General features: G+C 48.0%; 34 protein-coding genes. 26 read left to right on the plus strand and 8 right to left on the minus strand.

All coding sequences use genetic code 11. From position 1 onward, the window contains the following. Nucleotides 1-95: 95 nt before the first annotated feature. The 3 genes from arcB to ACED36_RS20300 all read right to left on the minus strand — a co-directional run bounded on the left by arcB (nucleotide 96) and on the right by ACED36_RS20300 (nucleotide 5,377). Nucleotides 96-2,444 carry an aerobic respiration two-component sensor histidine kinase ArcB gene (gene arcB, locus ACED36_RS20290; protein WP_016961730.1) on the minus strand — a complete coding sequence of 783 codons (2,349 nt, stop codon included), beginning with the start codon at nucleotides 2,442-2,444 and terminating at the stop codon, nucleotides 96-98. Between the two features lie 122 nt (nucleotides 2,445-2,566). Further along, on the minus strand, nucleotides 2,567-4,315 hold the full coding sequence (locus ACED36_RS20295; RefSeq protein ID WP_016961732.1) for a diguanylate cyclase domain-containing protein: 1,749 nt from the start codon (nucleotides 4,313-4,315) through the stop codon (nucleotides 2,567-2,569). A gap of 135 nt (nucleotides 4,316-4,450) precedes the next feature. Further along, entirely contained in the window at nucleotides 4,451-5,377 is a 927-nt protein-coding gene (locus ACED36_RS20300; protein WP_371733770.1) for a TIGR01212 family radical SAM protein, read from the minus strand. Between the two features lie 587 nt (nucleotides 5,378-5,964). Here ACED36_RS20300 and gltB (ACED36_RS20305) point away from each other — a divergent pair. The 11 genes from gltB (ACED36_RS20305) (at nucleotide 5,965) to ACED36_RS20355 (ending at nucleotide 23,746) form a co-directional block, all read left to right on the plus strand. Then, nucleotides 5,965-10,512: a glutamate synthase large subunit gene (gene gltB, locus ACED36_RS20305; protein WP_016961734.1), complete on the plus strand. Its 4,548-nt coding sequence runs from the start codon at nucleotides 5,965-5,967 to the stop codon at nucleotides 10,510-10,512. Then, nucleotides 10,505-11,974: a glutamate synthase subunit beta gene (locus tag ACED36_RS20310; protein ID WP_016961735.1), complete on the plus strand. Its 1,470-nt coding sequence runs from the start codon at nucleotides 10,505-10,507 to the stop codon at nucleotides 11,972-11,974. Before gltB (ACED36_RS20305) ends, ACED36_RS20310 begins: the two co-directional genes overlap by 8 nt. 396 nt (nucleotides 11,975-12,370) lie before the next feature. Continuing rightward, the gene (gene gltB / locus ACED36_RS20315) at nucleotides 12,371-16,837 is read left to right on the plus strand and encodes a glutamate synthase large subunit (RefSeq protein ID WP_016961737.1); all 4,467 of its coding nucleotides are present in this window, start codon (nucleotides 12,371-12,373) and stop codon (nucleotides 16,835-16,837) included. Nucleotides 16,838-16,848: 11 nt separating this feature from the next. Beyond that, complete coding sequence (locus ACED36_RS20320; RefSeq protein ID WP_016961738.1) at nucleotides 16,849-18,264, plus strand: FAD-dependent oxidoreductase; 1,416 nt, start codon at nucleotides 16,849-16,851, stop codon at nucleotides 18,262-18,264. Between the two features lie 114 nt (nucleotides 18,265-18,378). Then, the gene (gene mtnN, locus ACED36_RS20325) at nucleotides 18,379-19,080 is read left to right on the plus strand and encodes a 5'-methylthioadenosine/S-adenosylhomocysteine nucleosidase (protein ID WP_016961739.1); all 702 of its coding nucleotides are present in this window, start codon (nucleotides 18,379-18,381) and stop codon (nucleotides 19,078-19,080) included. Then, a complete protein-coding gene (locus ACED36_RS20330; protein ID WP_016961740.1) occupies nucleotides 19,080-20,045 on the plus strand; it encodes a cobalamin biosynthesis family protein in 966 nt (321 codons plus the stop codon). The genes mtnN and ACED36_RS20330 overlap by 1 nt, the downstream gene beginning before the upstream one ends. Then, entirely contained in the window at nucleotides 20,045-20,866 is an 822-nt protein-coding gene (btuF, locus tag ACED36_RS20335; RefSeq protein WP_016961742.1) for a vitamin B12 ABC transporter substrate-binding protein BtuF, read from the plus strand. Before ACED36_RS20330 ends, btuF begins: the two co-directional genes overlap by 1 nt. A gap of 151 nt (nucleotides 20,867-21,017) precedes the next feature. Beyond that, nucleotides 21,018-21,629, plus strand: a complete 612-nt coding sequence (locus tag ACED36_RS20340) for a TRIC cation channel family protein (RefSeq protein WP_016961744.1) — start codon at nucleotides 21,018-21,020, stop codon at nucleotides 21,627-21,629. Nucleotides 21,630-21,783: 154 nt separating this feature from the next. Further along, nucleotides 21,784-22,200 carry a VOC family protein gene (locus tag ACED36_RS20345; RefSeq protein ID WP_016961746.1) on the plus strand — a complete coding sequence of 139 codons (417 nt, stop codon included), beginning with the start codon at nucleotides 21,784-21,786 and terminating at the stop codon, nucleotides 22,198-22,200. 23 nt (nucleotides 22,201-22,223) lie between these two features. Then, nucleotides 22,224-23,195, plus strand: coding sequence for a questin oxidase family protein (locus tag ACED36_RS20350; protein WP_017004560.1), 972 nt, complete (start codon nucleotides 22,224-22,226; stop codon nucleotides 23,193-23,195). Then, nucleotides 23,195-23,746, plus strand: a complete 552-nt coding sequence (locus ACED36_RS20355) for a flavodoxin family protein (protein WP_017004559.1) — start codon at nucleotides 23,195-23,197, stop codon at nucleotides 23,744-23,746. The genes ACED36_RS20350 and ACED36_RS20355 overlap by 1 nt, the downstream gene beginning before the upstream one ends. A gap of 79 nt (nucleotides 23,747-23,825) precedes the next feature. Here the strand turns inward: ACED36_RS20355 and tyrS are convergent, their stop codons facing one another. Further along, nucleotides 23,826-25,013 (minus strand): tyrosine--tRNA ligase, encoded by a 1,188-nt coding sequence (gene tyrS, locus ACED36_RS20360; protein WP_017004558.1) that lies wholly within the window; start codon nucleotides 25,011-25,013, stop codon nucleotides 23,826-23,828. Between the two features lie 189 nt (nucleotides 25,014-25,202). Here tyrS and ACED36_RS20365 point away from each other — a divergent pair, with 189 nt between their 5' ends. Continuing rightward, nucleotides 25,203-26,522 (plus strand): peptidoglycan DD-metalloendopeptidase family protein, encoded by a 1,320-nt coding sequence (locus ACED36_RS20365; RefSeq protein ID WP_016961751.1) that lies wholly within the window; start codon nucleotides 25,203-25,205, stop codon nucleotides 26,520-26,522. A 75-nt stretch (nucleotides 26,523-26,597) separates the two neighbouring features. On the opposite strand, the gene ACED36_RS20370 is transcribed toward ACED36_RS20365, so the two are convergent. From ACED36_RS20370 to erpA, 3 genes are all read right to left on the minus strand, one after another. Further along, the gene (locus ACED36_RS20370) at nucleotides 26,598-29,783 is read right to left on the minus strand and encodes an efflux RND transporter permease subunit (protein ID WP_016961752.1); all 3,186 of its coding nucleotides are present in this window, start codon (nucleotides 29,781-29,783) and stop codon (nucleotides 26,598-26,600) included. Nucleotides 29,784-29,795: 12 nt separating this feature from the next. Beyond that, the gene (locus ACED36_RS20375; protein ID WP_016961753.1) at nucleotides 29,796-30,890 is read right to left on the minus strand and encodes an efflux RND transporter periplasmic adaptor subunit; all 1,095 of its coding nucleotides are present in this window, start codon (nucleotides 30,888-30,890) and stop codon (nucleotides 29,796-29,798) included. A gap of 124 nt (nucleotides 30,891-31,014) precedes the next feature. Next, complete coding sequence (gene erpA / locus ACED36_RS20380; protein WP_016961754.1) at nucleotides 31,015-31,356, minus strand: iron-sulfur cluster insertion protein ErpA; 342 nt, start codon at nucleotides 31,354-31,356, stop codon at nucleotides 31,015-31,017. Between the two features lie 207 nt (nucleotides 31,357-31,563). Here erpA and hemL point away from each other — a divergent pair, with 207 nt between their 5' ends. The 14 genes from hemL to ACED36_RS20450 all read left to right on the plus strand — a co-directional run bounded on the left by hemL (nucleotide 31,564) and on the right by ACED36_RS20450 (nucleotide 54,091). After that, nucleotides 31,564-32,853 carry a glutamate-1-semialdehyde 2,1-aminomutase gene (gene hemL / locus ACED36_RS20385; protein ID WP_016961755.1) on the plus strand — a complete coding sequence of 430 codons (1,290 nt, stop codon included), beginning with the start codon at nucleotides 31,564-31,566 and terminating at the stop codon, nucleotides 32,851-32,853. Nucleotides 32,854-33,191: 338 nt separating this feature from the next. Beyond that, a complete protein-coding gene (locus tag ACED36_RS20390) occupies nucleotides 33,192-34,277 on the plus strand; it encodes an AI-2E family transporter (RefSeq protein ID WP_016961757.1) in 1,086 nt (361 codons plus the stop codon). Between the two features lie 85 nt (nucleotides 34,278-34,362). Then, nucleotides 34,363-35,388, plus strand: coding sequence for a 16S rRNA (guanine(1207)-N(2))-methyltransferase RsmC (gene rsmC, locus ACED36_RS20395; RefSeq protein ID WP_016961758.1), 1,026 nt, complete (start codon nucleotides 34,363-34,365; stop codon nucleotides 35,386-35,388). A gap of 213 nt (nucleotides 35,389-35,601) precedes the next feature. Continuing rightward, nucleotides 35,602-38,979, plus strand: a complete 3,378-nt coding sequence (locus ACED36_RS20400) for a response regulator (RefSeq protein WP_016961759.1) — start codon at nucleotides 35,602-35,604, stop codon at nucleotides 38,977-38,979. An 867-nt stretch (nucleotides 38,980-39,846) separates the two neighbouring features. Then, nucleotides 39,847-41,529: an ABC transporter substrate-binding protein gene (locus tag ACED36_RS20405; RefSeq protein WP_016961760.1), complete on the plus strand. Its 1,683-nt coding sequence runs from the start codon at nucleotides 39,847-39,849 to the stop codon at nucleotides 41,527-41,529. A 121-nt stretch (nucleotides 41,530-41,650) separates the two neighbouring features. Beyond that, entirely contained in the window at nucleotides 41,651-42,637 is a 987-nt protein-coding gene (locus tag ACED36_RS20410; RefSeq protein WP_016961761.1) for an ABC transporter permease, read from the plus strand. 2 nt (nucleotides 42,638-42,639) lie between these two features. Further along, nucleotides 42,640-43,668 (plus strand): ABC transporter permease, encoded by a 1,029-nt coding sequence (locus ACED36_RS20415; protein WP_016961762.1) that lies wholly within the window; start codon nucleotides 42,640-42,642, stop codon nucleotides 43,666-43,668. Then, complete coding sequence (locus tag ACED36_RS20420) at nucleotides 43,668-44,633, plus strand: ABC transporter ATP-binding protein (RefSeq protein ID WP_016961763.1); 966 nt, start codon at nucleotides 43,668-43,670, stop codon at nucleotides 44,631-44,633. Before ACED36_RS20415 ends, ACED36_RS20420 begins: the two co-directional genes overlap by 1 nt. Before the next feature lie 30 nt (nucleotides 44,634-44,663). Then, nucleotides 44,664-45,653: an ABC transporter ATP-binding protein gene (locus tag ACED36_RS20425; protein WP_016961764.1), complete on the plus strand. Its 990-nt coding sequence runs from the start codon at nucleotides 44,664-44,666 to the stop codon at nucleotides 45,651-45,653. A gap of 28 nt (nucleotides 45,654-45,681) precedes the next feature. Then, nucleotides 45,682-47,385, plus strand: a complete 1,704-nt coding sequence (locus ACED36_RS20430) for a glycoside hydrolase family 9 protein (RefSeq protein ID WP_016961765.1) — start codon at nucleotides 45,682-45,684, stop codon at nucleotides 47,383-47,385. Next, the gene (locus tag ACED36_RS20435; RefSeq protein ID WP_016961766.1) at nucleotides 47,378-48,256 is read left to right on the plus strand and encodes a BadF/BadG/BcrA/BcrD ATPase family protein; all 879 of its coding nucleotides are present in this window, start codon (nucleotides 47,378-47,380) and stop codon (nucleotides 48,254-48,256) included. The genes ACED36_RS20430 and ACED36_RS20435 overlap by 8 nt, the downstream gene beginning before the upstream one ends. 3 nt (nucleotides 48,257-48,259) lie before the next feature. Then, complete coding sequence (locus ACED36_RS20440; RefSeq protein ID WP_016961767.1) at nucleotides 48,260-50,176, plus strand: beta-N-acetylhexosaminidase; 1,917 nt, start codon at nucleotides 48,260-48,262, stop codon at nucleotides 50,174-50,176. A 39-nt stretch (nucleotides 50,177-50,215) separates the two neighbouring features. Beyond that, nucleotides 50,216-52,621: a GH36-type glycosyl hydrolase domain-containing protein gene (locus ACED36_RS20445; RefSeq protein ID WP_017004552.1), complete on the plus strand. Its 2,406-nt coding sequence runs from the start codon at nucleotides 50,216-50,218 to the stop codon at nucleotides 52,619-52,621. A gap of 57 nt (nucleotides 52,622-52,678) precedes the next feature. Beyond that, on the plus strand, nucleotides 52,679-54,091 hold the full coding sequence (locus ACED36_RS20450) for a phosphoglucomutase/phosphomannomutase family protein (protein WP_016961769.1): 1,413 nt from the start codon (nucleotides 52,679-52,681) through the stop codon (nucleotides 54,089-54,091). Between the two features lie 86 nt (nucleotides 54,092-54,177). Here ACED36_RS20450 and ACED36_RS20455 read toward each other — a convergent pair whose 3' ends face one another. Next, nucleotides 54,178-54,468, minus strand: coding sequence for an MliC family protein (locus ACED36_RS20455; protein WP_016961770.1), 291 nt, complete (start codon nucleotides 54,466-54,468; stop codon nucleotides 54,178-54,180). Nucleotides 54,469-54,767 lie beyond the last annotated feature (299 nt).

Below are 54,767 nucleotides of genomic sequence, written 5' to 3' on the forward strand. Positions count from 1 at the left end.
TTGGACATAAAAAGACCCCCAATAATTGGTCGTCCAACTATTGGGGGTCAGTTCAATTGCAGGCCTTTTTATTTTATTTCAGTCCCTTGCCTTAATTATTTGGCTTGGTAATTATCCAACCATTGCCTGAGCACGTTGAGATCATGACTGTAGCCTTCTTTGATTTCATCAACCCAATCAGTGATATTCTCCCACCATGCAGGCAGTTCAGGCGATTGCGCTTTCTGTGCCACTTTCTGAATGTGCTTCAACCCAATGGAACCAGCAGCCCCCTTGATTTTATGCGCTTCACTGGCGATACCGTCCTGATCTTTCGCCATCATGTTGCTATCAAGGATCTTAAGGTAGTCCGGCATAACCTGCTCAAACATCTCAATGCTTTGGTAAACAGGCGCGGCGCCAACTATGTCAACGTAGGAAGTCAACATGTCGATATCCAACAAGGTATCAAACAGATCGTTTCCTGACACTGTCTGACGTGTCTCAATCATCACTTCTTGATCGACTGAGCATTGCAACGCCAAGCGTTCAATAACACCCGTTACCGCAGCAACACTGATCGGTTTACTGATCGCGTCGTCCATGCCTTTACGGATGTATTCCGTTTTGTCTTTGATCACATTGGCCGTTAGGGCAACCAGTGGCGGAAGCACTGCATCACTGTCTCTGAGCTGTCTGGCAATATCAAAGCCCGTCATGTCAGGCAATTGAATATCCAATAGCAAAAGATCAAAGTGGGCGGTTGGGAAGGCGGTTAATGCCTCGTGACCAGTGCGAGCAACCGTCACCGTATGACCCAAGCTTTCCAGCAGGTTCACTGCCACGGTGATATTAAGTTCAATGTCTTCGACCAAAAGAATATGTAGCGGACTTTGCTCAGCGATCACCACTTCCGTGTTCACTGCAGCTTCGCAAATGGGCACAGCCAAAGAAACAGTAAATGTACTGCCCTCGCCTACTTCAGTATCTACCGTGATATCCCCGCCCATCAAACGTGCCAGCTTGCGTGATACGGCTAATCCGATGCCAGTACCCACGGCATGCAAATTGTCTTCGCCTTGCTGAACTTGGTAGTACATGGCAAAAATCTTCGACACTTCATCTTCAGGGATCCCTATCCCGCTATCTTCAATATCAAATTGCAAATAGGCCGTGTCATCTTCCACATCGCAGCTAACGGTGACATTCACCGCCCCTTGCTTAGTAAACTTCACCGCGTTACCGACTAAATTCCATAAGATTTGGCGTAATCGCGTAGCATCCACTTTTACTGATGCAGGTAACGAGGTGAGCCTATCAAGACTGAATCTCAGCCCTTTTTGCTCAGCCATCAAGGCGCTGATGTTATCAATTTCCGAGACAAAATCAGGCAGGTCGACAGGCTCTGGCATCAGAGAGAGTCGGCTACGATCTGATTTATCCAAATCAATAATGTCGTTAAAGATATTGCCCAGAGTGATCGCGCTGACATGAATGGTACGCAAGTAGCCGAGTTGCTCTTCAGAGAGCTTAGTATCAAGCAGCATACGGCTTAGGCCAACGATGCCATTTAATGGCGTACGCAGTTCATGGCTAATGGTAGAAATAAACGCGGTTTTGTCCTGACTCGCTTTCTCAAGCGCGTCTTGGTAGCGCTTGCGTTCCGTGATCTCTCGACCAAAGCCAACCAATCCCAAGCGACGCCCATCACGTGCATAAAACGGCAGTTTACGCAGCTCAAAATAGGCTTTGCGCCCATCTTTGTATTCCAGCCACTGTTCATAAGTGAGTGATACGCTGTTATCGAACACTTGCTGATCGGTTTCGACGACCTTGCTCGCCACATCTTCGCTATAGACGTCCCAAGGTGTTAGCCCGACCAAATCGCTTTCTGTCTTGCCTGTTAATTCTTCCATGGCTTTATTACAGCCAGAGAATTTCCCTTTTTCGTTACGGTAGTAAATCAAGTCAGGGGAGGCATCGATGAAAGAGCGCAAGAGTGCCGTCTGCTCGGCAAGCTCCACCTGTGCTTTCTCACGTTGATAAACCTCATTCTCCAAATCTACCATCGCCTCTTCGCGTGCTTCTTCTGCACGCTTTCGCTCTTCAATTTCAAGATTGAGCTGAGTAATGTTGTCAGTGAGTTGTCGGTTAAGCTCCATATCACGCGAGCGCATTTCTTCAAGTTTGGATACTAGCTTGGTCAATCGCTGACGCGACTCCTCCAACTGATCCACCACGACAGAAAGAAAATAAACCGCCCAAGGTGTAATAAGGAGACCAAAAAAGACCGAGCGGACGATATCGCTATCATGCACCGTCCCATTGAGGAAAAGAGTGATCCCAACTTGAACAATAACGGCAAGCGCCACCAGCGCGAGTGCCAGCAACATGCTGAAGCGAACAATGCCGAGCTTTACCAGCAAATCGACATAATATTGCGCCAAGAGTTTTATTTGCTTCATTGAACTTCCTGATCAACGTGAGTTGCAGCCATGATAGCCTTGAGTGTCAGGAAGAAAAAGGAAAAGGCGCGAGGTATTTTGTTACGCGCATAACAACGATGCACCGAGCTATGCGGGAAGATTTAAACGGTTTCTTTCACCGTCTGAGACGCTGAAGCGATTTGGTCACGTCCTGCGTTTTTAGCGCGATACAGAGCTCTATCAGCCATGGAAACCAAATCACCATAGTCTTGCCCCGCCTGAGGTCGTAATGTCGCCACGCCTTGGCTCAAGGTCAGCGCTTCTGACACTGCAGAAAATGCATGAGGCATACCCGCCAGTGTTAGCTCATGTGAGATATTTTCCGCTACCACAAGCGCTCCTTGCTCGGTGGTACTAGGAAGCAAAATCGCAAACTCTTCACCACCATAGCGAGCCACGGCATCAAGAGGGCGACGGATAACGTTCTGGAAGACTTGAGCGACGCGCCTCAATGCCTCGTCACCTTGTTGGTGACCATAGTTATCATTATAGGGTTTGAAATAATCGATATCACACAGGATCAGAGACAACGGCTCCTGCTCACGAATATGTGATTGCCACATCTTCACTAGCTGCTCATCAAAGCTGCGTCGGTTAGCCACTTTGGTTAATCCATCTACAAAGCTAAGCTCTTCGAGCTCCATGATGGCGTCAGCCAATTCCTGCTGCGTGGCTTTGCGTGCGGTGACATCACGAGCAATGACCAATACGCCAATCGTCTCGTCCGTTGGGTCACTGAACTGCGTTTTCGTCAGCTCATACCAAACCTGAGAGCCATCACGCTTCATGACCAAGTCTTCGTATTTAATGGTTTCGCCGTTGTCCAATACCGGGTGATCAATTTTTTGGTGTTGAGCCAAAATCTCCGGATCCATCAAATCAGCAGCATGTTCGCCTTCAAGATCGTCATGCATGGCCCCCATGGCCTCAGCAAATGCGGCATTGCCCCCGAGAAATTCATAGTCTTTGTTATATATGCCAATCGGGTCGACACTGGCTTTGAAGATAGATGTCAGCACATTGCTGTGCTTTTTCAGTTGCTGCTCAACTTCCTGGCGGGCTTCTATCTCCTGCTCCATCACCTGACGCATCATGTGCCAGTTGGTAACATCATGACTGATACTCAAGGTGCCATAGATAACATGGTTGTCGTCGCGTAACACGGTTTGACTGGTTTCAAGTAAACAGCTATCCCCATTCGGATTAGTGGTCCAGCTTTGTTGGGTACGACGACCTTCAATTTCTTCTTGTGCGCTAAAGAACACACCTTCTTCTTCGCGACCTTTCCAAAAGCGATCGAACGCCACATTGGAACCGACAATACGGCCTTGGCGGTCTTGAAAACACACCAGTTCAGCCAGTGAATTAATCACGCTGCGAAAAATTTGGCTATCATTTTCAACAAACGGTTCGCTGTAAACCGAGTCAGATTCAGGCTCCAACGAAACAATCCAAGCGCGCTGACCATTGCACCATACTGGCAGGCCAGAAAAACGCGCATTGCGTCGTGCATGCTTGTCGAACCCAGAACGAAAATCAGGCGTCACTTCGATAAAAGGTAGGGGCCAGCGCCGATTGGCCAGCAAGGTGTCGATAGTCTTTCGTTCGCGATCGCCGTCAATATGAAACGAATTATTGTGCTGAGAGATATTGAACAGGCGCACAAAACTGCGGTTAGCATAGAGAATGCTGCCGTCACTCTCGCTCACCATCGCTTTAGGAGAGTGAAGGTTGGCCAGATAGGCTTGCCACGTTTTTGCCGACACCACACGCCGACGGGAAACCCAGAACGATCCCAGGAAAAAAATCACCGATAGCATTAATACCGCTATGGGCATCCACTCACTCATTCATCCATCCTTCGGCCATCATCCTTGAAGCAGCATCATTTTTTTGAATTAACATCACGCTTCATCTTGCCACATGGATATGAAAGAACACGAACAAGGCTTATCTATTTTGCGAACAATTAAGCATTAGTCGCATTAACGCACAAAGTGAAAAGCATCTCCAACCAGACTGCCTTGCGCACCTTTTACTGTCAATGCACGCGCAATATCTGTCATTGCCAGCCAGCGATTTTCACACCACGCCGGCGCCAACAAGGTCGGCTTTCTCGCACTTGCAGATACACGGTGATAGACCACGTTAGAGGGCGTACGTAAGATCATCTCGGACGCACTCTCTGCATAATCGTCCAAAGATATCGCCTGCAAGCGACCAGCACGCCACGCCTTCGCCATGATGCTACCTTCAACAATGTGCAAAGGATGAAGCTTTATCCCGTCAGTCCCCGTTTCAATGACGCGGTCCATGGTGCGAATGTGATCGCTTGCCGTGTCGCCCGGCAGGCCAACAATCAGATGCGTACACACATTCAAGCCCAATGCTCGAGCGCGACGAGTGATCTTGTCATAACACGCAAAATCATGACCACGATTGATACGCTGGAGTGTTTTATCATTCGCCGTTTGCAAACCCAGTTCCAGCCAGATTTCATACCCTTGATCTTTGTAGCTAGCGAGAAGATCCAATACTGCATCCGGCACACAATCTGGTCGCGTTCCTACACAGAGGCCAACAATGTCAGCATATTTCAATACTTCTTCATACATGGCTTTTAGTTTTTCGACTTCTGCGTAAGTGCTGGTATAGGCCTGAAAGTACGCGAGGTAACGTTTCGCACGATCAACGCCAAGAGCGCGCTGAGAAAGCTGCGCTGACACTGAAAGTTGCTGGGCGGTTTCGTCTGCAAATGACGCGACATGACAGAAAGTACAGCCTCCACGACCGATCGTACCATCACGATTAGGACAGCTAAATCCACCATGAAGCGAGAGCTTATGAACTTTTTCGCCATACCTGCGTTGTAAATCCTGACCAAAGGTATTCACCAAATGATGAAGTTCCATCGTCGACCGCCTGTGTTATTGGGTTAAATGAGGAGGGAGGAAAAAAGCGCGCGATGTTATCACCAATGGTTCCGACAAAACCTCGATCAAATCAATATTGGCTCAAACTTTCATCACTCTAATGAAAGTTAATTACATTTCATTTACACATCAAACTTGCCAAATTCTCAGTAAAAATATCGATATTCACTCCTGGTGCCCTATAGTGGTTTTCTATTCACTATTTTCGAAAATCTACTCTTGTGGTGACGATTGCAGAGCAATTGATTGGCAACTTTTTATGGTAATTAAATTTCGACATATGTAGGATAGCTACAGCTGCGTCTAAATTGTGAGCAATATAATTCGCGAAATATGGCACTAATCCAGTGGCTTATTTGGCAATTCAAATGAAACGCAGCATAACTGCATAGGATTGCAGAACGGAGAAGGTTACTACTATTGAGTCAGTGACCGGGTTTGGGTACCGCGAATAGACACATTTTGTCTGTTCAAACTTGGCACCCGCTCAGTCTGTGCCCGCAACAGGTACGGCAAGGGAAGACAAATGCTCCCGCTGCATTTGTGTCAACTGGAAGGACGTAAAAATGACAGATTCAGTGCTACGCACAGAGGGGCTCTATGTGCCCGAAATGGAACACGATGCCTGTGGTATTGGCTTCGTAGCCCACTTGAAAAACAGAAAATCCCACGGGATTGTCACTCAAGCACTTGATATGCTCGCCCGCATGGAACACCGTGGCGGTCAAGGCTGTGACCCATGTAGTGGTGATGGTGCAGGTATTCTTTTACAAAAACCTCACGAATTCTTACTCGAAGAAAGCCGTAAGCTTGGCGTTCAATTGCCATCTGCTGACAAATACGGTGTTGGTGTTATGTTGTTCCCAAGGGATGAAAACAAACGTCAACAATGCCGTGAAATCTTCGAGCGCAACGCAGCACGCCTTGATCTAGAAGTTATCGGTTACCGCGAACTGCCAACCGATAATTCAATGATCGGTGCAGACCCGCTCAGCACAGAGCCTCATTTCGAGCATGCATTTGTTACTGGTGGTGATCACCTTTCTCTCGACGCACTCGAACGCAAGCTATTTGTACTGCGTAACTATACTGTCCGCGTTTGCTTGGAAAGCGTCTCTAACATTGGCGACGATTTCTACATTAACTCTTTTTCTGCCAAGACACTGGTTTACAAAGGCCAGTTGACCACAGAGCAAGTGCCACAGTACTTCTTAGACTTACAAAACCCGTCTATGGTCACGGCGCTGGCATTGGTTCACTCTCGCTTTTCAACCAACACCTTCCCAAGATGGCGACTGGCACAGCCTTTCCGTAACATCGCTCACAATGGTGAAATCAACACCGTTCGCGGTAACTTGAACTGGATGAAAGCACGTGAAGCACTGCTGGAATCAAAACTGTTCAGTGACCAAGAGCTCAAAATGTTGCTGCCTATCTGTCAAGAAGGCGCATCAGACTCAGCTAACTTCGACATGGCACTAGAACTGTTAACACTTTCTGGCCGCAGCATGCCGCACGTACTGATGATGATGGTGCCGGAAGCATGGCAAGAGAAGAAAGACATGGACCCGAAACTCCGTGCTTTCTATCAATTCCACGCCAACATCATGGAACCTTGGGATGGCCCAGCCTCACTATGTTTCACTGATGGCGTTAAAGTTGGTGCAACGCTTGACCGTAATGGCCTGCGTCCTAGCCGCTATACCGTGACAAAAGATGATTACCTCATCATGGCCTCTGAATCAGGTGTGGTAGACATCGAACCAGAAAACATTCACTTCCGTGGCCGTCTGCAACCAGGTCGCATCTTCGTTGCTGATTTGGAACAAGGTCGCATCATCTCTGATGAAGAAGTGAAAAATGAAATTGCTTCTGCTCAACCATACCAAGAGTGGGTTGAGAAGAACTTGCTTCATCTGGACAAGCTTCCAGAAGCAGGCACCAAGAACCACCAGCCATCCCCTGAACGCTTGCTACATCATCAACAAGCTTTCGGCGTGACATCAGAAGAAGTAAATGAAATTCTGCTGCCTATGGCCAAAGACGGGAAAGAGCCGTTAGGTGCAATGGGCGCTGACTGGCCGCTAGCGGTTCTGTCGCACCAATCTCAGCATCTGTCTAACTACTTCAAGCAGCTATTTGCGCAGGTGACCAACCCGCCGATCGACCCGATCCGCGAACGTATGGTGATGTCGCTTAAAACCTACTTGGGTCAAGATCAGAACCTGCTGATTGAAACACCAGAACACTGCCGTAAAGTTGAACTGGAAACCCCAGTACTCAGCAATGCAGAACTAGAAAAACTGCGCGCCATTGATAACGATCACCTCCAAGCAAAAACGTTGGATATCGTTTTCCGTGCAAGCGGCGAAACAGGCAAACTTGAGCGCGCGCTGAAGCGTATTTGCCAATACGCTGAAGATGCCGTTAACGACGGTTACTCAATCATTTTGCTGACTGACCGTGCCGTGAACTCAAACCACGCCGCCATCCCAGCGATGCTGGCTGTTGGTGCTGTTCACCACCATCTGATCCGCAAAGGCTTGCGTGCAAAAGCCGACATCGTTATTGAAACCGGTGACGCGCGTGAAACCCATCACTTCGCCACACTTGTTGGCTACGGTGCAAATGCTGTTAACCCGTACCTGGTCTACGAAACTTTGGTCGATTTGCAGCGTACCAAGAAGCTCGATCCTCAAGCTGATGTAGATGTGCTGTTCGAGAACTACCGCAAATCTATCAATGCTGGCCTGCTGAAAATCTTCTCGAAGATGGGTATTTCTACCCTGCAGTCCTACCATGGCGCTCAGATTTTTGAAGCACTAGGCATCAGCAAAGCCGTGGTTGATAAGTACTTCACCGGTACCGTTTCACGCATCCAAGGCTTGAGCATTGACGACATTGCCAAAGAAGTGTTGGTTCGTCACCGTGTCGGTTACCCAACACGTGAAATTCCAGTTCAAATGCTAGATGTAGGTGGTGTTTACCAGTGGAAACAGCGTGGTGAAAAACACCTGTTTAACCCTGAAACGATCCACTTACTTCAAAATTCAACACGCAACAAAGACCTCAAGCAATTTAAAGAGTATTGCCACGCAGTTGATAGCCAAGGTGATGATGCAGCGACACTGCGCAGCCAGTTCGACTTTGTGAAAAACCCTGCAGGAAGCATTCCTCTGGAAGAAGTCGAGTCGATTGAAACCATCTTGAAGCGCTTTGCAACAGGTGCTATGAGCTTTGGTTCTATCTCTCACGAAGCGCACTCAACCCTTGCTGTCGCTATGAACCGCATCGGTGCGAAATCGAACTCCGGTGAAGGTGGTGAAGACCCAATCCGTTTCGATAAGAAAGAAAACGGCGATTGGGAGCGCTCGGCAATCAAACAGGTTGCTTCTGGCCGCTTCGGTGTGACCTCTTACTATCTGACCAACGCCGCTGAAATCCAAATCAAAATGGCACAAGGCGCGAAGCCTGGCGAAGGTGGTCAGCTACCAGGTCATAAAGTTGATGATTGGATTGGTCGTACGCGTCACTCAACCCCAGGGGTTGGTCTGATTTCGCCACCACCACACCATGATATTTACTCCATCGAAGATTTGGCGCAGCTGATCTACGACCTGAAAAATGCCAACCGCGAAGCACGTATTAACGTCAAGTTAGTATCAGAAGCCGGTGTCGGTACGATTGCATCAGGCGTTGCGAAAGCAAAAGCCGATGTCGTGCTGATTGCAGGTTTTGATGGCGGTACAGGTGCATCGCCACTGTCGTCGATCAAACACGCAGGTCTGCCTTGGGAGCTGGGTCTAGCGGAAACGCACCAAACGCTGCTCAAGAATGGTCTTCGTAACCGTATCGTCGTGCAATCAGATGGCCAGATGAAAACACCTCGTGACCTTGCCGTCGCAACCTTGCTGGGTGCTGAAGAATGGGGCGTCGCGACAGCAGCGCTGGTTGTTGAAGGTTGTATCATGATGCGTAAGTGTCACCTCAACACCTGTCCTGTTGGTATCGCAACCCAAGACAAAACCCTGCGTGAGCGCTTTGACGGCCGCGTAGAAGATATCGTTACCTTCTTCACTTACATGGCCGAAGGCTTGCGTGAAGTGATGGCAGAGCTTGGCTACCGCACTATCAACGAAATGGTCGGCCAATCTCAGCACCTGAAAGTGCGCAGCGATGTGGGCCACTGGAAATACAAAAACCTCGACCTCAATGTTGTTCTTCACAAAGAAGAGCCACGTGAAGGCGACGGCATGTATTGCCAACGCGAACAAAACCACAGCTTGGAAGCCGTTCTAGACCGCCGTCTGATTGAAGCCGCATCTAGCGCGCTTTATGAAGGCCGTAAGGTTGATACAGAATTTGCTATCGTCAACACAGACCGTAGTGCCGGCACCATGCTGTCGAACGAAATTTCGAAGATCTACAAAGACCAAGGCTTGCCACAACAAATGAACGTGAAGTTCAAAGGTTCGGCGGGTCAAAGCTTCGGTGCATTCCTTGCTAAAGGTGTGGCGTTCGAAGTGGAAGGTGATGCGAACGACTACTGGGGTAAAGGCTTATCTGGCGGCACCTTGGTGCTGTACCCAGACGCGAAAAGTGACATCATCGCAGAAGACAACATCATCGTGGGTAACGTCTGTTTCTACGGTGCAACCTCTGGTGAGTCATTCATTCGCGGTGTAGCGGGCGAACGTTTCTGCGTACGTAACTCCGGTGCAAAAGTCGTTGTCGAAGGTATCGGTGACCATGGTTGTGAATACATGACAGGTGGTGTGGCTGTCGTTCTAGGCCAAACGGGTCGTAACTTCGCCGCAGGCATGAGTGGCGGTGTTGCTTATATCTGGGATCAGTTTGAGAACTTTGAGTCCAAACTCAATCCTGAGCTGGTTGATTTGGATCCGCTTGACGCTGAAGACATTGAGTTGCTGAAAGAACTGATTGGTAAACACCAAGCATTCACAGGCAGTTCAGTCGCAGAGACCTTCATGTCTAACGTTGAAGAGAACCTCAAGCGCGTTGTTAAAGTCATGCCGCGTGATTACAAAGCGGTACTGGAACAACGTAAAGCGGAAGCCGAAAACAAGGAAGAAGTGGAGGCTGTAAATGGGTAAGCCAACAGGTTTTATGGAATTTGGCCGTGAATTACCGGCCAAGAAAGATCCGGCTGTTCGTATTCAAGACAACAAGGAATTTGTCCTGAACGAAGAGTTTGGCAAAAAAATTAACGAGCAATCGTCACGCTGTATGGATTGTGGTGTCCCGTTTTGTCATAACGGCTGCCCAATCGGTAACATCATTCCAGAGTTTAATGACGCGGTATATCGTGACAGCTGGGAAGAAGCGTGGAACATCTTGAGTTCAACCAATAACTTCCCAGAGTTCACTGGTCGAGTATGTCCCGCGCCTTGTGAAACATCGTGTGTGTTGGGCATTAACCAAGATCCGATTACTATCTGTAACATTGAAAAGACCATTGTTGAAACGGCCTACCGTGACGGCTATGCCAAGCCGAAGATCCCAACATCTCGCACAGGCAAGAAAGTCGCCATCATCGGTTCAGGCCCTGCCGGTCTGTCTGCTGCAGAACAGCTAAACAGTGCAGGTCACAACGTGACTGTGTTTGAGCGCGATGAAAAAGTCGGTGGCCTACTTCGTTTCGGTATCCCTGATTTCAAACTGGGCATGGATATTATTGATCGCAAGATCAATCTAATGGCCGAAGCGGGTGTTGAATTTGTGGTTAACGCGCACGTGGGTGTCACTGTTAACGCACAGCAAATTCGTCAAGATTTCGATGTTGTACTGCTAACGGGTGGCTCAACCGTGCCACGCGATTTACCTATTCCAGGTCGCGATTTGAAAGGTGTTCACTTCGCGATGGAATTTCTCGGTCAAAACAATCGCCGTGCAAACGGCATGGATTTGAAAACCGAAGAAATTCACGCCAAAGACAAGCACATTGTCGTCATTGGCGGTGGTGATACCGGTTCTGACTGTGTGGGGACATCAAATCGCCACGGTGCAAAAAGCATTACACAGGTTGAGATCATGCCGATCCCGCCTGAAAAACGCCCGGCGAATATGCCTTGGCCGCAATATCCAATGATCATGCGCACATCGACTTCTCATGAAGAAGGTTGTGACCGTCATTGGAACATCTTGACCAAAGAGTTTATCGGTGATGATGCGGGCAATGTAAAAGCCCTGCGCATCTCTGACATTGTTTGGAAAGATGCAGCGCCAGGTGAACGCCCAGGCTTTGAAGAAATAGCAGGGTCAGAGCGCGTCATCCCTTGCGACCACGCATTCCTTGCTATGGGTTTCTTGCACCCAGAGCCACAAGGTGTGCTGGCGCAGCTTGATGTTGCTATCGATGATCGTGGCAATGTCGCGACAACCAGCTACCAGACTAGCCAAAAAGGTGTCTTTGCTGCAGGCGATATGCGTACCGGTCAGTCACTAGTCGTACGTTGTATCAACGAAGGCCGAGAGTGCGCCCGTGCTGTCGATACTTATCTGATGGGAGACACGCATCTTGAAGCCAAAGCGGACTCCTTGATGCTCTCTGCATAATTATAAGTAAGTGTTATCTTCCAGTTTTGCCAGCCCCTGCGGCTGGCTTTTTTCTTTCCGATATTTTTTAGTGATAGTAGCCTCAGACTAATCCAGCCTTTCAGCAAATAAAACTCACTGCTAATACACCAAAAACCATTGACTTTCTTCCTAGCAATCTCTGCGACTTACTTAAAAAAACCGCGATAAAACACTGACTTCAAATGCCATTTTCGATATATATCCCTGTTAATAGGTGAAGTTAATGTCATGTGACGAAATTTGACCTGATCATCAATAATCGATAACGTGCAGGGTTGGAACAACTACTATCCATCTCAGTTATTCGATAAACAATGTCAGGAAGACATAAAGAACTGCAGTCACTGCTTGGAGCAGTCGCAAGGGAGAATTGCAATGTCGCTGTATGATCCGATGCTGGAAAAAGACAACTGTGGCTTTGGTTTGATCGCCCATACCGAGGGCGAAGCTAGCCACAAACTTGTCCGCACAGCCATATCCGCACTAGACCGAATGACCCACCGAGGTGCCATCAATGCAGATGGTAAAACCGGTGATGGTTGTGGATTATTGCTTCAAAAACCCGATGCTTTTTTCCGCATCATTGCCGAAGAGAACGACTGGACGCTCAGTAAGCTCTATGGCGTGGGGATGATATTTCTAAGTAAAGACCCGGAAAAAGCCCAACGAGCAAAAGCGATTTTCGCCCGCGAAATTGAAGCAGAAACCCTGTCCATTGTGGGTTGGCGTGAAGTACCGACCAATCATGATGTGCTGGGCGAAATTGCCCTCACCTCAGTGCCGACCATAGAACAAGTCTTTATTAATGGTCCTGCAGGCTGGCGCGCACGCGATTTAGAACGTCGCTTGTATATTGCCCGCCGCCGCGCTGAAAAAGCGATACAAGACGACAATGATTTTTATATCACAAGCCTTTCGACCCGTACGATCGTCTACAAAGGCCTGTGCATGCCAGCCGATCTACCAAGGTTCTACCTTGATCTTGCGGATCTCCGTTTAGAGTCTTCTATCTGCTTGTTCCACCAGCGTTTCTCAACAAACACGACGCCTCGATGGCCATTGGCTCAACCCTTTCGCTATTTGGCGCACAATGGTGAGATCAACACCATTGAAGGCAACAGACAGTGGGCTCGAGCACGTGCCTACAAATTTAAGTCGCCACTTTTACCCGACCTTTCTGAAGCGGCACCCTTTGTAAACGAAACAGGGTCTGACAGCTCAAGCCTCGATAACATGCTTGAAGTCTTCCTTGCTGGCGGCATGGATCTGTTCCGAGCGATGCGCATGCTCGTGCCGCCTGCTTGGCAAAACCACCCCGACATGCCAGAAGATCTGCGTGCCTTTTATGATTTCAACTCCATGCACATGGAGCCGTGGGATGGCCCAGCGGGTATCGTGATGTCAGATGGGCGCTATGCCGCCTGTAACCTTGATAGAAATGGCCTTCGACCGGCACGCTATGTGGTGACCAAAGATAAATTGATCACCCTGGCATCAGAAGTCGGCATTTGGGATTATGCGCCTGATGAAGTGGCCGAAAAAGGCCGTGTTGGCCCTGGAGAGCTGCTTGTTATCGACACTTTTGAAGGTGAAGTTTGGCACTCCGCTGACATCGATAACGATCTCAAAAGTCGCCATCCTTACAAGGCTTGGCTAGATAAAAACGTTCGCCGTTTAACCCCATTTGAAGACATGGATCCCGCTGACCGAGCAGGTCAACGCGCCATGGAAGACGACGAGTTACATATCTACCAAAAACTCTTTGGCGTTTCAGGCGAGGAACTCGATCAAGTATTGCGCGTTTTAGGTGACATAGGCCAAGAAGCCACAGGATCAATGGGCGATGACACACCAATGGCTGTGTTGTCTTCAAAATCGCGAAATGTGGCAGACTACTTCCGTCAAAAATTCGCCCAAGTAACCAACCCGCCAATCGACCCACTGCGTGAAAATCATGTTATGTCACTCGCGACCTCAATTGGCCGTGAGAAGAATGTGTTCTCAGAGACAGATGGCCACGCACATCGCGTTGCGTTTAAGAGCCCTGTTCTGCTCTATTCTGACATGGTGCAGCTACTTGAATTGGACGATGAATACTACCGCAACAGCATCATCGACATTAACTTCAATCCTGAAGAAAAAGACCTCCAACAAGCGATTGTAGCGATGTGCGATCAGGTTGAACGTGTCGTACAAGACGGTACTGTATTAGTCGTGCTCTCTGACCGTGGCATCGCAAAAAACAAACTGCCTATTCCAGCCGCAATGGCGGTCGGCGCGGCGCAACAACGTTTGGTCAATGCAAACCTGCGTTGCGATGCCAACATCGTGATAGAAACGGCATCGGCGCGTGACCCTCACCAATTCGCGGTACTGCTCGGATTTGGCGCAACGGCGGTTTATCCGTACTTGGCTTACGAATCGATTGGTAAAATGATCGAGAATAAGATCATCGACAAAACCATGGCAGATGCCCTGTTGAATTTCAGAAATGGTATTCAAAAAGGCCTGTTCAAAATCATGTCGAAGATGGGCATTTCCACCATCGCCTCCTACCGTTGCTCGCAGCTTTTCGAAGCCGTTGGTCTAAATGACAACATCGTTAATCTGTGTTTCAAAGGTGTTGCGAGCCGAATTCAGGGCGCTGACTTTGATGATTTCCAGCAAGACTTAGTCAATTTATCGCGCCAAGCATGGTTAAAGCGCAAGCCCATTGATAATGGTGGATTGCTGAAATACATGCATGGCGGCGAATACCATGCTTACAACCCAGACGTGGTCAATAACCTGCAAGCTGCGGTTAAATCTGGCGACAGCATCGATTACAAAACGTATGCCGATACCGTCAATAATCGCCCAGTGTCATCACTGCGCGATCTCATGCGTATCAAACCAGCTGACACGCCGACAGCACTTGACGACGTAGAGCCAGCGAGCGAACTGTTTAAACGCTTTGACTCAGCAGCCATGTCTATTGGCGCACTAAGCCCTGAAGCACACGAAGCGCTTGCCATTGCCATGAACCGCCTTGGCGGCAATTCAAACTCTGGCGAAGGTGGCGAAGATCCTCGACGCTTTAACACGGAGCGTAACTCGCGGATCAAGCAAATTGCATCCGGCCGTTTTGGCGTCACACCGCATTACCTAACAAATGCCGATGTGCTTCAAATCAAAGTAGCGCAAGGCGCAAAGCCAGGTGAAGGAGGACAACTCCCCGGACACAAAGTCACCGCAGAAATTGCGCAATTGCGCCACTCAGTGCAAGGCGTGACGCTGATTTCTCCACCGCCACACCATGACATTTACTCAATCGAAGATTTGGCTCAGCTCATCTTCGATCTAAAACAAGTCAACCCGAGTGCATTGGTTTCGGTGAAACTGGTTTCCGAACCCGGCGTCGGCACGATAGCAGTGGGTGTCGCCAAAGCTTACGCTGATTTGATCACCATCTCCGGCTATGACGGTGGCACAGGGGCAAGCCCACTGACATCGGTAAAATACGCGGGTAGTCCTTGGGAACTCGGCCTTGCTGAAACGCAACAAGCCTTGGTGGCGAATGGCCTTCGCCATAAAATACGCTTGCAAGTGGATGGCGGTTTAAAAACGGGATTAGACATTATCAAGGGTACCATTTTGGGTGCAGAAAGCTTTGGTTTTGGTACTGCGCCTATGGTCGCCTTAGGGTGTAAATACCTTCGTATTTGTCACCTTAATAACTGCGCGACAGGGGTTGCGACGCAAGATGACACTCTGCGCCGCGAATACTTCAAAGGGCTGCCAGAACAAGTCATGAACTTCTTCAAAGGTCTTGGCGAAGAAGTCCGTGAATTGATGGCGCTACTTGGGGTTGAAAAACTCACTGACCTTATCGGTCGCACCGATCTTCTTGAGGTGGTCGAAGGCTTTACAGCCAAGCAGCTCAAGCTTGATTTGAGCCATATTTTGGAAAGCCCAACGCCAGTAAAAGGCAAAACGGTGTACTGGAGCGAACCAAACCCACCGTTTGATAAAGCCATCCTCAACAAAACATTGGTTGAAACCTTTGCGGATTCAATCGAACGACGCCGACCTGCTAGCGCGTACCTGAACGTCAAAAACACGGACCGTTCAGTGGGTGCCACTTTGTCAGGAGCCATCGCCAAACGCTATGGCAACCAAGGCATGGCAGCAACACCACTGAACATTCAACTGCAAGGTACCGCAGGACAATCACTTGGCGTATGGAACGCTGGCGGTGTGAACATCACACTCACCGGGGATGCGAACGATTACGTGGGTAAAGGCATGGCTGGCGGCAAGATCGTCATTAAGCCGCCGATTGGATCCGCGTTTAAATCGCATCTATCCACCATCATTGGTAACACCTGTTTGTACGGTGCCACTGGCGGAAAATTGTTTGCCGCGGGAACCGCAGGTGAACGTTTTGCGGTGCGTAATTCTGGGGCGCTCGCCGTCGTGGAAGGTGCTGGCGACAATGCGTGTGAATACATGACCGGCGGTATCGTCGCGATTCTCGGCCACACTGGCGTGAACTTCGGTGCAGGCATGACGGGCGGCTTTGCGTATGTGTTAGATGAAACTGGCGATTTCGCAGGTCGCGTTAACCCTGAATTGGTTGAGGCCTTGTCTCTCGATAAATTAACCATTCATCAAGAACACCTCCGTGGTCTGATTGATCAACATCTGGAACTCACTGGCTCACCTCGTGCTCAGGAAATTCTTGCGGATTTTGAACAATGGATCAGTAAATTTTATCTGGTGAAATCTAAAGCGGCAGACGTTCGTTCTCTGCTCGGTCACCAAAGCCGAAGTGCAGCTGAGCTGCGCGTTCAGGCCCAATAACGGAGGATCTTATGAGCCAGAACGTATACCAATTTATTGATGTTCAGCGTATGGACCCGCGCAAAAAACCAATCAAAGCGCGTAAAACACAGTTTGTCGAAATTTATGAGCCCTTTACAGGCAAGCAAGCATCCGCGCAATCTGACCGCTGCTTAGATTGTGGTAACCCGTATTGCGAATGGAAATGTCCTGTTCACAACTACATTCCTCAATGGCTAAAACTGGCGAATGAAGGCCGTATCATTGAAGCGGTTGAACTGTCGCACCAAACCAACAGTTTGCCTGAGGTGTGTGGGCGAGTTTGCCCACAAGATCGCTTGTGTGAAGGATCTTGTACCCTGAATAATGACTTTGGTGCCGTCACCATCGGAAACGTCGAAAAATACATTACGGATAAAGCCTTCGAAATGGGCTGGAAACCGGACATGTCTGGCGTGGAATGGACAGACAAGAAAGTCGCCATCATTGGTGCCGGCCCTGCAGGTCTTGCCTGCGCAGATGTGCTGGTAAGAAATGGCGTGAAGCCTGTTGTGTTTGATCGCTACCCAGAAATCGGGGGCTTGCTGACGTTCGGTATTCCGTCATTCAAACTAGAAAAAGACATCATGCGAAATCGTCAGCGCATCTTCTCCGACATGGGCGTCGAATTTCAGCTCAATACCGAAGTGGGTTCAGACGTGAGCATGGACACACTGCTGAAAGATTACGATGCCGTCTTCCTTGGCGTCGGCACGTACAAATCTATGCGTGCAGGCCTTGCTAATGAAGATGCGCCAGGTGTCTACGACGCACTGCCGTTTCTGATTGCCAATACCTACCGAGTGATGGAACTTGAAGGCGATGCGCCTGAGTTTATTGACATGGCAGGGAAACAAGTTGTCGTACTGGGTGGCGGTGATACTGCCATGGACTGTGTGCGCACGTCTGTTCGACACGGAGCTAAAAGCGTGGTGTGTGCTTATCGCCGCGATGAGGAAAACATGCCAGGCTCACGTCGAGAAGTGAAGAATGCCAAAGAAGAAGGCGTAAACTTCATGTTCAACCTACAACCTCTGGGCCTTGAGTTGGACAGCAACGGTAAGGTTAACGGCGTCAACGTGGTGAAAACTCAACTCGGCGAACCTGATGCTGCGGGTCGCCGTCGTCCTGAACCGGTTGAAGGTAGCGAACACGTGCTGCCTGCCGATGCCGTCATCATGGCATTTGGCTTCCAGCCTCACCAAATGGCGTGGCTTGAACCGTTCAACGTCGACCTTGACCCATGGGGGCGCATCCAAGCGCCATCACAAAGCGCATTCCCTTACCAAACCACCAACAGCAAGATTTTTGCCGGTGGTGATGCAGTAAGAGGCTCAGATCTTGTCGTGACCGCCATCGATGAAGGACGAAAAGCTGCAGACGGGATTATGGACTTCCTCGAAGTCTAACTTTCAGTGAGTTTGAATCATCACTAAAAAGTGCTCGTAAGAGCACTTTTTTTTCGTCCGAATTTACCGCCATGTTACACTCAGGTCATTCCCAAAAACCGAACGAGAATGAACATGAAAGTTGGTATTATCGGTGCCATGGAGCAGGAAGTGACCCTGCTTAAAAACCAAATCAACAACGGCCAACTACAAGAAATTGCGGGCTGCAAATTTTACACGGGTGACATGAACGGTGTTGATGTCGTGCTATTGCAATCAGGTATCGGCAAAGTCGCCGCCGCCGTTGGTACCTCTGTGCTGCTTGATCATTTCAAAGCGACGCTGGTTATCAATACGGGTTCAGCGGGCGGTTTTGATCCGTCGTTGAATTTGGGCGATGTTGTGATTTCTACCGACGTGGCTTACCACGATGCTGACGTGACTGCGTTTGGTTACACCATGGGTCAAATGGCTGGCCAGCCTGCCACGTTTACCTCTGATGCAGCATTGATGGATATAGCAGAACAAGCACTGGCAGCAATGGAGCCAGCGCCCCATGCGGTTCGTGGCCTGATCTGTACTGGTGATGCCTTTGTTTGCACCGCAGAGCGCCAAAACTACATCCGTGAACATTTCCCGAATGTCATTGCGGTAGAAATGGAAGCAGCCGCCATCGCGCAAGCTTGCCACCAGTTCAACGTCCCGTTTGTCGTGGTTCGCGCCATCTCTGATGTCGCAGACAAAGAATCACCAATGACGTTTGACGAATTCCTGCCACTGGCAGCGAAAAGCTCAAGCGCCATGGTTGAAAAAATGGTCGACTTGCTGAAAGCATAATGACCGAGCTCCCTACCCCGCTTGAGGCACTACTGGGATATTCCACGTTGCTTGCGATGTGGGGAGCATTGCTATTGCATTGGTTTTTCCCCATCCCAAGGGAGTTTAATCCCCTTTCTTTGTGGCGACAGGTAGCAACAGCCATTGCCGAAAAGGTAAACCACGCCGACGATCCCCCTTCTCAGCAACGTTTAGCCGGTGGCCTATCGCTTGCCATCATGTGGCTAACACTCGCCACACTGCTTATTGCCTTACAACAAATCGTCTGGGTACCTTGGCTGTTTGATTTGCTTTTGCTGTGGCTCTCTCTCAGTTGGAAACCCCTGACAGATACCGTGCTTGAACTTGAGGCGACCTTACTTCGCCAAGATAAACCCGGCGCGCGAACCTTGCTGGCAAAATCAATCAATCGTGACACGCAATCCCTGTCTCCTGTCGGCATTGCCAAAGCTGGATGTGAGACTTTGCTGATGGGTTATTCTCGCGGTTTGATTGGCATCCTCTTTTGGTACGCCATCGGTGGGGGTATTGCTGCGTTTCTATATACCTTAATTGTTCAACTTGCCCGCTGCTGGCCAACACGGCGTGGCGACTATGCGCAATTTGGTCTCGCAACGTCCGTCTTTCTCAGTGTTGTCGATGCTGTACCAGCAAGGCTATTTGCCCTGCTCATCGCAATGGGTCATCGCTTTGAGCCTTCAGTTACCGCCATTAGGGAGCAAGGAAGAAGTTGGTCCGCAAATGGCGCAGGCTGGATACTGGCCGCATCAGGTGCCAAGTTTCAACTCGCACTCGGTGGCCCTGCCATATACGATGATGAAAAAATCTCGCGCCCGCGTATTGGCGGCGAAATCGCGCCTTCACCTTTGCATTTGGCCCTACTCAATCAACAGTTACGGCAAAAAGCCCTGCTGTGGATCCTGACTCAAAGCTTCCTTATGTGGTTCGCACACGGATTATTATGATGTTTCGCTATTTCGTCTTTTTGTTGTGCTTGCCCACCATAGTGCTAGCAGCTCCCCTTCGCGTTATTAGTTTGTCACCGCACACGACAGAGTTAGCCTTTGAAGCTGGCCTAGGAAAAAATCTTATTGCGGTCAGTGCACACAGCGACTACCCGCCACAAGCGCTAGCGTTGGAACAAGTCGCCAACTTTCGAGGTATTAACATAGAACGTGTGGTCACGCTAAAACCTGATTTAGTATTGGCATGGAAAGGCGGCAATCCAGATCGTGAATTGGCAAAGCTTGAGCGCTTAGGCATCGAGGTGTTCTATTCCAACCCACACTCACTTTATGATGCAGCAGATAACATCGAAAAACTCGGTGAGTGGTCAACCAACCCAAGCCACGCAAAGGCTCGCGCTGACGAGGTTCGCAATGAATTAGTCGCCATAGAAGCCGCGCAAAAAGGTAAACCTCGCATCCCGTACTTTTATCAGCTGAGTGACTCCCCATTGATGACAAACAACGGTGATCATTGGCCTCAACCACTGTTTTCATTGTGTGGCGGCGAAAATATTTTCACCAACAGCGCTGCGCCCTATCCACAAGTGAGCATGGAACAGGTGATTGTCAGAAAGCCTAAAGCCATTTTTTACCCCTCAGCCAAGGCAATGCCATTGGGGGGCTGGGACAAGTGGGCTGATTTCATTCCCGCGGTCAAAAATAACAACATCTTTGCGATAAGTGGTGATTGGTTGAATCGCCCAACCCCACGCGCACTCAAGGCCGTAAAACAAATCTGTACCGCCTTTGATCAGGTAAGAAGCGATCTTGATCACTAATTCAAATTCTGGTTCACGAGCCGCGTAAACATCGGATTGCTCGATAAGGGTTTTCACGTACAATCGCGCGCGATTTACTGGCCTATGGCGATGAATATAAGGCCCTTCGTTTGATGCGATGTGCCTCACTTTGGGAATGGAACTGCGTACCATGCTTTTATATATCTTGGACATATTTGGAACCGCGATATTTGCGATTTCAGGCGTTTTGCTGGCTGGCAAACTTCGGATGGACCCATTCGGCGTGGTTGTGCTCGCGATGGTTACCGCGATTGGCGGTGGCACCATTCGAGACATGGCGCTGGGCGCGACACCCGTATTTTGGGTCAATGCCCCTGAATATCTATGGGTTATTCTCGTGACCTGCATTTTGTCACTGCTGATCATCCGACACCCTCGCCGCTTGCCTTGGTACTTCTTGCCCGTTGCCGATGCCATCGGCCTTGCCGTGTTTGTTGCGATTGGCGTTGATAAGGCGCTGAGCTATGGCGCTTCACCGTTGGTTGCCGTCATTATGGGCGTAATAACTGGCTGCGGTGGCGGCATTATTCGCGATGTCTTAGCAAGAGAAGTCCCCATGGTGTTACGTACTGAAGTTTACGCAACCGCCTGTATTGCAGGAGGCGTGGTGCACACTCTTGCGCTGGCTGCTAACGCTGACGTTGAAGTCGCCTCGATCTCAGGCATGATCACCACCTTGTCGATTCGACTTGCCGCGATTCGCTGGCACCTTTCTCTGCCAACGTTTGCCATCGGCAAGTAACCCTATACGTTCTGTTCAATGAAAAAACGCACGTCTTCCAACGTGCGTTTTTTTTATACTCCTCGCAGTTAAGTAAGCAATTTACTTTACTTAATTACAATGACGACTATTATGTAAACAAATAAGCTTACTTAATATAAAGCAGGAACCGATCATGAATAGCTATGTCGAACATGCCAACATCACCGTCAATAACCTCACCAACACCATCGCTTTTTTACGAACCGCCATGCCTGATTTCAAAGTGCGAGGAGAGGGCAGAGATGAACATTATGGTTGGTGTCACCTAGGTACTGACACCTCTTACATCGCGCTACAAGAGGTCGTCATTGATAAGCCTGTAGATCGAGTACCTTACCGTCAGCTTGGCGTTAATCACATTGGATTCGTCGTCGACGATGTCACGCTCGTCGCGGAAAAGCTAAAGGCGGCAGGCTTTGAAGAGGTGTCGTTTGAAAAAAGTCATCCCAGTCGAAAGCGCGCGTATTTCTTCGATACTGATGGCATTGAATGGGAGTTCATTGAATATCTAACTGATGCAATGGATAGCCGAAACGACTACGTGTTATAACGAAAAAGCAAAGGACTGCCGTTATGTATCAACCTCTCACATCAACAGGGCTTAAACTGATAAAGAAAAGCCATCGGTTTGCGCCCACCTTTGGACCTCGCCTGTCTAACCACCTGCCGATGGCCATCTTGGCAATGCAAAGGCTTGGTGCTTCCACCGACCAACTTAACGCAGAATATCAGCGCGCCTCTGATCATTTAGATCCACTAGGAGATGCTCAAGGGGTTAGCTCTCCAACCTTGGGTAACAAGGAGCACAACGCCAATTTCGTGGAATATTACCACCTCATGCAGCGTGAAATCGGGACAGAGGAAACCCTCAAGAAGACAATACCTTTTCTGCTACCTGGGATCTCTGCTGGCGCGTTTCATGGCGTGATCCGTTTAGCATACGCCGTCGAGTTAGATGATATTGACGAAATCAGTCATGCCCTCGCTTACTGGTCATCAGGATACACGCCTCTAGTCGATCTTTCTTTCCGACAGGGCCTTACTGCAGAAGCAGACTTAAACCATGCACTTTCGCTGTTTCATGATCAAACCTATAAAGAAGGGATCATCATCGATCATGTCGAAGAACTGATCACTTTGCCAACCTATCAGATCATTGCTAGCCAGCCTAATTCATTGTCATTAGAGGAGGTCGCGCGCATCGTGTTATCCCAATTTTCCGCAAGCAATGATTTTACCTTGCTACACGGCGTCACAGGTTTCCAAGCGCTCGTTTCTCTTTTTCCTTTCGTCGAAAATCAAGATCTTGCTCTGCATTATTTCTGGCAAGCCTATGTCGCAGCAGCTTGCACCGCAGCCTATCGAAAGCCCTATCAAGTTCTGCATTCAGAGGTTATTGCCAACTGGCCACATTGGTTCAAACAGGCGCTGGAAACGGACAACGACCACACCATCAAACTCACTTACAGCTGTGCTCGTCTTTATGATCGCTTCAAGCTACCTGAAGCTTTGTATGCGATCAAATACAGACTGGAGGCCAAATAATGAAAAATATCGCTATCGTCTATTTTTCACAAACAGGTACTACCGACATGATGGCGCAAGCCATTGCAAGTGGAGCTGAGAACAAAGGCGCACGCATTCTCGCTTACCGTATACAAGGGAAGGACATTCAAGAGGGCCGATTTAGAGACGCAGAACTGTTTGCTTCATTGCTCAACATGGATGCGATTATTTTTGGTTCACCGACCTACATGGGCGGTCCGGCAGCTCAATTTAAAGCATTTGCTGATGCCAGCAGTGAAACATGGTCTAAACAAGGATGGCACAACAAATTAGCCGCTGGTTTCACTATTGGTGGTAGCCCGTGTGGTGAGGTCCAGAGCACCGTGGAGTACTTTAATATTCTCGCCACTCAGCACAGCATGCTTTGGGTAGGAATGGATGCCCCTGATGGCTCAACCACTTGCAACTTCAATCGCTTAAACGCATCTATTGGAGCGATTTCTTTGTCTGAGGATAACAATGCATTGCACCCGGTGGACGTAAAAACGGCCATGAGATTAGGAGAGAGAGTGGCGGAGCTTCTCCCATAGAGGATACCCCTGCGGATACCTATCCCTTAGATAGAAAAAAGGCGCCATCAGGCGCCTTCTCAGTATTATCAATGACAACTTAAGCCAAGGTGATGCGGGCAAATTTGCGTTTACCTACTTGGTAAACTGAGGTGCCAGCAGCAGGAACCAGTTTGGTATCCTCAACTTTTTCACCGTCAATTTTCACCGCACCTTGGCGGATCATACGCATTGCATCAGACGTCGAACCCACTAGGTCAGCGTCTTTCAGAAGGTTTGCAATCGCTACGCCTTGCTCGAAAGAGAATTCAGCCATTTCTTCTGGCATCGCACCTTTTTGGAAACGATTGATGAATTCAGCTTCTGCTGCTTCTGCATCGGCTTCAGAGTGGAAGCGCGCAATGATTTCTTTTGCCAGTAAGATCTTCACATCACGTGGATTCTTGCCGCCTTCGATGTCCGCTTTAAATTGTGCAATTTCTTCCAATGGACGGAAAGACAACAATTCGAAGTAGCTCCACATCAAATCGTCAGAGATCGACATGATTTTACCGAACATCTCGTTAGGCACATCGCTGATACCGATATAGTTGTGCGCAGATTTGGACATCTTCTTCACGCCGTCCAGACCCACCAGCAACGGCATGGTGATCACAACTTGCTGCGATTGACCATTTTGCTTTTGTAGCTCACGGCCCATCAGTAAGTTGAACTTCTGATCCGTACCACCCAATTCAACATCCGCTTCAAGCGCTACAGAGTCATAACCCTGCAGAAGCGGGTAAATGAACTCATGGATCGCGATTGGCTGGTTGTTGCTGTAACGTTTTTTAAAGTCATCACGCTCTAGCATACGTGCAACCGTTGAACTAGCTGCCAGACGGATCATACCGTCTGTGCCAAGCTTGCTCAGCCAGCTTGAGTTAAATTCGATGCGCGTCTTAGCAGGATCCAAAATTTTGAAAATCTGCTCTTTATACGTTTCTGCGTTGCTCAGCACTTGCTCACGAGTCAGCGGCGGACGCGTTGCGTTCTTGCCACTTGGATCACCAACCATCGCGGTATAATCACCGATCAGGAAGATAACTTCATGGCCCAGCTCTTGAAAGGCACGCAGTTTATTCATGATCACAGTGTGACCTAAGTGAATATCAGGTGCCGTCGGATCCGCACCCAACTTAATACGAAGAGGACGGTTCTCTTTCAATTTTGCAATTAACTCCCCTTCAGGAATTAATTCCTCAACACCACGCTTAATTTCGGCTAGCGCGGCTTCAATGCTCGCCATATTTTATCGCTCCCACAGAATCGGCATTTTTTCGTAAGCCGACATACTACTTGAATAGCGAAGGTTTTTGAAACCAGTTAAACTTAAAGCAAGCTAAAACGAATTCACCGCCCGCTTTGATTCCACAAGGAAGTTGGCAATAACGATGTGCATTCGATTAAATTCATCTTCCTTAATGATTGTTTCTTAATGCCTGTTAATAAAATTGCTGCGCTACCTCGGCTTCACCAAATGTTGATCATGGCTCTCAGTGCATGTGTTGTACTGCTCATTGCTATTCCTACTGAATCGCCAGCTCAACATCCTGACGCCAAATTTGAAGTCGGAAAACTCTATCCGATCCCACTTGAAACTTCGTCTTTGTTGCCACCTGAAGGTGACACACAACCTAACCTGTCATTTACACCACTTGAATGGCACAAATTTAAAGTGCAGGCAGGTGACAGCCTCGCGGTCATTTTTGATCGTGTGGGTATCAGTCCAACCACGCTTTATCGACTCATCAGCAGTGACAAGGGTACTAAGTCCCTAGCCTCACTGAAAGTTGGCGATGAAATCCACTTAGGCTTTGATGAGAATGGTTTGTTTACTCAGTTAGTCCAGCCTAAGAATGCCAATGAAACATTGATTGTTAACCGCATTGGCAATGACTTTGCCTCCACGGTTGAAGAAAAAAACATTGATACTCAGATTAATTATGCGTCAGCCACCATTACCTCTAGTTTCTGGAATGCAGGGATCAGTGGCGGCTTAAGTGCTAATCAAATTATGGAGCTTGCCGGTCTTTTCGGCTGGGATATCGACTTTGCGCTAGATATTCGCCAAGGGGATCATTTCTCGGTTCTTTACGAAGAGCAATTGGTGGAAGGTGAAATGATTGGGCGTGGGGATATTTTGGCCGCCACCTTCACCAATCAGGGTGAAACCTTCACGGCGATTCGCTCAAAGTCAGGTAAATACTATGACGAGAAAGGCCGAGCGATGCGCAAAGCCTTCCTTCGCTCACCGGTGAACTTTCGCTATGTCAGTTCCAACTTCAATCCCCGTCGACTTCACCCCGTAACAGGGAAAGTGAGATCTCACCGAGGTACAGATTATGTTGCGCCGGTAGGAACACCGATCTGGGCTGCTGGTGATGGCGTGGTGATGAAATCAGCATATAACAAGTTTAACGGTCATTATGTATTCATTCGCCACACTTCCACCTATATCACCAAGTATCTCCACCTTACCAAACGTTCGGTGAAAACGGGACAGCGAGTAAAGCAGGGACAAACCATCGGCACGTTAGGCGGCACAGGACGCGTAACTGGCCCCCATTTGCACTACGAATTTTTGGTTAATGGCGCACATAAAAACCCGCGCACCGTCAAACTGCCGCAGGCGCAGTCATTATCTGGAAAACAAAAGACGGCATTTATTTCTCTGGCGCAAGACCGATTGGCACAGCTAAATAAATTCAGCCAACTGCTGGCCTCTATTGGCACATTAGAACGTAGCTCTTCTTAGTTTTTATCAACAAAAAATAGAGTGACAAAAAAGCAGCGCCATTGCGCTGCTTTTTTTGTCCTACGGTTTCAAACCTTAGTGTTGAGGTTCGACATCATGTTGTGACTTTGGGAGGGAGGACTTGTCCTCCATTTTCTCGACATCAGAGGTATAAGCATCAAAACTAAACACCTCCGGTGAGGCTTTAGGCTCTCGTGCCAGCATGAGTAAGCAAGGTGTTAGAACCAATGTCAGCACGGTTGAGAAAGCAAGGCCACCTGCAACAGCCGTTGCCAGTTGGGACCACCACTGCGTGCTTGGCGCACCAAATTCAACACCGCGATTAACCAAATCAACGTTCATTTCCAACACCATAGGCATCAGCCCTAAAATGGTCGTCACTGTGGTCAATAAGACAGGGCGAAGACGTTGAGCACCAGTTTGCAAGATAGCGTCGATTTTCGCCAATCCTTTGCGGCGAAGAACATTGTAGGTATCAATCAATACAATATTGTTGTTCACGACAATACCCGCCAAAGTGATCACGCCCACTCCCGACATGATAATGCCGAAAGGTCGCTGAAAGATGAGCAACCCGAGGAAAACACCGACCGTCGAGAACAACACCGCACTTAAGATCAAAAAGGCTTGATAGAAACTGTTGAATTGCGTGATGAGGATAATGGCCATTGCGCCAAGAGCCGCCAGAAATGCCATCATCAAAAAGGCCTGACTTTCATTCTGCTCTTCATTTTGGCCGCGCAGTGAAATACTCACACCATCCGGCAATACCATGGCATTAATTTGCTCATTCAGACCAGGCAGTTCCAAGCTTAGGTTGTAACCTTCCGCCATGTCAGCCATCACCTTGATCACTCGCTTACCATCAACACGATCGATATTGCCCTGCTTTTGCTCGGGAGTAATTTTGGCAAAATTAGTCAGCGGCACTAAGCCATACGCTGTTTTCACTCTCAACTCATCAAAACGACCTATGTCTCGCTTATCTTCTGGATAACGAACAAGAATATCCACTTCTTCACTGGAGTCATCCGGCAGGTAATCGCCAATTTTCAGGCCATTTGTCACAAACTGAACCGTATTGCCGACCATCGTTGCATCGGCACCAAAACGCGCAGCATCAGTGCGATTAATATCGATTGACCAGTCGATACCCGGCTTTGTGAGCGTGTCACTAAAGTTTGTGAAAGCAACATTTTGCGCCAACAAGGTACGGACCTGTTTAGCAACCGACTCAATGTTGTCACTGTTGGTCGAGATCACTTCAATCGAGAGATCATGTTCACTTGGCGGCCCTGCATCGGGTTTTTTGAACTCAAGTTCTAAACCGGAAAGATCCTCAGTTTTGACTCGAAGCTCTTCAATGATTTCTTTTACCTTACGGCGGTTCTGCCATTCGATGGGCTTCATCTGAATGATGCCAATCTCATCCTCTCCACCAGTGCGCGTGTACACACTGGCAATTTCGTCCATACCTAACACACGTTGCTCGACCTCTTTCATCAACGCATCTTGTTCATGAATAGATAAATCGCCATAGGAACGGACTTTAATATTGAAGAATGCGGGATCGACATCTGGGAAAAATTCAGTGCCTAATCCTGACTTGTTGTAAGCAAAACCGACCAAAAATGCGACCACAAAGGCGGCACACAATATTTTTATCGGGTGTTGAATTGCGGTCGACAAGGTTGAAATATATGCACGCGTGATCCCGCGAGCTTGCGTAAAGTCTCCATTTTCAAGTGCCTGCATTCTGTCTTGCTGAGGAGAGGTCAATGGCAAAGGTTTACCAACTAAACTCCCTAACACAGGAACAAACAACAAAGCCATAACAAGCGAAGCCGACAACGTGGCAATCAATGTGAGTGGCATATATTTCATGAACTCGCCAGTGATCCCCGGCCAAAACATAAGGGGAGCAAATGCGGCTAAAGTTGTTGCCGTTGATGCGATAATTGGCCACGCCATGCGGTGTGCCGCTTCGCGATAGGCTTGTTTTCTATGAATGCCTTCTCGCATGCGACGATCGGCATACTCGGTGACGACAATGGCACCATCCACCAGCAGACCAACGGCCATAATCAGCGCAAAAAGCACCACGATATTGATCGTAAGACCACTCAAGCCAAGAACGACTAACCCCGTAAGGAATGAACCAGGGATCGAAACGCCGACCAGAAAAGCAGTACGAGAGCCGAGTATGGCGATGATCACCACCACAACCAGCAACACCGCTGACAAAATGTTGTTTTGCAGATCCGTCAGCATCGAGCGAACATCTTCAGATCCGTCCCACGTATATTTCACTTGCAAGGCACCCGGCCATTGCGGTGAAGATTGGGCTTGCTCGAGAACGGTTTTAACGAGTTCAACGGTCTCAATAATATTTTCGCCTGCACGCTTTTTCACGTCCAGCACGACTGCGGGCTTACCATCAAGGCGCGCAAAACTTTCAGGATCTTTAAAGCTACGACGTACTGTCGCCACATCACCCACAGTGACCACTTGGGAGCCGTCAATCTTAATTGGCAGCTGAAGCACATCTTGTACCGTTTCAAAAACAGAAGGGACTTTGACAGAGAAACGACCATAACCTGTATCAACATAACCTGCCGCAACCACACGGTTGCTTCGATTCACCAGATCGTAAATATCCGCTTGGTCGAGGTCATAGCTTTCAAGCAATAAAGGTTCAATAATGATCTCGACAATGTCATCACGATCACCAGCGATCTCGACCTCAAGCACTTGCTTGAAGCCTTCCAGCTTTTCTTGTAATTCACGGGCGATTTTGACGATCGCACGTTCAGAAACATCACCATAAAGCGCAACCGACAATACAGGTTGCTGATTAGCGAACGTGACTTCATTCACCGTCGGCTCGTCGCTGTCATCTGGCAAACGCGGTTTCACCAAATCAACCGCTTCACGAACATCGGCCATGGCGAGATCGAGATCGACCCCTACATTGAATTCCAATGTGACAGAAGCATGACCTTCTGAAGCAATGGCAGTCATCTCTTTAATCCCCTCAATAGAACGCAACTCTTGTTCTATCGGGCGAACCAGCAGCCGTTCAGCATCTGACGGTGAAATGCCTTCATGGCTTACAGACACATAAATGACAGGGATAGTGATGTCAGGATCAGATTCTTTGGGTATGGTTTGGTATGTATAGATACCGGCTACCAGCAGAAAAAGCAGCAGGGTAACCATCGTACGAGTACGCGCTAAGGAGGCGTCAATCAGAGTTCTCATGCAAGGCTCTCCTTATTGCGTCTGCGACTGATGCACAGCATCAACCGTATCGCCATCACGCACGAAGCCTTGTCCTTTGGTGATCACATCAACTTGATCACCCAAACCCGATAACCACACACCGTTTTGCTCCGCTTTTACAACACGAGCAGCAACGAATGCGACTTTGTCATCTACCAACGTTTTAACGCCGAGATTACCTTGCTCATCAAGAGCCAATGCGGATGCGCTAAGTTTGACTGCTTGCTGAAGATCCAGCGCCAGATCAACCTCGGCACTGATACCCGCAGGCAGCAATTGCCGTGGGTTAGAAATTTCGAGTTCAATGGCGAAGGTATTGGTCGTTGGAGAAGCGATACTCGATTGATAGCGTAAATGACCTTCTTTCATCTCACCATTAACGAGCTTGATGCTAGCAGGTAATGAGGAATCAATTTGACTGATGTGCTGCTCAGAGACATCCGCCGTCACGATCAAGGGATCAAGGTCGATCAAGGTCGCCATCGGATCGCCGACTCCGAGGTAATCGCCCACTTCAACCATAACGTCATCAACGATGCCATCAAAAGGTGCACGAACCTCTGTGTGTGAAAGCGCCAATTCGATATTTTCGACATTAGCATTCGCTTCGACAAGGTTAGCTTCAGCCAATGAATAGGCCACCTCACCCTGCAAGCCTTTTTTCTTTAGAGACTTTGCAGCATTGAATTCTTTTTGGCGAACTGACAACAAAGCTTTAGATCGCGCGAGCTGGGCGGCACGATCGCCTTTGTCTATAAAAACGAGCAAGTCACCTTGCTTCACTGCCGCACCTTTTCTCACATCCACCTTGATAACACGACCATCTGCTTCAGCTGAAATAGTGGCATCTCTATCAGGCGCAGTTCGGCCATAAAGTGAAATAGAACGCGTAATAGGTTCTGCGTAAAACGTTTCAACAGAGACTTTGGTGAGCGGTGCGCTCTGCACTTCATTTGGTTCAGAAGAAGGCGTCGTCGCGTTACTGGAGCCACTACTGACCCAAAACACGAGAATAATGAGAAGAACCAAGGAAATTATCCAAGGTCGCTGAGATAAATAAGACGCTTTTACGCCTGCATTAGCCATACTAGTTCATCCTGACGTGGTTACTGCAGAAAAAGAAAACGGGCACTGATCCATCCGGCCCGTTACAAGAGAATTTAATTGCTACAAATAGTAGCGATCAACACCTCTTGATGTGTCTTATCATTTATACACTGAATGATGCACCACAACCACAAGTGGTGGTCGCATTTGGATTGTTAATGAAAAAACGTGAGCCCTCTAACCCTTCTGTGTAATCGACTTCTCCGCCAATTAAATACTGTAGGCTCATTGGATCGACCACCAATGTGACGCCACACTTCTCAATGACCATATCTCCGTCATTGACCTTTTCATCAAAGGTGAAACCGTATTGGAAGCCACTACAGCCGCCACCCGTAATATAGACACGCAGCTTCAGGTTTGGGTTTTCCTCTTCCTGGATCAGCGTTTTTACCTTGTTCGCCGCTGTCTCAGAAAATTGCAACGGCAAATTGGTATCGCTCATTTCGACCTCACATAACTTCTTTTATATAAGCGCATTATCTAATACCTGACTAATTCGTTCAAGTATTCGTCTTGGTTAGAAAACATGTTGTTTAATATACGCCAAGTTTAAGATGTATACCGCATCAACCATCTCGCCACATTACACTGTATCTCGTACAATACGTAGCGACAGAAATCCAACGATCATATGGCCTAGGAAAGAACCATGACCAAATCAGCCGAGTTGTTCCAACAAGCACGCAAAACCATTCCTGGTGGCGTCAATTCACCTGTTCGCGCTTTCGCTGGCGTTGGCGGTGACCCGATTTTTATTGAGCGTGCTGACGGCGCATACATTTACGATGCCGATGGTAAAGCTTACATAGACTATGTGGGCTCTTGGGGCCCAATGATCCTTGGTCACAATCACCCTGCGATCCGTGATGCCGTGATTGAAGCCGCGCAAAATGGCTTGAGTTTTGGTGCACCCACTGCACGTGAAATCACACTAGCCGAATTAGTCAGTCAGTTGGTGCCATCAATGGAAATGGTACGTATGGTCAGCTCAGGCACGGAAGCGACCATGAGTGCTATTCGTCTGGCGCGTGGCTTTACCCACCGCGACAAATTCATCAAGTTTGAAGGTTGCTATCACGGTCATGCCGATTGCCTACTCGTGAAAGCGGGCTCTGGTGCGCTGACGCTGGGCGAACCGACTTCTCCAGGCGTTCCGGCCGATTTTGCCAAGCATACTCTGACATGCACCTTTAACGATCTCGATTCTGTTCGTGCTGCCTTCGAGCAATATCCGGATGAGATTTCCAGCATTATTGTTGAGCCTGTAGCTGGCAACATGAACTGTATTTTGCCTCAGCCAGGTTTCCTTGAAGGTCTTCGTGCACTGTGTGACGAATTTGGCGCATTGTTGATTTTTGATGAAGTGATGACCGGGTTCCGTGTCGCGCTGGGTGGAGCTCAAGCACATTACGGCATTAAGCCAGACCTCACTACACTAGGCAAAGTGATCGGTGGCGGAATGCCAGTCGGTGCATTCGGTGGTCGTCGTGACGTGATGGAATACATCGCGCCGACAGGCCCTGTATATCAAGCCGGTACCTTGTCTGGTAACCCAGTGGCGATGGCCGCAGGTGAAGCAGCACTGTCGGCATTGCGCCAAGAAGGCAACGAAGCACAACTGGCTGAGATGACTAAACGCCTGGCAGAAGGCTTCAAAACAGCAGCGCAGAAACACGGTATTGCACTGGCAACCAATCAAGTGGGTGGCATGTTCGGCTTCTTCTTTACGGACAAAGAAAGCATTACCTGTTTCGCCGACGTGCAGCAATGTGACATCGAGAAATTTAAGCGCTTCTTCCACCTGATGCTGGATGAGGGCGTTTATCTTGCACCGTCGGCGTTTGAAGCAGGCTTTACCTCATTAGCGCACGGTGAGAAAGAGCTCGCAGCAACATTAGTAGCAGCCGATCGCGCATTTGCGAAACTCGCTAGCGAGTAATAGAAATACATTAATTGAATACGAAGCGGAGCCAAAAGCGCTCCGCTTTTTATTGCCAGAAAATCAGCACTAAAACGGCAAGTACCGCTATATAGATAAGCGGCAGATTAAGCTTTCGTCTTTTTTTGGACTCACACTGCCCATCACAACACCCCATGCTCACTGACCCCTCATGTATTTTCAGATACTGTCACACCACAAACGTCACTGACTCGCAAAAGTACATTGATAAGAACAAATTGATAATTTGCACTTTTTCCTTAATTTGTCACAACGTATCATACGCTTCACACTACACTGTTCACCAGACTGACTGGCGCGAAATAAGGAACCTACTAGTGGCATCATCTTTCAAGATCGAACCAAGACACTGGACGCTTATCGGTGCATTGGCACTGTCTTCGTACGCGTGTTACGCCCTTATCGCTCCGTATATGGGGTCAATTGTGCTCGCGTTTATCGTGTCACTACTCTTTCTCCCATTACACAGCCGCATAGATCACCGCCTAAAATCGCACCCCAACCTCTCAGCCGCCTTGTCTTGTACACTCCTGACAGTGATGATTATCATCCCGATGATCTTTGTCGCTGCCGCAATTTTACGTCAAGGTATCACCTTTTTTACGGGCTCTTATGAATGGTTAAGTACTGGCGGTGCAAAAGAGATCCTGTCTATGCCTTTAGTAAAAACGGGCCTTGGTGCGCTAAACAAATACCTGCCCTTTGACTCCATTGACCCTCAAGAACTTATCTCTCGTGCGGCATCCACAGTCTCTTCTCTGAGCTCTGAAATGATAGGTATGAGTTCACAGGTCTTAGGGGATGTCACCGGCATGTTTGTCAACTTCTTGTTGATGTTGTTTGTGTTGTTTTTCTTGTTGCGCGACCACGAGAAAATCATTCAATTGCTTCGTCATGTCAGCCCACTGTCGCGCAGCCAAGAAGATACCTTGCTCGATGAAGTAGAAAGTGTCGCCAAGTCTGCGGTATTAGGGTCGTTTCTTACGGCATTAGCACAAGGCTTTGTTGGCGGTTTTGCAATGTGGCTAGCTGGCTTCCCTGGGCTATTTTGGGGAACCATGATGGGATTCGCATCATTCATTCCTGTGGTAGGTACAGCGCTGATTTGGCTGCCCGCAGCCGGATATCTCTTGCTCATCGGACAATGGGAATGGGCGGCATTTCTTGTTGGATGGGGCGTCATTGTCGTTGGCTCCGTCGACAATATCTTAAGGCCATTGCTGATGCAGGGTAACTCCGGCATGAATACGTTGCTGATCTTCTTTTCTTTGATCGGCGGCTTGCAGGTTTATGGGTTAATGGGACTCATTTATGGCCCCATTATTTTCTCCGTCACTTTAGTGCTTTTCCGCATGTATGAAGCTGAATTTCATCATTTCCTAGAAAAGCAGGACAACTCTTAATTGCCAGACCATTGCGCGGGTTATTTTCACAAGCCAAGCTTTGTGGGAGAATCCGCGCTCTCATTTGTCACCCCCTGAGGCGTACATGTCATACAGCACCCCAAGCCAAGTAGTGGCTCGTCAACTTGAATACTTTGAAGGCAAACATGTGCTGCTTGCCGGTGAACTGGAAGACACATTTGCCACAGAGTTGGTTAGTTGCGCCGAAAGCGTCAGCATTTTCACAACCAACCTCGCCTACGCCAATCAAATGCGCCGTTACGATTCACTCAATGTGCAATTTGGTGAAGCCTATGAGGCCATGCCCAATGTAGACATGGTGCTACTGTATTGGCCAAAAGCGAAAGCAGAAGCAGAGTTCTTGTTGTCGATGCTGATGGCAGCACTGGGTCAAGATACCGAAATCGTCGTCGTTGGTGAAAACCGCAGTGGCGTACGAAGCATTGAAAAAATGTTCGCCCCTTACGGTAAAGTCACCAAGTTTGATTCAGCAAGACGCTGTGGATTCTACTGGGGTCAATGCGTTAACGAACCTTCCCCGTTTATTCTCGCTGATTGGTTTAAGAGCTATCCGCTTCACCTTGGTGAGCAAACGCTTACCATCCGCTCGCTACCGGGTGTATTTAGCCATGGAGAGCTCGATGTAGGAAGCCAGTTATTGCTCGATACATTGCCGACACTCAAGGGTGATGTATTCGATTTTGGCTGCGGTGCAGGAGTGATTGGTGCTGCCATCAAACTACGTTATCAGACGGTCAATATCACGATGGCTGATATCAGCGCATTAGCCGTTGCATCAGCACGAGAAACATTGCGCTTTAACCAACTCGATGGCAACGTACTCGCTTCTGATGTTTACAGCGAAATCTCATCAACATTCGACCATATCGTCAGTAATCCACCGTTTCATGCTGGTCTGAAAACCCATTATGCAGCGACAGAAACATTCTTGCAGCACGCGCCCCAATTTCTAAATCGACAAGGTCAGCTCACCGTTGTCGCCAATAGTTTTCTGCGTTATCCGCCGTTTATTGAGGCCGCATTTGGCCATTGCGACACGCCAGCTAAGAACAACAAATTCGCCATCTATCACGCCATCAAAACCGCATAACCCCTACAGGGGCTGGCTTACAGCCCCTCGTCAAAAACGTTAATTTTGCGTCGTCACACGAACTTCACTCACAACTTGCTTGCCAACAATAATTAAGTCCGTATAAGGGCTGAAGATGGATTTTATTGATATGTACCTCACCGAATAGACGTCAATTTCGACAAAACCGGCGGTCATACGACATTTTTTGATTTCACTTTGTCAGGCAGAGACATGCATAAAAAACAGAAGTTCAAGCGGCTTCAGCATACGCTGATGCTCGCTTTTCTTGTGCTGAGTATTACCCCCCTTACCCTGCTGGCTATTTTCTTTCTAGAATCACACAGCAGTGATTTGGAACAGCAAAGCACAACTCACCTCGCGTTCCTCCGAGATAACAAAAAAGAACAAATCATCAGCTACTTTGATGCGCGTTATTCCGAGGTCAATGCTTTCTCACGCTCAGAACTTGCCACTGCTAGTGGTGGTCGCTTCTATGGGTTAGTGGCAGCCTTTCATCAACTAGGGAAAAGCAAAGAAGAAGCACGAGAAGTGGCTCGACTACGCTATGTCGAAAATCCAGATAACCCATTAGTCGCCGGCTCCAACGACAGCAATTTTATCGGTAGCGAGCGCTATAGGTTGCTTCATAAACGCTACGATTGGGCTTATAAAGAACATCTTAAGCGTTCAGATTTCTCTGATATTTTACTGGTTGATATCATGGGGAATGTTGTCTATTCAGCGCTAAAAGATGAAAAATTTGGCGCTAACTTACTTGAAAATAAATGGCAAAATACGCCAGTGGGCAACACTTTTGCCAATATTCAAAGCCAAATAAATACGCCCATTGCCGATACTGACAAAAACCCAATCGCATTTACCGACTTTAGCCAAGAGGCGAACGGTGACATCGTCGCATGGTTTGCTGCGCCAATCACTCAGCAAGGGTATTTGCACAGTTACGCCTTACTAAAACTGCCAAACACAGCGCTGGTTGACATGCTCAACAAGGCGCCCAGTGAAAAGGGATACATCAGTACTCTTGTTGTAGGTTCAGATCAAATCCCTCGTAACATGGAAACCAAGGAGCCGCTAATCGCGGTTAATAGCAGTGCAGTCGCAGCGGCACTAGCAGGTGCGCGTGATGTCGGCAGCTTTTTAGGTTCTGAAAACCAGAGTGTCTTAGGCGCCTACTCACCCGTGCTCATCCATGACAAAATATGGGCAATTATTCTTGAGCTACCAGAAGAAGAGGCGTTTGCGCGTATCTATCAACTCGAGAAAATCTTTATCGTGGTCATGGTTGTTGCCATTTTCTTGGTTGTTCTCGCCTCACACCTTCTTTCAAACTCCATCACAGCACCTCTACTTCGGCTTACATGGGCCGCAGAGCAAGTATCTGCCGGCGATCTCGACCAGAAGATCAGCAGCACCGATCGTGAAGACGAAATAGGTCGCCTGGCAGTCAGTTTTGCGCGGATGCAACGTTCGGTACGCGAAAAATTGGCGCTCATTAGAGAGCAAAATAAAGAACTTGAACAAAATATTCAGTTAATCAAAACCAAAAATGAAGAACTCCAGCAAGCTGACCGCATGAAAGATGACTTTCTGGCGACAACCTCCCATGAACTTCGAACACCGCTTCACGGCATGGTTGGCATTGCTGAATCGATGCTTGCTGGCGCTGAAGGGCCACTGCCTGAGCGTCATAAACATCAACTTCAGATGATCATTAACAGTGGTGATCGTTTATCGAACTTAGTCGACGACCTATTGGATTATCATAAGATGCGTTATGGCAGTCTCGATATCTCACCACAAGCGGTCGATACGGCGAATGCTGTGCGTTTAGTTATTGAACTTTCAAGCCACCTGCTTGGTGGTAAGCCTGTACGAATCATCAATCAAGTACCGATTGACTTACCTCTGGTTCGAGCTGACGAACAGCGCCTCGAACAAGTGCTATACAATTTAATCGGCAATGCTATTAAATACACTGACGAAGGCAAGATTATCATTTCGGCCACGGTCCTCGAAGGACAGCTGCGTATTCAGGTTGTCGATACCGGTCAAGGTATACCATCTGATCAACTTGAATACATCTTCGAGCCTTTAACTCAGGCTAAATCAGGAACAACCGTCTATCGCCAAGGTGCCGGATTGGGACTATCTATTAGTCGACAGCTTATCGAAATAATGGGTGGCCAACTCTATGTCAGCAGCCAGCCTATGGTTGGCGCTACTTTCAGTTTTACGCTCCCTATTGCAACCGAAGAAGACAAAGCAAAGACGCGACTGGCTAACAACGTTCACTTTGCAGCACCAAGAGTAGAGCTAGAACGTCATGAGCTCACCCAATTGCCCGACAACCCAAATGGACCATTGATCCTTGTTGTCGATGACGAACCGGTTAATTTACAAATACTAAATAACTTTCTTCGCCTAGAGGGTTATCGCGTCAAGGCTGTGGAAAATGGCCGTCAAGCAATCGAGTCTGTCACCCAAGAAAAGCCGATGCTTATGCTACTCGATGTCATGATGCCGGAGCTTAGCGGCTATGACGTGTGTGCTCACTTACGCGAGCACTATAGTCGTGCCGACCTTCCCATTATCATGTTATCAGCCCTAGGGCAGGTGCAAGACAAGGTGAAAGGATTTGATGCTGGCGCAAATGACTACCTAACGAAGCCGTTCAATAAAGATGAATTAAGTGCGCGTATTCGTGCTTATATCAACGCTTCATTGACAGAGCAAGAACGTGAGAACAATCGTCAATTAGTCAAGGAGATACACTTCCGAGAGCAAGTCGAAGCGGGGTTGAGAGAAGTACAAAACCGACTTTTAGGACTGTTAGATTCCGCTTCAGAAGCCATTCTATGTGTCCAAGAAAACGGCAGGATAAGTTACGCAAATGACGCATGCAATTCGGTATTCAAACTCAGTGCGGAACAAATTGAGCGTCACAACATTGATGACTTCCTTGCCATGGCACTGCCTGAAACAGAATCAAGTCGCGGACATTATAGTGGCCAACTTCGCTTTAAAGTCGATGGTGATATCATCAATATCGATACTGACGTGATCACCCTGCCGGAAACGTCAGGCCTCCGAATGATGCTGCTGTTAAACACGGGAGAAAAAACCTCATCACATCGAGTTCAACTGCTTGAAAGTGCGGTAGAAGCCCTATCAGAATATGCATTTGATGGGGACCAAAACCAATTGCAGCAACTTAGGGAACTCGGTGGTGAATTCACACGTATGGCAGACAAATTCTCCGGTGACAAACCTGACAAAGGCGACGTATTGCGTGAAACATTGGTAAAAGTCATGCTCATTACGCTCAACTACTGGAATAACGCAACCGGAAAGACGAAATTTGACCTCGCAGAAGAGAGCGGCTTGTGGCGCGTCTATCTCGACAGAAGCACCCTACAAACGCGAACGCTGGACAAATATCTACACACAGAGACGGTACCTAAATCACCCCGTTGGCGCACTGTCATCAATACGATTGATTTTGTCCTCGAGCGCTGCAGTGATGACACCAAAGAGAGGCAAGAAGTCGTGCAACTACGCGATAAACTGCAATCACTCATCACTCGCTAAATTCATCGATACAAGCCCCTTAAACGGGGCTTTTTTCACAAAAACTCAAAGCCCTCCTCAAAACAACTCACCATTTTAAAATCTCATGATGCCTGTGCCTGTGCCTGTGCCTGTGCCTGTGCCTGTGCCTGTGCCTGTGCCTGTGCACAAATGATAAAGCACCAGCGCATCAAACAAGACAATTCTGGCTACGGAAGAACAATACTCCCTACGATAGCGTTTCAAAGGCAGACTTAGACGTACACACCAAACAATACAGATGGGAACACTAAGCTAATGGTGACAGGTGATCATTTAACTTATTTCACGCTGCGAATAGCACCAACTGGCAACACTATTGATGGTTCCACCTGAGCAAGAAAACGCATATATAAGTGGTCAACATTCACTCATAACAAAAAATGAATCAAGACAAGTTCTGTTTCTGAGAAGAAAATCACAACAAAGCAACTCGTGTAATTTTCAGCAAAAAATTAACGAACAAAGTAAATGAAGATCAAGATCACGACAATAGTTAAATACGAATACAGTCAGTAAAATAAAGGGCTTAGGGGTTAGCAATCACTAACAAAGATGCAATAGAAACACTGCCAAAGTGCATTAATTGACCTACATCAATAGGATTCCAACACCGTTAAAATCGTCAAAATTAACGTTTTTGACGCGACACCCTCGAGTTTTAACGTTTTTAACGGGCAGGTCAATTGACCCAAAACCGGAACCGGAGTTTCCTAACGTTGCACTGAGCCTGCACGGCCATGTGAGTATCCAAGTTCACTTGTTGGGATATTCATAGCGGGTAACGGCCTGACCAGAGATAAAAAGGTCAGATTGAAGTGAAACAAAAGCAACTAGTAAGGAACAGCTATGCTTGCCAATCTAAAGAAAAAACATCTAGCAGTTGCCATCGTCGCGGCCGCAGCGTCTGTAATGACAGTACCAACTGTTAGCGCTGCTGATAGAACGGAACTGACTGTAGTACCTGACTTCTACCCACAACTTGTTCGTAACTTCAACCCGTTCCTACAGAACAACCTGAAGAGCACATTGGATTTCGTGTACGAGCCATTGGTTATCTTTAACCAACTGGACGGCAACACGCCAACTATGCGTCTGGCGAAGGACTACACGATTTCAGATGACCTAAAAACGGTTACTTTTGAAATCCGTGACGGTGTTCAATGGTCTGACGGTACGCCTTTCACTGCAGAAGATGTTGCATACACTTACAACCTCATCCGCGAAAATGCAGCGATTGACCTTGCAGGTAACGCAGCCCTTATCACTGACGTTTCAGTGAAAGGCAACAGCGTAGCAATCACTCTGAAAGAAGCTAACTCTTCAGCGCCATTCAAACTGGTTCAAACACCAATCGTTCCTAAGCACATCTGGAGCAAGATTGACAAGCCAGAAGCGTTTGCGAATGAAAACCCAGTAGGTACTGGTCCTTTCACTGAAGTTGATACCTTCACTAGCAACTTGTATGTTCAGTGTCAGAACCCGAACTACTGGGATGCAGCAAACCTAGAAATCGACTGTCTGCGTATGCCTCTGATCACTAACAATGACGGCCTTCTGTCTAAAATTGTTGCTTCTGAGCTAGACTGGACTTCTTCGTTCATTCCTGACATTGACGCTGTTTACGCTTCAGTAAACAAGAACCACAAATACTGGCCAGCGCCAGTAGGTAGTTCAGTTAACCTTTTGGTTAACTTCGAACACCCAGATGCAGCGAAAAACGAAGCATTGACTAACGTTGATTTCCGTCGCGCTATGTCTACTGCTATCGACCGTCAGTCAATCATCGATATCGCGTTCTATGGTGCGGGCACGCCGAACCATTCTGCGGCAGGTATTGCAGCGCTTTACCAAAGCTGGTCAGACTCTGACACTTTCAACAGCGCTAAAGTTTACAACACCTACAACGTTGAAAAATCTAAAGCATTGCTGAAAAAAGCGGGCTTTAAAGACATCAACGGCGACGGTTTTGTTGAAACGCCATCAGGTAAGAGTTTTGAGCTTGAAGTTCAAACACCTTCTGGCTGGACTGACTGGAACAACACTTCACAACTAGCAGCAGAGAACTTGGCTGACGCTGGTATCAAAGTGAAAGCAGTTACTCCTGATTTCTCTGTGTACAACGAAAAAATGGCTGGTGGTCTTTTTGACGTAGCTCTAACGAACTACTTCACTGGTCCAGATCCACACCAAACTTGGGATACTGGTTTCCACTCACGTTTCATGGGTAAGCAAGGCAACCCACGTTTCGCGATGCACCGTTTCCAAAACGCAGAGCTTGATCAGTTGCTAGAGAGCTTCTACGCAACGGCAGACAAATCAGAGCAAATGGAAGTTGCACACAAGATTGAGAAAATCCTTTCTGACAATCAAGTAGTCATTCCTGTTCTTTCTGCTGCTTCAATGTATCAGTTCAACGAAACTCGCTTTACTGGCTGGTGGGATGCGGACAACGCAAAAGGTCGTCCAATGATTTGGCAGGGTACGCCAGAACGTCTTCTGCACATTCTAGACCTCAAGCCTAAATCGTAATATCCAAAATCTGGCGGTGCGTTCGCACCGCCTCTTTCCAAAGATAGGCTATCAGTACTTTTGACCTCGGAGTTTCTATTTCTTTGGTTACGGCTTTGCCGTGCCACTTAAGGTGTGAGTTATGGGATTTTTTCTTAATCGATTAGTGTTTTATTTTGGCGCATTGCTTATCGCAATCACGCTGAACTTTATTTTGCCGCGAGCGATGCCTGGTGACCCAGTTACCATGATGTTCGCAAATGCAAGCGTCCAAGTAACACCAGAACGCATTGCTGCTATGCGTGAGCTATTGGGCTTTGTTGATGGTCCAATTCACGTGCAGTTCCTGACTTACTTGCAGAGCATCTTCACATGGGAGCTCGGTATTTCGACCTCGTTCTATCCCATGACGGTTAATGAGCTGATTGCCAAATCACTTGGTTGGACACTCTTCTTGGCAGGTAGCTCTGTTGTTCTTGCTTTCTGTATCGGCTCAGTGCTGGGCATATTTGCAGCATGGCGACGTGGCAGCCGATTCGATTCATTCGTATCTCCAGGTTTCATGGCACTCCAAGCAGTTCCCCCTGTAGTTATCGGCATGATGGTGTTGTTTGTATTTGGTATCAGCCTCAAATGGTTCCCGACATCATACGGCATGCCTGAGGGCGCAATACTGGATTGGACCAGTTGGGAAACATACAAAGGCATTCTTTACCATGCTGCGCTACCTCTCGTCTGTGCAACCGTCGCCCAAATCGGTGGCTTCTTGATCAACATGCGTAACAACATGATCAACCTGCTCAGCGAAGACTATATCACTATGGCGAAAGGCAAAGGCCTCTCTGAAAATCGTGTCGTCTTCAATTACGCCGCGCGTAATGCAATGTTGCCAACCGTTACCGCCCTTTCCATGGCACTCGGTATGGCCGTTGGTGGTCAGCTAGTCGTGGAAATGATTTTCCAATATCCAGGCCTTGGCACAACCATGCTGAATGCCGTTAACGGACGTGACTACCAAGTGTTGCAAGGGCTATTGATCATCCTGACACTTGTCATGCTGTTGTTTAACTTCTTGGCTGACATCCTCATTGTCTTGCTTGACCCACGTCTGCGTAAGGGAGGCAAATAATCATGAAAGACTTATTCAAAATTATTCGCGGTAATACGAAAGCCTTCGTTGGTGTCATCTTGATTGTGACATTCGTTTTGATAGCACTTTTTGCACCTGTTCTATCAAAATATGACCCGCAAAAACGAACAGGTAACCCTCACGAATATCCATCAGTGCTTGTGAAAATTGCACAAGCAAGCCCTGATGGTTGGGTGGCAGAGAATCTCACTGACAATACACGACGCCTTCGCATCTCTAAAGATGCCGATCATGTCATGGGTACAACACGTTTGGGTCGCGACATCTGGTCTCAAGTTGCGCATGGTGCGCGTACCTCACTAATGGTTGGGTTCACCGCAGGTATTTTCGTCTGTGTCGTCGCCACTATTATGGGTATTTCTGCTGGTTACTTTGGTGGCCGTGTCGACAACATATTGTCCGGCGCGATGAACGTCATGCTGGTAGTTCCGCAACTCCCCGTCATCATGGTTATTGCAGCATTTGTGGGTCAGGCAGGTCCACTAACCATTGCCTTGGTCATAGCCTTCACCTCCTGGGCTTGGGGCGCCAGGGTAATCCGTTCCCAAACGTTAGCTATTCGTGAAAAAGAATTTGTCAAAGCCGCAGAAGTACTCGGCGAGTCAAAACTTCGCATCCTGTTTGTTGAAATTCTGCCAAACCTGCTTCCTCTGGTAGGCGCTAGCTTCATCGGCTCCGTGATGTACGCCATCCTTGCGGAATCTGTACTGTCTTTCATCGGCATGGGCAGTGCAAATACGGTCAGCTGGGGCAGCATGCTTTATAGCGTTCGTACTTCATCAGCCATGCAACTTGGCATCTGGTGGGAAGTTCTCGCGCCTTGTTTAGCCCTGACGCTACTTTCATTGGCACTGGCTCTTGTTAACTTTGCAGTTGATGAAATTGCCAACCCACAGCTACGTGCACAAAAAGGCATGAAACGCTGGAAGAAAGTGCAAGAAGAAGAAAAGAAAGCCCGTGAACAGGCTGATGTTGCTACACAAACTCCAGTATTGAGCGGAGAAAAATAATGACTGAAGCACAACTATCAATCCGCAACCTTTGTGTTGACTATATTACCGATGCGGGCGATGTCCGCGCGGTAAACGATGTAAGTTTCGATATTGGTAAGGGCGAAGTATTTGGTCTAGCTGGAGAGTCTGGTTGCGGTAAGTCAACCGTCGCATTCTCCCTAATGCGTCTTCATAAGCCGCCAGCCTATATCAGTGGTGGACAAGTATCCTTCAATGGCGAAGACATCATGAAGTACAGCGACGAGCGTATGAACCGCTTTCGCTGGAAAGAAATGTCCATGGTATTCCAATCTGCCATGAATGCCTTGAACCCTGTTTTAACGATGGAAGAGCAGTTTTGTGACGTAATTATGCGCCACACAAACATGACACGCGATCAAGCAAAAAATCGCGCTGAAGGTCTATTAGAAATCGTCGATATTCACCCAAGTCGTTTAAGCGATTACCCACACCAATTCTCTGGCGGTATGCGTCAACGTTTGGTTATCGCGATTGCATTGGCTCTGAATCCAAAAATGATCATCATGGATGAGCCAACAACCGCTCTAGACGTGGTTGTACAGCGCGAGATCTTGCAAAAAATCCACGCACTGAAAGAAGAATTTGGTTTCTCAATTCTGTTCATCACCCATGACTTATCTCTGATGGTCGAGTTCACGGATCGCATCGGCATTATGTATGCGGGTCAGCTGATCGAAGTGGCACCGTCAAAAGAGATTCTGAAGACGCCATACCATCCTTATACCGAAGGTCTGGCAAGCTCCTTCCCTGCACTTACCGGTCCGAAAACACACCTAAAAGGTATTGCGGGTAATCCACTTAACCTGCTCGAGATACCGCAGGGTTGTCGCTTCCAAGCTCGCTGTAGCAAGGCGACAGACAAGTGTTTCAACGTGGCAAACACCTTGACTCAGATCGAGGCGACCCGTTTCACCAACTGCCACCTGTTTACAGGTAAGTAATTCGGCTATTTGCGACTTGTAGGAGTGAGCATGACTAAAGAATTAGGCCAACCAATTGTTGAAGGGAAAAACCTGGTAAAGGACTTCCCTGTTAGCAGCAACACGCTGAATAAGCCTTTGATGCGCGCACTGAATGATGTGTCATTCAAACTGTATAAAAGCCGCGGTCTATCTGTGGTTGGTGAATCAGGTTCTGGTAAATCAACTACGGCAAAAATGATTGCAAAGATGTATGCGCCAACGTCCGGAAGTATCGAATACAAAGGCCGTGACATCAGCACCATTACCAAGAGCCGCGATCTAATGACCTATCGCGAAGGCATTCAGATGGTATGGCAAGACCCGTTTGGCTCTTTGAACCCAACGCATAATATTTTTCACCATATTGAGCGCCCGCTGCGAATCCACAAAAAAGCGAGCAGCAACCCGAAAGAGCTGGAAGAACAGGTGTATGAATTGCTGAATCAGGTAGGGCTAACCCCACCGAAAGAAACAGCACAGAAATACCCTCACCAGCTATCTGGTGGTCAGCGTCAACGTGTCAATCTTGCACGAAATCTGGCTGTTGGCGCAGAAGTAGTGTTGGCAGACGAACCAACTTCAATGCTCGACGTTTCTATTCGCGCAGGTGTTTTGAACCTGATGGAAGAAATGAAATTCGAGAAAGAAATGGCATTGCTATACATCACGCATGACATCGCGACCGCTCGCTACATCGCTGAAGATCTAGCGGTTATGTACGTGGGACACATGGTGGAATGGGGTGACTGTGAAGAGATCATTCACCAGCCACAACACCCTTACACCAAGCTTCTCGTTTCTGCAGTGCCGGATCCGTCCAAGTCAATCCACCAGCAACTGGAAGGAAACAAAGGCGAAATCCCACTCTGGACACCAGATTCAGTCGGCTGTCCATTTGCTGGCCGATGCCTGCATGTGACAGATAAGTGTCGTGAGAAATTGCCAAGCGTCACCAAGCTGGCTGATAACCACTTCGTTCGCTGCTACCTGTTCGAATAATCTTCGAATACGTGTTTTAGGAGGTAAAATGCAGCTGTTGACCAATCATATCGGGTACGAACGCTTAGGCCACAAATCGGCGCTAATCCTTGCGGATCACGCTTTGTCTGAGACGCTTGCCGATATAGTGGATTGTCAGACTGGTCAATCCGTGATGCAGCTGCCTGTTTATGCTCGTGGTTCAGTAGACCAATGGCATTCCGGCGACGTCTATCAGCTAGACTTCTCCGCTCTGGATCAGAGCGGAGAGTTCTGCATCAAAGTTGGGGACACTACGTCTCCAGCTTTTTCGATCGCTGACGGCATACTGTTTGATCGCACTTTTTCTGATGTGATCCACTACTTCAAATCCCAGCGTTGTACAGGCACTTTTGATCAACACGATCGTCAAGCGCCATTGTTAGGCTCTGAACGTCGCATTGATGTTCGCGGCGGTTGGTATGATGCGTCAGGCGACGTCAGCAAATACTTCAGCCACCTTTCTTATTCTAACTATCTAAACCCACAGCAAATTCCCATGGTTGTTTGGAATATGCTGAACTCTTTAGAAACACTAAATACCGAATTGGTCCCATTTTCTAAAACACGATTGCATGACGAAGCCTTGTTCGGCGCAGATTTTCTCGTTCGCATGCACGACGCCGACGGATATTTTTATCTGACAGTGTTCGATAAATGGAGCAAAGACCCAGCGCAACGTGAAATATGTGCATATGAAACACAGCTGGGTAACAAGACCGACGCGTTTCAGGCAGGTTTCCGCCAAGGCGCAGGTGTGGCTATCGCGGCACTCGCTGCCGCTGCTCGTTTGGGCATCAATGGCGAATATGATGTCGAAACCTACCGGAAGACAGCTGAAACAGGCTACTGGCACCTAAAGGAAAACAATCGCGCTTACCTGGACGATGGTCAGGAAAACACCATCGACTTTTACTGCGCATTATTAGCGACAACCGAGTTATTCAAGCTCACTGCCAGTCAGTCATACCTAGAAGAAACTCGTTACTGGGCTTCGAAACTGGCAGAGCAACAACAGAGTGACGACCAAGTATCACATTTTTGGTCAGCCAACGCCGATGGCTCTCGTCCTTATTTCCATGCCGCAGAGGCCGGGTTACCCGCCATTGCACTGATGCAGTATCTCGCCATTGAAACTGATGCAGCATTGAAAGCGAAGTTTGAAATCATCTTAGTTAATGCGCTCAACTTTGAATTGCAGATTACCAATGAGGTCAACAACCCATTTGGTTACCCGCGCCAGTACATCAAAAACGTTGACGCCGATAAACGCACCAGCTTTTTCATTGCCCAGCGCAATGAAACGGGCTACTGGTGGCAAGGTGAAAACGCACGACTTGGTTCACTAGCAGCCATGGCTTACATGGCAACGAATTACGTATCTGACTCTGAGCTGAAAAAGCAGCTACGCCAATACGGTCAACATGCCTTGAACTGGATTGTGGGTCTCAACCCTTACGATATGTGCATGCTCGACGGTCATGGACGTAATAACCCAGACTATCTGCCAGAGCTTGGTTTTATCAATGCCAAAGGCGGTGTCTGTAACGGCATTACTGCAGGTTTTGATAATGAGCATGACATCGCCTTCAAACCGGAAGGTCAGAAAGACGACATGCTACAAAACTGGCGCTGGGGCGAGCAGTGGATCCCCCACGCAGCTTGGTATCTATTAGCTATCGCCATGCAGAAAAAGGACCTAGTCAATGGTTAAGTATTTCTGTGGTGTGGATGGTGGTGGCACGTCATGCCGTGCGCGAATCGTTGACGAACAAGGCCACTTTCTCGGCGAAGCAAAAACAGGCAGTGCCAACATTTTGCTTGGTGTCGAATTGGCAATGGCCTCAATAGAAGACGCTATTTCCCAAGCTGCTCATCAAGCAGGTATTTCTGATCTATCTGAAATTTCTGTCGGTCTTGCATTGGCTGGCGCAGAGCAAAAATCAGCATGGCTAGATTTCATGTCTCTCCCTCAACCTTATGGACATTTCACGTTGAACACCGACGGTTACGGTGCCTGCATAGGCGCATTCAGCGGTGAAAACGGCGCGATTGTCATTGCCGGAACAGGGTCTGTGGGTATCTACCTGGAAAATGGTAACCAACATGTTGTGGGAGGCCGAGAGTTTCCTATTTCAGATCAAGGCGGCGGCGCAGTCATGGGCTTACGTCTAATTCAACAAACCTTATTGGCGCATGATGATCTGCGCGCCACTTCCTCGCTATCAGAGTATGTACTCACCCACTTTGATCACGATCTCGATGCCATCGTTAGCTGGTCTAAAACGGCCAAACCTCGTGATTATGGGCAGTTCAGTCCAAAAATCTTCGAATTAGCAATGCAACGAGACGAACTTGCCATGGAGTTACTCCAAGGCTCAGCTGACGATGTCGAGCGCCTGATCCTCGGTCTTAACCGAAAAGGTGCTTCACAGATCGCGCTAATGGGCAGCATTGGTGAACGTATTGTTTCCTGGTTATCTCCCGCAGCTCAAGCCTTGTTAGTTCAGCCCAAGGCGGATGCTATGGCCGGCGCCATATTGATGGCAAGCGGCGATCACAACCTTTATCCGTTTCCGAGGTAAGCCATGAATTTTCGCCTAGATCTCAATGTTATCGATGTTAAGCCAAATGAAAGCCGTTTTGCATTGGTGCTGCATAATTTATCTGAATCCAACATTGAAAACTGGCAGCTAACCTTCAGCGTTAGTCGCTATGTCCAACCTGCCAGCGTGTCTCACGGTACGCTCAAGCAGATTGGCAGTTTATGTGTATTTGAAACAGGCGAGCCTCTCAACGCAAACGCGCATCTGTATCTTGAATTTAGCCATACAACAAAGCCTTTCTCGATGCATGATGAGGGCATTGCCGATGCATGCCTGATGGTTACAACAGACAAGGGCGTCACCGCATGCCCAATCGAAACAACCGTTATCAACTTAGGTGCTCAAACACTCGAGCGTATACCGCTTTGTTTGCCTGAGGCAAAAGCCATCAATCTCATCCCTCAGCCTAAAGCGCTGGTGATGACGCAAGGTCAATTTTCGATTGCCGATGATTGTGCTGTCGCAAGTGACAGTGATATCAATAAACCTGCCGCATTATGGCTAGCTCAAGAGTTATCGACACATCTTCGCGGTGATATATCCGTCAAGCAAGAAGGCCAAATTCGCCTCGTGTTTGATAATACTCTACCAGCATCACATTACCGTGTGAGTGTAAAACCACAGGGCGTGACGATTACCGCGTCGAATGAAAGTGGGTTCGCTCATGGTGTTTCCACCGTGCTGCAACTTTTGCCGAACAACGCATCTCATCGTCATTATTCTGCTTACAACCTGCCTTGTGTAGAAATTGAAGATCATCCTCGCTTTGCCTATCGCGGCATGATGTTGGATTGCGCTCGCCATTTCCATCCCTTGCATCGCGTCAAAGATCTTATCAACCAAATGGCACGTTACAAGTTCAACCATTTTCATTGGCACCTAACCGATGATGAAGGCTGGCGTATTCAAATTGATGCTTTCCCTGAGCTCACGGAAATTGGCGCTTGGCGCGGACCTTTCGAAACCATAGAGCCGCAATATACGTCATTGTCGAAAATCCACGGTGGTTTCTACACCAAAGAACAAATTCGAGAAGTGGTTGCATTCGCGGCACAACGAGGCATCACTGTCGTCCCTGAAATTGATATTCCTGGGCACAGTCGCGCCGCCATCAAATCCTTGCCACACATTTTGATGGAAGATGCCGATGCCTCTGTATATCGCAGCATCCAAAACTATTCCGACAATGTGCTAAATCCCGGTCTCAAAGGCACTTACACCTTTATCGAGACCGTGCTAAATGAAGTCTGTGAGCTTTTCCCTGGCGCATTCGTTCACATTGGTGCTGATGAGGTCCCAGACAATGTCTGGAGTGAAAGCCCATCTTGCCAAGCAATGATGAAAACCCATGGCTACAGCAGCAGTAAAGAACTGCAAGGCCACCTTTTGCGCCACGCAGAAAACTTCCTCAGCACCAAAGGTAAACAAATGTTTGGCTGGGAAGAAGCCGTGTTTGGCGACAAAGTCAGCAAAGACACCGTTATCTTCTCTTGGTTGAACGAAAAGTCAGGTCTCGAATGCATTCGCAACGGCTATGACGTTGTATTGCAACCAGGCCAAGAAACCTATCTAGATATGGCTCAGGACTTCTCTGCTGATGAGCCGGGAACAGACTGGGCCTGCAAGATCCCGCTTGAAAAAGCGTACCACTATGAACCCTTTGCCAACTCAAACGTCACCTCAAAAGAGTTTGAGCAAGTAAAAGGCATTCAATGCGCACTCTGGTGCGAAATGACCAACACCCAAAGTCGCTTCGAGTACATGCTCTACCCTCGCCTTTTAGCGATCGCAGAAGTGTGCTGGAGCGCCAAGGAACAACGAGATTGGGCAGATTTTCAAGCCCGCCTAAACGGACAACTGCAGTACCTAGATCGTCTAGGTATTAACTATCGTCGGTAATTACTTCAATTTTTTGAGATTTGTAGAAGGATACACGCCATGAAATACGGCTACTTTGATAACGATAACCGAGAGTATGTCATTACTCGTCCTGACGTACCGGCGCCGTGGACTAACTATTTGGGTACTGAAAAATTCTGTACCGTGATTTCACACAACGCAGGTGGTTATTCTTTTTATCAAAGCCCTGAGCACAACCGTGTCACTAAGTTCCGTCCAAACGGCACGTTTGACCGCCCAGGACACTTTGTTTACTTACGCGATGATGAAACAGCAGATTACTGGTCAATCTCTTGGCAGCCAGTAGCAAAAAGCCTTGAAGAAGCGTCTTATGAGGTTCGTCATGGCCTGTCTTACTCTAAATTCAAGTGTGAATACAAGGGTATTACAGCCACCAAAACACTGTTTGTACCAAAAGGTGAAGACGCGCAACTTTGGGATATCACCATAAAGAACGATGGCGATAAGCCTCGTACTATCAGCGCATTCTCTTTTGTTGAGTTCTCATTCAGTCACATCCAATCTGATAACCAGAACCATCAGATGAGCTTGTACTCTGCTGGTACATCTTATGAAGATGGCGTGATTGAATACGATTTGTATTACAACACCAACGATCACGATGGCTTCTACTACATGGCTTCTAGCTTTGAACCTGATAGCTACGAAGGCCAACGCGACAGCTTCTTGGGCATGTATCGTGACGAAGCGAATCCTATTGCGGTTGAAAAAGGGCGCTGTTCTAACCACGTTCAAACCTGCTACAACCATTGTGGTTCACTGCACAAGCAATTCGTTATCCAACCCGGTGAAGAAGTTCGCTTCGTTTACATCCTAGGTGTTGGTAAAGGCGAAGGCCAACGCCTGCGTAAGAAGTACCAAGATCTTGCTAACGTTGACGCTGCATTTGCTGGCATCAAAGAGCACTGGGATACGCGTTGTAACAAATTCCAAGTATCTTCACCGAACGAAGGTCTAGATACCATGATCAACGCATGGACGCTTTACCAAGCAGAAACATGTGTGGTTTGGTCTCGCTTTGCTTCTTTCATCGAAGTCGGCGGTCGTACTGGCCTCGGTTACCGTGATACCGCACAAGATGCGATCTCGGTCCCTCACTCAAACCCAGAGATGACACGCAAACGCCTGGTGGACCTTCTCCGTGGTCAAGTAAAAGCCGGTTACGGTCTGCACTTGTTCGATCCTGATTGGTTCGATCCAGAAAAAGCAGATGTTCAACCATCCAAATCGCCAACAGTCGTTCCAACGCCTAGCGATGAAGACAAGATCCACGGCATTGATGACACCTGTTCTGATGATCACCTATGGATCGTTCCAACGATCATTAAGTACGTCACCGAGACGGGTGAAGAAAGCTTCCTTGATGAAGTCATTCCCTATGCAGATGGCGGTAACGCTACTGTTTATGAACACATGAAAGCAGCATTGGATTTCTCAGCAGAATACGTGGGTCAAACCGGTATCTGTAAAGGTCTTCGAGCAGACTGGAATGACTGTCTTAACCTAGGCGGCGGCGAATCAGCAATGGTGTCTTTCCTGCACTTCTGGGCACTACAAGAATTCATCACGCTAGCAAAACACAAAGCGCAAGACGCTGACGTTCAAAAATACACAGAAATGGCCGCTAACGTGCGCGAAGCATGTGAAAAACACCTTTGGGACGAAGAGGGTGGTTGGTACATCCGTGGTCTAACCAAAGATGGCGACAAAATCGGTACTGCACAACAAACTGAAGGTCGTATCCACCTAGAGTCAAACACGCTAGCAGTGTTATCTGGAATGGCATCACAAGATCGCGGCGAGCAAGCGATGGACGCCGTCGATGAAAACTTATTCTGTGAGTATGGTCTTCACCTGAACTCACCGTCATTCTCAACGCCAAATGATGACATTGGTTTTGTTACACGTGTTTACCAAGGCGTAAAAGAAAACGGCGCTATCTTCTCTCACCCAAATCCATGGGCATGGGTTGCTGAAGCGAAACTGGGTCGTGGTGACCGTGCAATGAAGTTCTACGATGCACTAAACCCGTACAACCAGAACGACATGATTGAAAAACGTGTTGCAGAACCGTACTCCTACGTCCAGTTCATCATGGGTCGTGACCACGAAAACCATGGTCGTGCAAACCACCCATGGCTAACGGGTACTTCTGGCTGGGCATACTTTGCCGTCACCAACTTCATTCTTGGTGTACAAGTTGGCTTCGACGGATTGAGCGTTAATCCTTGTATCCCAACTGAATGGCCAGGTTTCGACGTAAGCCGTGAGTGGCGTGGTGCGACTTACCAAATCAAGGTAGAGAACCCGAACGGCGTGAGCAAAGGCGTGAAAACCATCACCTTGAATGGCGACATCGTGACAGGTGCTATCCCAGCACAAGCTGAAGGCTCTGTGAACGTTGTTAACGTTGTCATGGGCTAAATAAAAAAGGAGGGCACTTTGCCCTCCTTTTTTTTCGTTTTAGAAAGGAGTTCTACCATGATTCAATTTGGTACCGGCGGATGGCGAGCCTTCATTGGTGAAGAATTCACCAAAGACAACGTACGTTTAGTTGCACAGTCACTAGCAAACATCATGATCACTGAGAATGCGTGTGAGCCGGGTTTCGTTATCGGATATGATCGCCGTTTTTTATCAGATAAAGCGGCAGCTTGGTTTGCAGAAGTGCTTGCTGCTAATGGCATTACTGTCAGCTTTATCAACAAATACGTTCCTACACCTATCGTGATGTTCAAAGCGAAGGAAATGGAAACGCATTATTCTGCGTGTATTACCGCATCTCACAACCCAGCTGATTACAACGGTATCAAAGTCTTCATTCAAGGCGGTCGCGACGCTGATGAAATTATCACCGCGAAAATCGAAGAACAGGTCAACACACTTCAACTTAGTGACGTGAAATCGATAGATTTTGAAGATGCAGAGACTCAAGGGCTAATCAAAATCATCAACCCGATGAACGAATTCGTTGACTCGATCATCGATTTCATCGATATCGAAGCCATCAAGGCCGCAAACTTACGTGTTTTGATTGACCCAATGTTTGGTGTTGCTAAGAATGCGCTTCAAACTGTACTTATCTCCGGTCGCTGTGACGTTGACGTGATCAACGATGGCGCCAACCCAGGGTTTGGCGGTGTCATGCCATCACCCAATGCCGCTACGCTTTACCGCTTGAAGCACTTGGTTGCTCATGAAGGTTATGACATTGGCATCGGTACAGATGGAGATGCAGACCGTCTCGGCATTATTGATGAGAAAGGCAACTTCATCCATCCAAATGAAGTCCTACTGCTTTTGTATTACTACATGCTGGAGTACAAAGGCTGGAAAGGTTCAGTTGTACGAAATATCGCAACAACACATCTGCTGGACAAAGTTGCTGCCGACCATGATGAAAAGAGTTTTGAAGTGCCTGTTGGCTTCAAGCACATCAGTTCACAAATGGACGCGGATGATTCTCTGATCGGTGGTGAGAGCTCAGGCGGTCTAACTATCCGTGGTCATATCAAAGGTAAAGATGGCGTATTTGCATCAAGCCTACTGGTTGAAATGATCAGTGTGACAGGTAAAAAATTGTCTGAACTGCTTGATGAAATCTACGGTAAGTATGGCTATGCCTACACTGCAGAAGGTGACTGCACCTTTAAGGCATCTCAACGCCAAGAGCTTTACAACAAGATCTACGTTGAAAAAGCGCTGCCAGAATTTGCCTATGAAATAGAAAAAGTTAGCTATGCTGACGGCTTAAAAGTTTACTTCAAAAACGGAGGCTGGGCACTGGCTCGCTTCTCCGGCACTGAGCCTTTACTTCGCATCTTCGTAGAGTGGGAAGATAAAGAATCAGCAGAAGCTTTGGTTAATCAAATTAAAGCCTTTTTGTACGTTTAGTATAAAGAGCGAGCCGTATGACAACGGGTTGGTTTATTTGAACCAAACTGGCTTACAAAAAAGGGGTAGCTTTCGCTACCCCTTATCTATCTCACCAATACACAGTCTCGCAACTGGCTGTCTCCCCAAACCAGCATGGCTTCTTGGCCTTTAGTATACAGCCCAAATTTCTTATCTTCAGACTCCCACTGAGCACCAGATGCAGATCGAATCCTCGGCAATGAACGTTCTTCATTGTTAAATTGCACAATCGCCTTATCAGACATAACCATTGCATCAAACGTTTGATGACTCTCACACGTATACAGATGCGGCAAGGAAGTGCTGCATGCTGATAAGAGCAACGAAACCAGTATAGCGCCAATAAATTTGTTCATTTAACCCCCTCACTGACGAATTCAAATACATCATTTCATGCCACCTTATTGCTAACTGTTTACAGTGTCACAGAGCAAATATCTTATTGGGGAATAAACACGAAATAATTGTCAGGCATTGAAGTGGGGAATAACTGACCACCAAATACATTCAGGTCAGTGGTCTATAACTATGAATTAAAAACGCAAAAAGGCCACCCGATCGGGTGGCCTTTTTGTTTTTCTTTTTGCCTTCATCTTTTTCTTAAAAAGATGAAAACGAATTTGAAGCCTGGCGATGTCCTACTCTCACATGGGGA

Origin of the sequence: Enterovibrio sp. FF113 (assembly GCF_041439165.1) — a bacterium.
Taxonomy (GTDB): Bacteria; Pseudomonadota; Gammaproteobacteria; order Enterobacterales; family Vibrionaceae; genus Enterovibrio; species Enterovibrio norvegicus_A.

Bases quoted from the DNA above. Each gene is read 5' to 3' on its own strand.
- ACED36_RS20310 (WP_016961735.1), top strand. From the start codon at position 10,505: ATGGGTAAGCCAACAGGTTTTATGGAATTTGGCCGTGAATTACCGGCC.
- ACED36_RS20295 (WP_016961732.1), bottom strand. From the start codon at position 4,315: ATGAGTGAGTGGATGCCCATAGCGGTATTAATGCTATCGGTGATTTTT.
- gltB (WP_016961734.1), top strand. From the start codon at position 5,965: ATGACAGATTCAGTGCTACGCACAGAGGGGCTCTATGTGCCCGAAATG.
- ACED36_RS20425 (WP_016961764.1), top strand. From the start codon at position 44,664: ATGACTAAAGAATTAGGCCAACCAATTGTTGAAGGGAAAAACCTGGTA.
- ACED36_RS20400 (WP_016961759.1), top strand. From the start codon at position 35,602: ATGCATAAAAAACAGAAGTTCAAGCGGCTTCAGCATACGCTGATGCTC.
- gltB (WP_016961737.1), top strand. From the start codon at position 12,371: ATGTCGCTGTATGATCCGATGCTGGAAAAAGACAACTGTGGCTTTGGT.
- ACED36_RS20455 (WP_016961770.1), bottom strand. From the start codon at position 54,468: ATGAACAAATTTATTGGCGCTATACTGGTTTCGTTGCTCTTATCAGCA.
- ACED36_RS20440 (WP_016961767.1), top strand. From the start codon at position 48,260: ATGAATTTTCGCCTAGATCTCAATGTTATCGATGTTAAGCCAAATGAA.
- tyrS (WP_017004558.1), bottom strand. From the start codon at position 25,013: ATGGCGAGCATTGAAGCCGCGCTAGCCGAAATTAAGCGTGGTGTTGAG.
- ACED36_RS20320 (WP_016961738.1), top strand. From the start codon at position 16,849: ATGAGCCAGAACGTATACCAATTTATTGATGTTCAGCGTATGGACCCG.
- ACED36_RS20365 (WP_016961751.1), top strand. From the start codon at position 25,203: ATGCCTGTTAATAAAATTGCTGCGCTACCTCGGCTTCACCAAATGTTG.
- rsmC (WP_016961758.1), top strand. From the start codon at position 34,363: ATGTCATACAGCACCCCAAGCCAAGTAGTGGCTCGTCAACTTGAATAC.
- ACED36_RS20450 (WP_016961769.1), top strand. From the start codon at position 52,679: ATGATTCAATTTGGTACCGGCGGATGGCGAGCCTTCATTGGTGAAGAA.
- ACED36_RS20405 (WP_016961760.1), top strand. From the start codon at position 39,847: ATGCTTGCCAATCTAAAGAAAAAACATCTAGCAGTTGCCATCGTCGCG.
- ACED36_RS20345 (WP_016961746.1), top strand. From the start codon at position 21,784: ATGAATAGCTATGTCGAACATGCCAACATCACCGTCAATAACCTCACC.
- ACED36_RS20355 (WP_017004559.1), top strand. From the start codon at position 23,195: ATGAAAAATATCGCTATCGTCTATTTTTCACAAACAGGTACTACCGAC.
- ACED36_RS20330 (WP_016961740.1), top strand. From the start codon at position 19,080: ATGACCGAGCTCCCTACCCCGCTTGAGGCACTACTGGGATATTCCACG.
- ACED36_RS20430 (WP_016961765.1), top strand. From the start codon at position 45,682: ATGCAGCTGTTGACCAATCATATCGGGTACGAACGCTTAGGCCACAAA.
- ACED36_RS20410 (WP_016961761.1), top strand. From the start codon at position 41,651: ATGGGATTTTTTCTTAATCGATTAGTGTTTTATTTTGGCGCATTGCTT.
- ACED36_RS20300 (WP_371733770.1), bottom strand. From the start codon at position 5,377: ATGGAACTTCATCATTTGGTGAATACCTTTGGTCAGGATTTACAACGC.
- ACED36_RS20415 (WP_016961762.1), top strand. From the start codon at position 42,640: ATGAAAGACTTATTCAAAATTATTCGCGGTAATACGAAAGCCTTCGTT.
- ACED36_RS20370 (WP_016961752.1), bottom strand. From the start codon at position 29,783: ATGAGAACTCTGATTGACGCCTCCTTAGCGCGTACTCGTACGATGGTT.
- erpA (WP_016961754.1), bottom strand. From the start codon at position 31,356: ATGAGCGATACCAATTTGCCGTTGCAATTTTCTGAGACAGCGGCGAAC.
- btuF (WP_016961742.1), top strand. From the start codon at position 20,045: ATGTTTCGCTATTTCGTCTTTTTGTTGTGCTTGCCCACCATAGTGCTA.
- ACED36_RS20420 (WP_016961763.1), top strand. From the start codon at position 43,668: ATGACTGAAGCACAACTATCAATCCGCAACCTTTGTGTTGACTATATT.
- ACED36_RS20350 (WP_017004560.1), top strand. From the start codon at position 22,224: ATGTATCAACCTCTCACATCAACAGGGCTTAAACTGATAAAGAAAAGC.
- ACED36_RS20435 (WP_016961766.1), top strand. From the start codon at position 47,378: ATGGTTAAGTATTTCTGTGGTGTGGATGGTGGTGGCACGTCATGCCGT.
- ACED36_RS20340 (WP_016961744.1), top strand. From the start codon at position 21,018: ATGCTTTTATATATCTTGGACATATTTGGAACCGCGATATTTGCGATT.
- ACED36_RS20375 (WP_016961753.1), bottom strand. From the start codon at position 30,890: ATGGCTAATGCAGGCGTAAAAGCGTCTTATTTATCTCAGCGACCTTGG.
- mtnN (WP_016961739.1), top strand. From the start codon at position 18,379: ATGAAAGTTGGTATTATCGGTGCCATGGAGCAGGAAGTGACCCTGCTT.
- ACED36_RS20445 (WP_017004552.1), top strand. From the start codon at position 50,216: ATGAAATACGGCTACTTTGATAACGATAACCGAGAGTATGTCATTACT.
- hemL (WP_016961755.1), top strand. From the start codon at position 31,564: ATGACCAAATCAGCCGAGTTGTTCCAACAAGCACGCAAAACCATTCCT.
- arcB (WP_016961730.1), bottom strand. From the start codon at position 2,444: ATGAAGCAAATAAAACTCTTGGCGCAATATTATGTCGATTTGCTGGTA.